The organism is Streptomyces sp. NPDC020747 (assembly GCF_044334695.1).
Lineage (GTDB): Bacteria > Actinomycetota > Actinomycetes > Streptomycetales > Streptomycetaceae > Streptomyces.
Window position 1 is genome coordinate 1 of sequence record NZ_JBIRTJ010000019.1, and the last position, 57,671, is coordinate 57,671.

At 69.9% G+C, this 57,671-nt stretch carries 37 protein-coding genes and 5 pseudogenes (1 of these 42 running past the window's edge); 22 read left to right on the forward strand and 20 right to left on the reverse strand.

What is annotated here, in order from left to right; all coding sequences use genetic code 11:
• Positions 1–90: 90 nt before the first annotated feature.
• Positions 91–606, reverse strand: a complete 516-nt coding sequence (locus tag ACH4YP_RS39045; protein WP_398495789.1) for a DUF2165 domain-containing protein — start codon at positions 604–606, stop codon at positions 91–93.
• A gap of 76 nt (positions 607–682) precedes the next feature.
• On the reverse strand, positions 683–1,534 hold the full coding sequence (locus ACH4YP_RS39050; protein WP_398495791.1) for a hypothetical protein: 852 nt from the start codon (positions 1,532–1,534) through the stop codon (positions 683–685).
• 180 nt (positions 1,535–1,714) lie between these two features.
• On the opposite strand from ACH4YP_RS39050, the gene ACH4YP_RS39055 reads away from it, so the two are divergent.
• The 3 genes from ACH4YP_RS39055 (at position 1,715) to ACH4YP_RS39065 (ending at position 5,953) form a co-directional block, all read left to right on the forward strand.
• Positions 1,715–3,364 (forward strand): recombinase family protein, encoded by a 1,650-nt coding sequence (locus ACH4YP_RS39055; protein ID WP_398495792.1) that lies wholly within the window; start codon positions 1,715–1,717, stop codon positions 3,362–3,364.
• A gap of 88 nt (positions 3,365–3,452) precedes the next feature.
• Complete coding sequence (locus ACH4YP_RS39060) at positions 3,453–4,238, forward strand: SDR family oxidoreductase (RefSeq protein WP_328845214.1); 786 nt, start codon at positions 3,453–3,455, stop codon at positions 4,236–4,238.
• Between the two features lie 143 nt (positions 4,239–4,381).
• Positions 4,382–5,953, forward strand: a complete 1,572-nt coding sequence (locus ACH4YP_RS39065) for a sodium:solute symporter family protein (protein ID WP_398495794.1) — start codon at positions 4,382–4,384, stop codon at positions 5,951–5,953.
• 76 nt (positions 5,954–6,029) lie between these two features.
• Here ACH4YP_RS39065 and ACH4YP_RS39070 read toward each other — a convergent pair whose 3' ends face one another.
• From ACH4YP_RS39070 to ACH4YP_RS39085, 4 genes are all read right to left on the reverse strand, one after another.
• Positions 6,030–7,184 carry an ADP-ribosylglycohydrolase family protein gene (locus tag ACH4YP_RS39070; RefSeq protein ID WP_398495796.1) on the reverse strand — a complete coding sequence of 385 codons (1,155 nt, stop codon included), beginning with the start codon at positions 7,182–7,184 and terminating at the stop codon, positions 6,030–6,032.
• Positions 7,185–7,523: 339 nt separating this feature from the next.
• Positions 7,524–7,724 carry a DUF397 domain-containing protein gene (locus ACH4YP_RS39075; protein WP_361071121.1) on the reverse strand — a complete coding sequence of 67 codons (201 nt, stop codon included), beginning with the start codon at positions 7,722–7,724 and terminating at the stop codon, positions 7,524–7,526.
• A 295-nt stretch (positions 7,725–8,019) separates the two neighbouring features.
• A complete protein-coding gene (locus ACH4YP_RS39080) occupies positions 8,020–8,889 on the reverse strand; it encodes a helix-turn-helix transcriptional regulator (protein ID WP_361071124.1) in 870 nt (289 codons plus the stop codon).
• A gap of 426 nt (positions 8,890–9,315) precedes the next feature.
• The gene (locus ACH4YP_RS39085; protein WP_055615874.1) at positions 9,316–10,071 is read right to left on the reverse strand and encodes a GPP34 family phosphoprotein; all 756 of its coding nucleotides are present in this window, start codon (positions 10,069–10,071) and stop codon (positions 9,316–9,318) included.
• 226 nt (positions 10,072–10,297) lie between these two features.
• Between ACH4YP_RS39085 and ACH4YP_RS39090 the strand changes: the two genes are divergently transcribed.
• Both ACH4YP_RS39090 and ACH4YP_RS39095 read left to right on the forward strand, forming a co-directional pair.
• A complete protein-coding gene (locus tag ACH4YP_RS39090; RefSeq protein WP_398495799.1) occupies positions 10,298–13,264 on the forward strand; it encodes a D-alanyl-D-alanine carboxypeptidase in 2,967 nt (988 codons plus the stop codon).
• 193 nt (positions 13,265–13,457) lie between these two features.
• Positions 13,458–15,422 carry an MFS transporter gene (locus ACH4YP_RS39095; RefSeq protein ID WP_398495801.1) on the forward strand — a complete coding sequence of 655 codons (1,965 nt, stop codon included), beginning with the start codon at positions 13,458–13,460 and terminating at the stop codon, positions 15,420–15,422.
• 36 nt (positions 15,423–15,458) lie between these two features.
• Here ACH4YP_RS39095 and ACH4YP_RS39100 read toward each other — a convergent pair whose 3' ends face one another.
• From ACH4YP_RS39100 to ACH4YP_RS39110, 3 genes are all read right to left on the reverse strand, one after another.
• The gene (locus tag ACH4YP_RS39100) at positions 15,459–16,355 is read right to left on the reverse strand and encodes a MerR family transcriptional regulator (protein ID WP_398495803.1); all 897 of its coding nucleotides are present in this window, start codon (positions 16,353–16,355) and stop codon (positions 15,459–15,461) included.
• 101 nt (positions 16,356–16,456) lie between these two features.
• The gene (locus ACH4YP_RS39105) at positions 16,457–16,951 is read right to left on the reverse strand and encodes a glutathione peroxidase (protein ID WP_398495805.1); all 495 of its coding nucleotides are present in this window, start codon (positions 16,949–16,951) and stop codon (positions 16,457–16,459) included.
• Positions 16,952–16,960: 9 nt separating this feature from the next.
• Complete coding sequence (locus ACH4YP_RS39110) at positions 16,961–17,968, reverse strand: helix-turn-helix domain-containing protein (RefSeq protein WP_361065032.1); 1,008 nt, start codon at positions 17,966–17,968, stop codon at positions 16,961–16,963.
• 127 nt (positions 17,969–18,095) lie between these two features.
• Between ACH4YP_RS39110 and ACH4YP_RS39115 the strand changes: the two are divergent.
• Positions 18,096–19,302 (forward strand): annotated as a pseudogene (locus ACH4YP_RS39115) (MFS transporter).
• Here ACH4YP_RS39115 and ACH4YP_RS39120 read toward each other — a convergent pair.
• Positions 19,280–19,645, reverse strand: a complete 366-nt coding sequence (locus ACH4YP_RS39120; RefSeq protein ID WP_361065037.1) for a PH domain-containing protein — start codon at positions 19,643–19,645, stop codon at positions 19,280–19,282. The pseudogene ACH4YP_RS39115 and the gene ACH4YP_RS39120 sit on opposite strands and share 23 nt — an antisense overlap.
• A 282-nt stretch (positions 19,646–19,927) precedes the next feature.
• On the opposite strand from ACH4YP_RS39120, the gene ACH4YP_RS39125 reads away from it, so the two are divergent.
• On the forward strand, positions 19,928–21,151 hold the full coding sequence (locus ACH4YP_RS39125; RefSeq protein WP_398495807.1) for a GNAT family N-acetyltransferase: 1,224 nt from the start codon (positions 19,928–19,930) through the stop codon (positions 21,149–21,151).
• Positions 21,152–21,153: 2 nt separating this feature from the next.
• Positions 21,154–21,326, forward strand: a pseudogene (locus ACH4YP_RS39130) (DegT/DnrJ/EryC1/StrS aminotransferase family protein); the annotation flags it as partial.
• Positions 21,327–21,404: 78 nt separating this feature from the next.
• Here the strand turns inward: ACH4YP_RS39130 and ACH4YP_RS39135 are convergent.
• Positions 21,405–23,708 carry a protein kinase gene (locus tag ACH4YP_RS39135; RefSeq protein WP_398495809.1) on the reverse strand — a complete coding sequence of 768 codons (2,304 nt, stop codon included), beginning with the start codon at positions 23,706–23,708 and terminating at the stop codon, positions 21,405–21,407.
• A 357-nt stretch (positions 23,709–24,065) separates the two neighbouring features.
• Between ACH4YP_RS39135 and ACH4YP_RS39140 the strand changes: the two genes are divergently transcribed.
• From ACH4YP_RS39140 to ACH4YP_RS39170, 7 genes are all read left to right on the forward strand, one after another.
• The gene (locus ACH4YP_RS39140) at positions 24,066–25,340 is read left to right on the forward strand and encodes a phosphatase PAP2 family protein (protein WP_398496013.1); all 1,275 of its coding nucleotides are present in this window, start codon (positions 24,066–24,068) and stop codon (positions 25,338–25,340) included.
• 422 nt (positions 25,341–25,762) lie between these two features.
• On the forward strand, positions 25,763–26,806 hold the full coding sequence (locus ACH4YP_RS39145) for a beta-ketoacyl-ACP synthase III (RefSeq protein WP_398495811.1): 1,044 nt from the start codon (positions 25,763–25,765) through the stop codon (positions 26,804–26,806).
• A 152-nt stretch (positions 26,807–26,958) separates the two neighbouring features.
• Positions 26,959–27,192, forward strand: coding sequence for an acyl carrier protein (locus ACH4YP_RS39150; RefSeq protein ID WP_055618755.1), 234 nt, complete (start codon positions 26,959–26,961; stop codon positions 27,190–27,192).
• Between the two features lie 11 nt (positions 27,193–27,203).
• On the forward strand, positions 27,204–28,460 hold the full coding sequence (locus ACH4YP_RS39155; RefSeq protein WP_361065052.1) for a beta-ketoacyl-[acyl-carrier-protein] synthase family protein: 1,257 nt from the start codon (positions 27,204–27,206) through the stop codon (positions 28,458–28,460).
• A gap of 4 nt (positions 28,461–28,464) precedes the next feature.
• On the forward strand, positions 28,465–29,460 hold the full coding sequence (locus ACH4YP_RS39160) for a 3-oxoacyl-ACP synthase III family protein (protein WP_398495814.1): 996 nt from the start codon (positions 28,465–28,467) through the stop codon (positions 29,458–29,460).
• An 89-nt stretch (positions 29,461–29,549) separates the two neighbouring features.
• Positions 29,550–30,401, forward strand: coding sequence for a (4Fe-4S)-binding protein (locus ACH4YP_RS39165; RefSeq protein WP_398495816.1), 852 nt, complete (start codon positions 29,550–29,552; stop codon positions 30,399–30,401).
• A 25-nt stretch (positions 30,402–30,426) separates the two neighbouring features.
• On the forward strand, positions 30,427–31,656 hold the full coding sequence (locus ACH4YP_RS39170; protein WP_398495818.1) for a cytochrome P450: 1,230 nt from the start codon (positions 30,427–30,429) through the stop codon (positions 31,654–31,656).
• Positions 31,657–31,696: 40 nt separating this feature from the next.
• Here ACH4YP_RS39170 and ACH4YP_RS39175 read toward each other — a convergent pair whose 3' ends face one another.
• Positions 31,697–32,362: a MerR family transcriptional regulator gene (locus ACH4YP_RS39175; protein ID WP_361065060.1), complete on the reverse strand. Its 666-nt coding sequence runs from the start codon at positions 32,360–32,362 to the stop codon at positions 31,697–31,699.
• Positions 32,363–32,594: 232 nt separating this feature from the next.
• Here ACH4YP_RS39175 and ACH4YP_RS39180 point away from each other — a divergent pair.
• The 3 genes and pseudogenes from ACH4YP_RS39180 to ACH4YP_RS39190 all read left to right on the forward strand — a co-directional run.
• A pseudogene (locus ACH4YP_RS39180) lies at positions 32,595–33,452 on the forward strand (hypothetical protein); the annotation flags it as partial.
• 227 nt (positions 33,453–33,679) lie between these two features.
• Positions 33,680–34,195 (forward strand): ABA4-like family protein, encoded by a 516-nt coding sequence (locus ACH4YP_RS39185; protein WP_398495820.1) that lies wholly within the window; start codon positions 33,680–33,682, stop codon positions 34,193–34,195.
• A gap of 498 nt (positions 34,196–34,693) precedes the next feature.
• The gene (locus tag ACH4YP_RS39190; protein ID WP_361065065.1) at positions 34,694–36,112 is read left to right on the forward strand and encodes an ATP-binding protein; all 1,419 of its coding nucleotides are present in this window, start codon (positions 34,694–34,696) and stop codon (positions 36,110–36,112) included.
• Positions 36,113–36,554: 442 nt separating this feature from the next.
• Here ACH4YP_RS39190 and ACH4YP_RS39195 read toward each other — a convergent pair.
• Positions 36,555–37,449 (reverse strand): annotated as a pseudogene (locus ACH4YP_RS39195) (IS3 family transposase).
• A 391-nt stretch (positions 37,450–37,840) separates the two neighbouring features.
• A complete protein-coding gene (locus ACH4YP_RS39200; RefSeq protein ID WP_361065068.1) occupies positions 37,841–38,440 on the reverse strand; it encodes a tetratricopeptide repeat protein in 600 nt (199 codons plus the stop codon).
• 1,908 nt (positions 38,441–40,348) lie between these two features.
• On the opposite strand from ACH4YP_RS39200, the pseudogene ACH4YP_RS39205 reads away from it, so the two are divergent.
• Positions 40,349–40,546: pseudogene (locus ACH4YP_RS39205) on the forward strand (hypothetical protein); the annotation flags it as partial.
• 395 nt (positions 40,547–40,941) lie between these two features.
• On the opposite strand, the gene ACH4YP_RS39210 reads toward ACH4YP_RS39205, so the two are convergent.
• The 3 genes from ACH4YP_RS39210 to ACH4YP_RS39220 form a co-directional block, all read right to left on the reverse strand.
• Positions 40,942–41,871 carry a bifunctional 5,10-methylenetetrahydrofolate dehydrogenase/5,10-methenyltetrahydrofolate cyclohydrolase gene (locus ACH4YP_RS39210; RefSeq protein ID WP_361065071.1) on the reverse strand — a complete coding sequence of 310 codons (930 nt, stop codon included), beginning with the start codon at positions 41,869–41,871 and terminating at the stop codon, positions 40,942–40,944.
• A gap of 71 nt (positions 41,872–41,942) precedes the next feature.
• Positions 41,943–44,789, reverse strand: a complete 2,847-nt coding sequence (locus ACH4YP_RS39215; protein WP_398495823.1) for a beta-ketoacyl synthase N-terminal-like domain-containing protein — start codon at positions 44,787–44,789, stop codon at positions 41,943–41,945.
• On the reverse strand, positions 44,782–48,084 hold the full coding sequence (locus ACH4YP_RS39220) for an amino acid adenylation domain-containing protein (RefSeq protein WP_398495825.1): 3,303 nt from the start codon (positions 48,082–48,084) through the stop codon (positions 44,782–44,784). The genes ACH4YP_RS39215 and ACH4YP_RS39220 overlap by 8 nt, the downstream gene beginning before the upstream one ends.
• A 184-nt stretch (positions 48,085–48,268) precedes the next feature.
• Between ACH4YP_RS39220 and ACH4YP_RS39225 the strand changes: the two genes are divergently transcribed.
• The 3 genes from ACH4YP_RS39225 (at position 48,269) to ACH4YP_RS39235 (ending at position 54,584) form a co-directional block, all read left to right on the forward strand.
• Positions 48,269–51,160, forward strand: coding sequence for an AAA family ATPase (locus ACH4YP_RS39225; protein WP_398495826.1), 2,892 nt, complete (start codon positions 48,269–48,271; stop codon positions 51,158–51,160).
• A 63-nt stretch (positions 51,161–51,223) separates the two neighbouring features.
• A complete protein-coding gene (locus ACH4YP_RS39230) occupies positions 51,224–54,019 on the forward strand; it encodes a PEP/pyruvate-binding domain-containing protein (protein WP_398495827.1) in 2,796 nt (931 codons plus the stop codon).
• Positions 54,012–54,584, forward strand: a complete 573-nt coding sequence (locus tag ACH4YP_RS39235; protein ID WP_398495828.1) for an HXXEE domain-containing protein — start codon at positions 54,012–54,014, stop codon at positions 54,582–54,584. The genes ACH4YP_RS39230 and ACH4YP_RS39235 overlap by 8 nt, the downstream gene beginning before the upstream one ends.
• Before the next feature lie 44 nt (positions 54,585–54,628).
• Here ACH4YP_RS39235 and ACH4YP_RS39240 read toward each other — a convergent pair whose 3' ends face one another.
• From ACH4YP_RS39240 to ACH4YP_RS39250, 3 genes are all read right to left on the reverse strand, one after another.
• On the reverse strand, positions 54,629–55,804 hold the full coding sequence (locus ACH4YP_RS39240) for a Glu/Leu/Phe/Val dehydrogenase dimerization domain-containing protein (RefSeq protein WP_398495830.1): 1,176 nt from the start codon (positions 55,802–55,804) through the stop codon (positions 54,629–54,631).
• Positions 55,805–55,858: 54 nt separating this feature from the next.
• Positions 55,859–57,418 (reverse strand): 5-guanidino-2-oxopentanoate decarboxylase, encoded by a 1,560-nt coding sequence (locus ACH4YP_RS39245; RefSeq protein WP_398495831.1) that lies wholly within the window; start codon positions 57,416–57,418, stop codon positions 55,859–55,861.
• A gap of 71 nt (positions 57,419–57,489) precedes the next feature.
• Positions 57,490–57,671: the 3' portion of an SET domain-containing protein-lysine N-methyltransferase gene (locus ACH4YP_RS39250; RefSeq protein ID WP_361071575.1), read on the reverse strand. It continues 292 nt past the right edge of the window; the window shows 182 of its 474 coding nt (coding positions 293–474); its start codon lies beyond the right edge, outside the window; it ends in the stop codon at positions 57,490–57,492.

Here is a 57,671-nt window from a genome sequence, read left to right on the forward strand (position 1 = left end):
CGGTTGCTGGCAGGAAACGGACGTCACGTTGGGGCGCACCCCCGCTGAACGCAGGCCGCCTACGCGCGCCGACCCCTTGGAATCGATCATCTAGGCGTTCGTGCGTGTGCCGGTGGCCGGCTCCACTCGTTCCATCGGCAGGTGGTTGACCAGCAGCACGACCCCGCTCAGCAGAAAGACCCGCATGGCCGCGTCGAGCCCGTTCCAGTCCTGCGACTGCCACATCGAGAACCACTCGCCGCCGATGGCGATGAACCCCGCGCCGAAGAGCAGCATCAGCATCAGCAGCCCGATGGTGGAGGTCCGCCGCGCCCGCGGGTGGTCGTCGCGGAACCACTGGAACGTGCCCAGGATCAGGACGAGCGCGGCGATCGTCTCCCACACGATGATCGCTGTGTACGCGGCGTCCTGGAGCCCCTTGGACTCGACGGCCCGCCACATCAGGTCGTCGTCCTTGAAGGTGGTGTCCATGGACAGGACGTGCTGGACGAACTGCTGGTTGGTGCCGAAGTCGGTGATGTTCCCGAACGCCACGAGCGTGATGTAGAGCGCGACCGTGCCGGTGAGCAGGGTCGCGGTGAGCGGAAGCGCGCGTGCTGCGGCCATTCCTCAAGTCCCCTTTCGCGTAGGTGTGTTGGTCAACCGCGAGAGACCTGGGTGTATGCCGCGCACGGCCGGTGGATCACCGCAGCCGGTCGACGTACCGGTCCGTCCCCGGCACCGTCGGGATGAAAGGTGCCATCAACTCGACTCTGCCCAGGCCGGTTTCGGCCACGGGGGCGTCCAGTCCCGTGAAGTACGGGTCCCAGCACTCCCGCGGATCCGCCTCCAGGAACCACAGCAGCGTCAGCCGGGTGTCGACGCCCTCGACCTGCTTCACGTACGTTATGCGGTCGCCGGGGAGCGGGGTCGGGCGGAAGACCGTGACCATGGCGGCGGGGGAGCCCGCGAGGCGTTTGGGGAGGTGGCGGGAGCGCAGCCATTCCAGCAACTCGGCCCGCTGGGCGGGTGATTCGGCGTCGATGACCTCCACCACCAGGCCCGCGTACGGATGGTCGAGGGCGTGGAAGTCGCGCGGTCCGGCGGCCCCGTCCCGGTACACCGTCGCCTCGTGGTCCTGGAACGCGGTGAAGACGTGCGTGCGGTCCTGGTAGACCCGGCCGTCCCGGTTCAGCCGTTTGTTGATGCCGACGGTCCACTTCATGTGGTCGTCGTAGCGGCCGTCGGTGACCCAGTACGTCGAGATGTAGCAGCCGGCGGTGACCGGCTGGGCGACCGCCGACTTCTCGGGATAGCGCAGGAGTTGGAGATCACGGGTCGCGACCCAGCGCCGGCCCGCGTACATCCACGGCATCGCCATCGCGCCTGCGTAGTAGTGGTCGTCCTCATACCATCTGTGGTAGGCGCGTTCGCACCCCGGGTGAGGTTCGACCATCGTGATCAGTGCATGCCCAACCGCCACGCCGTAGGGCCCGACTGACGCCAGTTTGCCGTACAGATCCGGATAGGTCTCTTCGCGTTCGGCGTCTCGCATGCGCGCTCCCAACCTCTCCTGAAGATCCCTCAAAGCCGTTCCTGACGATACGTCAGATGTCGAGTGGCGGGAATGGGTGTGCGATAAGTAGCCCAAGTGGGTGATCTGTGATCAATGCACCGAAACGCACCTTGGAAGTAACTGCGTTCAGGGGTGCATCGCACCACTTCGGGAGGGCACATGACCATGTTCAGCGCTGCAGCGACGGAAGGCGCCGCTGTCGCGTCGTGGGATGGAGTGACGATCCCGGAGCGTGTACGCAACCGGACTTCGGTCGCGCTCGCGGTCGGCGACGACGTGCGCGCCCACATTCCACAGCGGCCAGGCTGCTATCTGCGTACCTCTCGTGACCGCCAAGGTGACGAGAAGGGTCTCGACCTTCAATTCGACGACGCAGAGGCGAAGCGCATCGCCCTGGGCTGGGCGCCCTTTGTCGAAAGCTACCGGGAGAACGACACCAGCGCCTTCAGGAAGAAGCGGACGGTGCGGGCGGACGGTTCGGCCGACTGGGTCGTTGTTCGCCCCGAGTTCAGACGAATGCTCGGGGACTTCCTGGCGGGGCGGATCGACGGGATCATCTTCTACGACACCGATCGGCTGGCCCGCCGGCCAAGGGATCTTGAGGATCTGATCGACGTCATCGAGTACGCGAAGCGCCCCGCCGTGGGTGTCATGGGCGACCTCAATCTCATCTCCGATGCGGACAGGCACATGGCGCGGATGCTCTGCATCATGGCGCTCAAATCGTCGCAGGACACATCGCGACGCGTCGCGCGAAACCATCTGGCGGACGCGGCGGCGGGGGAACTCACCGGCAGGACACCGTACGCGTGGAATCCGGACGGCACTCTCCGGCCCGACCGCGCACGTGTGGCCCGGCGCATCTACGAGCGGTTCGCCGAGGGCGCTTCCATTACGGGTATCGCCCGTGAACTCAACGGCGACAATATTCCCTCACCGCGAGGCGGGAAGTGGGCTCAGCCGACTGTGAAGGCGATCCTGACCAACCCCCGGTACTGCGGGTTCGTTTCGTACGAGGGTAAGCATCGCACCGAGTATCAGCGTCAGCGGGATGGCTGGGGGCGCGTGCTCGTCGGCCAGGACGGCCTGCCTGTAGTCGGCAAATGGGATCCGGTCGTTCCCAGGAGGCTCTGGGCGGACACACAGCTCGAACTGGACCACCGCAGGGTGCTCAGCGCGGAGAAGGGGATCCTCCGTAACCATGAGGGTGTCAACCATCGCAAATACCTGTTCACGGGGTACCTCCGGTGCGGGGTCTGCAAGGCTCCGATGAGCGCCAAATGGGTCGCACGGCGTGGGCACGTCATCTACTACTGCCCAGGCCGAGCCCGTAACGCGTGCGGCAAGGTCAGTCGCCGCGCGGAACCGGTGGATCAGCACCTGGAGAATCTGGTCGCAGAGTGGGCGCGTGGGCGGGCGACGTCCAACCTCGTCGCCAGTGCCGCAGCCCCGGAAGAGTTGCGTGACACCCAAACCCGGATCTCGGCCATCGGCGCCCGCAAGCGCGCTCTCGTCACGGCATGGGCCACGGGGCACGAATCCGTCTCCGAGCTGCGCCCGGACGACTATTACCAGTCGCTCTCCGCCATGAACACCGAACTCGACCTTCTGGAGCGCAAAGCCGCCGAGCATGTGGCGGCCGCACGGACACCCAGGGCACGCGACTGCGCAGCCGAGTGGAGAAACGGCCGCTTTGATCAGCGCCGCGCACTCATCGGCGAGATCTTCACGGCCGTCTACGTCATGCCGTCAGGCAAGGGGCGGGCGCCGTTCAACCCGACTCACATCTGCCCCGTCTACACGCACTGAGGCACTCGGGTGCGCCGCTGGCCTTCTCCTCCGGACGGACCTACTCTGACGGACCGTCAGATCAACCGCCAGAGCCGGGAGGCCTGCAATGTCACTGCTCCAGGGCAAGACCGTCGTCGTCTCGGGGGTCGGGGCCGGGCTCGGTCACCAGGTCGCGGCCGCCGTCGTGCGGGACGGCGGGAACGCCGTGCTCGGCGCCCGCACCGAGGCCAATCTCGCCAAGGCCGCCGCCGAACTCGACCCGGACGGCGCGCACACGGCGTACCGGGCCACCGACATCACCGACGAGGGTCAGTGCGAGGCGCTCGCCGCGCTGGCGAAGGAGCGGTTCGGGCAGATCGACGCCGTCGTCCATGTGGCGGCCTGGGACAGCTACTTCGGCGGTCTGGAGGACGCCGACTTCGCCACCTGGCAGTCCGTCCTCGACGTGAACCTGCTCGGCACCCTGCGGATGACCCGCGCCTGTCTGCCCGCGCTGAAGGAGCGCGGCGGGTCCGTGGTCGTCATCGGCACGCAGTCGTCCGTCGCCGCACCCTCCCAGGTGCGGCAGGCGGCGTACGCGGCCTCGAAGGGCGCGCTGACCAGCGCGATGTACTCCATGGCCCGGGAGCTGGGCCCGCACCGGATCCGGGTGAACACCGTGCTGCCGGGCTGGATGTGGGGGCCGCCGGTGGAGGCGTACGTGAAGTTCACCGCGCACACCGAGAGCGTGCCGGAGGCCGAAGTACTGGAGCGGCTCACCTCGCGGATGGCGCTGCCGGAGCTGGCCACGGACTCGGACGTCGCGGACGCGGCGGCGTTCCTGGCGTCGGACCGGGCGCGCGCGATCACCGGACAGTCGTTGCTGGTCAACGCGGGGGAATTGATGCGGTAGCCCAATTCCGGCCTCGTTCATGGACATGAATCGAGGTCAGTGAGCAGAACTATTTTACCTCCTCTTGGCGGTACGGCCTGTTGTCGCAGTCATGTCATCGAACCCACGATGAGCGGGCGTCACACGACCCTGGGAGGGGGCATATGAACGGGCTCGACTGGGCCGTGCTCATCGGCTACTTCGGTGTGATGGTCGCGATCGGTGTCTGGTCCCACAAACGGGTCGACAACGTCAGCGACTTCTTCACGGCCGGCGGCAAGATGCCGTGGTGGCTGTCCGGCATCTCCCACCACATGTCCGGCTACAGCGCGGTGATGTTCACCGGTTACGCCGCCATCGCCTACACCTACGGCGTCACTTCCTACGTCACCTGGTCCTTCCCCATCGCCATCGGCATCGCGATCGGCGCGAAGCTGTTCGCGCCCCGGCTCAACCGGGTGCGCTCACGGCTGCACGTGGCCTCGCCGCTGGAGTACCTGAAGAACCGCTACGACCTGCCCACCCAGCAGGCGCTCGCCTGGTCCGGCGTGCTGCTGAAGATCGTGGACGTGGGCGCCAAGTGGGCCGCCATCGCGACCCTGTTGTCCGTCTTCACCGGTGTCTCGCTCAACATGGGCATCCTGATCACCGGCGCCGTCACGGCCGTCTACTGCACGGTCGGCGGGCTCTGGGCGGACGCGCTCACCGAACTGGGCCAGTTCGTCATCCAGTTCATCGCCGGCATCGCGATGCTCGTCGCGGTCATGGCCGAGCTCAACGGCTTCAGCACGCTGTGGAGCGTCTGGGACGAGCCCGCGCTCGACGGCCACACCAAGCCGCTGGCCGGCCCGTACATGATGGTCTTCCTGATCGCCTACCTCTTCATCAAGACCTTCGAGTACAACGGCGGCATGTGGAACCAGGCCCAGCGCTACATGGCCACGGACTCCGCGAAGTCCGCCACGCGGTCGGCCGCCCTGTCCGCCGCGCTGTGGCTGGTCTGGCCGCTCGTGCTGTTCTTCCCGATGTGGGTCGCGCCGCTGATCATCAAGACGGACGTGCCGGCCGACTCGTACGCGCTGATGGCCGAACAGCTGCTGCCGCACGGGCTGTTGGGGCTGGTCATCGTCGGGTTCTTCTCCCACACGATGGCGATGTGCTCGTCCGACGCCAACGCGATCGCGGCCGTCGTCACGCGCGACATCATGCCCGCCGTCTCGCGCAAGGTGCGCGAGTGGGACACCCGGATGGGGCTGCTGGCCGCGCGCTGGGCCACGCTGCTCTTCCTCGGCCTTTCGATGGCCATCGCGACGCAGGTCAACTCCGGCTTCTTCGACGACATCATCACCGTCGTCATCAAGTGGGTCGCCGGGCTCATGGGCCCGATCGCGATCCCGCTGATGCTGGGCCTGCTGCCCTGGTTCCGCAAGAGCGGTCCCACGGCCGCGCTGATCAGCTGGGGGCTCGGCCTGTTCACCTTCTGGCTGGTCAACTACCCGATCAGCTGGAACGTCGACGGCGGCGTACCCCTGCAGTACCAGGTGTCGATCCCGCTCGCGGTCTCCCTCGTCCTCTACGTCCTCATCGGGTACGTGAAGCCGGAGGACACCCCGGAACGCGACGCCCTCATCGCGAAGATCAACAACGACGACGACGGCCGGGGCTCGGCCGCCGCGGCGGTCCCGGCTCCCGCGGGGGCGGCGGACGGAGCGGTCGGCACACCGGTCAAGGACTGACCGGCTCGTCCGTACGACTGCGAGGGTGGCCGCTTCCTGGCGAGCGGCCACCCTACGCGTCCGCCGGGGCCTGTGGTCAGCCCGCCGGGACCGGGGCGGCGCCCGCCAGGGCCGCGTAGCCGCGCGGGTAGCGGGCCAGCCAGCCCGGTGAGGAGCCCGCCGGACCGTGCAGGGCCGGGCCCTGGGTCATCTCCATCGCGAAGTCGTCCGCGAGGACGAGCATGGTGGGGCGGCCCTCCAGCTCGGCCAGCCAGGACGGCGGCAGGGCCGTCTCGCCGTGGAGCGCGCCGAGCAGGGCGCCCGTGAGCGCGCCGGCGGCCGCCGAGTCGCCGCCGTGGTTCACCGAGAGGCAGAGCCCGTGCCGGGTGTCCTCGCCCACCAGGGCGCAGTAGACGGCCACCGAGAGCAGCCCCTCCGCCGTACCGCCCCCGGCCAGGTCCTCGACCCGGGCCGGAGTGGGCATGCCCTGCCGTACGGCCCCCAGCGCCTGCTGCAGCGCGTCCGAGACGGGCTGGTGCCCGGGGCGCGCGGCCAGCAGCTGCAGCGCCCGCTGGACGGCCGCGTCGAGGCTCTCCCCACGCGCCAGACCGTGCACCACCACGGCGTACGCCCCCGCCGACAGGTAGGCCGTCGGATGCCCGTGGGTCTGTGCCGCGCACTCCACCGCGAGCTGCATCACCAGCTGCGGCTCCCAGCCGACGAGCAGCCCGAAGGGCGCGGAGCGGACCGCCGCCTCGGGGCCCTGTTCCTCGGGGTTCTTGGGGGCGTCCAGCGTTCCCATCATCTCGTCGCCGAGCCCCACCAGACAGGCGCGCGCGGGCTCACGCCGGGCGTACAGCCACTCCTCGCGGGCCAGCCAGCCGTCCTCCTTGCGCCGCTCGTCGGGACCCCAGTCGCGCTGTGTGGAGGCCCACCGCAGATATGCCCGGTGCAGGTCCGTCGGCGGATGCCAGGCTCCCGTGTCCCGGCGCACCTGGGCCCGTATCAACCCGTCCATGGAGAACAGCGTCAGCTGGGTGAGGTGGGAGACGGCCCCGCGTCTGCCGTGCCCGAAGGCGAGATCGGCGAGCCCCTGAGCCCCGTGCGCCTCGCGGATCCCCTCCATCGGGAGATGGGCGACGGGCGAGCCCAGCGCGTCCCCGACGGCCGCGCCGAGGAGCGTGCCACGCACCCGGCTGCGGAAGTCCTGCTGTTCGGCACGGCCCCAGACGGCACCGGCTGTCGCACCCACCGAGGCCTCCTACAGATCCCGATCCGATCCCGTGCCGATTCTGTCGGTACGGCCGACAGCTCAGCACTGTAATCGAACAGGAACCGTCGGTTGAAGGTCGGAGCGGATTGCGAACAGTCAGGAGGGTTGATCACATCCGGAGGTCCTGAAAAAGGTTCTGAAAGACGGGAGATCCGGAAATGGCCGAGCCCCCTCGGCCAGGACGGCGGGCCGGTCGAGAGGGCTCTTTCGTGGTGCTTGTGCAGTTGTCGATGCAGTTGTTCGGAGCAGTTGTTGATCTCGTTGTCGATGCTCTTGCCGCGTTGGTGCTCGTGCTGCGCGAGGCATCCTGTGGTGCGGTCAGACGGTGCCCCGGCTCACCTCGGACACGAAGGCGTTCCACGAGCCGGCCGCGAAGGCCAGCGTCGGGCCCTCGTGGACCTTGGAGTCGCGGACGGCCAGCGCCGTCAGGACGGGGGACTTGACCTCGACGCACGCGCCGTTGCCCTGGGAGTACGAGGACTTCGTCCACGTATCCGTGGCGCCTTGCTTGATTGCCATTTTCGCTCCGGTAGCCAGTTGCTGAGTTGCTGTCACCGCGCTGCGGGTTCGTTCCGGAACCCACGGTTCGGATTGCGCCAAGGTTGTTGCTCCTTGGCGTGATCGACGCTACTCGCCAACATCGGCGTACGAAGCGACTATTCACCCGTCTGGGTGGCATATACCAGCGGAGTCTTCCGTTGAGATACCGCGAGGGTGTATTCTCCGGCGCCCTCTCGCCGGGGACGGTGGAAACCGGCCCAACACCGCCCTGCGCGCCGCCCGGTGACGCCCCGTCCCACCGGCACCGCCCGCCTCAGGACATCGCCACGGTGGCGTAGTCCTTGGCGACGTCCGCGATGAACTCCCGGGACTGGTCCGCGTTGAGGGCCTGCGCCCGCAGATGCTCGTACATGACGCTGTACTTCTGGACGTCGTTCGCCTTCTCCAGGTACAGGTCGCTGGTGACGCCCTCGATGTAGACCACGCTGGAGTCGGCCGCGTCCGGGAACTCCAGGATCGCGTACTGCCCGCTGACCCCGGGATGGGCGCCCATGGTGAACGGAATGACCTGGACCGTCACATGCGGCACGTGGGACATCTCGACGAGATGCTCCAACTGCTCGATCATCACCTGCTTGTTGCCGACGGTCCGGCGCAGCGCGGCCTCGTCGAGCACGGCCCACAGCCGCAGCGGGTTCTCCGGGTCGGAGATACGTTCCTGTCGCCGCAGCCGTACCTGCACACGCTTCTCGATGTCGCCCGGGGCCGCCTCCGGCAGCGCGCCCTGGATCAGCGACTCGGCGTACGGACGGGTCTGCAGCAGGCCCGGGACGACCAGCGGGTCGTACACGCGCAGGCTCGCCGCGTCCGTCTCCAGGCCGATGTAGACGCTGTACGGGATGTCGCCGAAGGAGTGCCACCAGCCCTGCTGGCGCGAGTCCTTGGCCATCTGCATCAGCGAATCGACGATCCGGACGTCCTCGACCTCGTACACCCCGCACAGATCGCGGACGTCGCGCTGGCTGATGCTGCGCCGCCCGTTCTCCAGGCGGCTGATCTTCGACTGCGAGACAAGCAGCCGCTCGGCCACTTCTTCTGCCGTCATGCCCTTGAGCTCGCGGAGCCGGCGCAGCTCCTGGCCCAACCGGCGTCGCCTGACGGTGGGATTGACATTGGACGCCACGGGACGTGCACCTCCGGCTGCGTACTGTCTGTACTTTGCGTATCTGCTGTTGAGCAGATTGCCACCAAGGTGCTTGCTACCGCTGGGAAACAGCGGATATGCCGTGCGTACGCGCCACTTGTCGCCACCTCGCGCCACCTTGCGTGGAAGAGTGGTGAGAAGTGTGATGAGACGCGCGGTCGTACGCGGAGATACGTGACGTTGCGATACATGCGACTTGGCGGCACATGCGATGACATACCGACGCGCGGGGCGGCGGGCCGTGTCGTCGTCCGGACGTACGGCCCATCGCCCCGCGCGGCCCAGCGGCTCCCGAACCGGGTCTTGGGGACGTCGGTGCGGCGCTGACGTGGTCCTACGGGTACTACGTGTCCTACGCGTACTGCTGTGCCGCGGTCGTGCCGGCGGGTGCCGTGGGACTGCGGCTCAGTGAGCCACGGCACGCGCCATCGAACCGCGGCGCGGTTGCATCGGAACGCCCCTGGCGGGCTCCGGTGCGGGCCTGGCTCCGGGGGCGGCCTGACGGCCGGCCGGTGCCGGGCTGCGGCGTGGCTGAGCGGCCACACCGTTCTGGACGTCCATCACGGCGTGCGCCACGAGGCCGCCCATGGGGTCGTGCCTGATCAGGTCCCGGAGGCGGGAGCGAGACGAACGCCCTTCGTTCCCCGGGTAGAGGTGCTTGCCCAGGCCGACGGCGTGCGCCAGCGCGGCCAGCGCGGCGGTCCGCGGGTCCGGCGGGACGCCGGTGCGGATCGCGCTGTCCAGCCGGGCCCTGATCTCCCGGCTGATCTCCGTGTCCGTCGCCTGATAGCGAGTCGTCGGAAGTACCCCGCACATCTGTCCCGCCACGGCATGCACCATGCCGCACCGCTCCAGATGCGAGAGATATGTCTGGCGCAGCCCCAGGCGGGGCCCGCCGATCCAGTTCACAGCGCGTACTGGAGCACCCCGCCTGCGGAGTAGTTCCAGCGCACAGTCCAAGGTCGGATCTCCGGTCGGCCGTGGTGCCACCACGGCGATACGATCCCCGTCTGGGGCTATCCGTCCGGCCAGCGCCAGCTCCACTAGCTGCGCTCCGGCCAGACCTAGGTCGAGCGACTGCGGCTGTGCGGTGGTACCCGTGGTCGGGTCCAGCGCCAGCAACAGAAGCTCCTCCGGAAGTGTTCTGCGGCTCCTGCCCATCCATGCCTCCCCGCGTGGATGAATGACAGGGTGACCCCTCTCACATTGGTCTGTCGAGAGTGCGTGACCGGAATGTAGTGGAACCGATAGGTATGTCGTTCTCGTCTACCACTGGGGTTAAGCCCGCACACAGGACACTGGGACATGCTTCGGACACGGGATGTCCGGGCGTATGTGCATGGCTTGGCGGGTTCATGGTTCGGTTGGCGGCACTGAGTTGTGGCGCATGGAGGAGGCACCGGTGGCGGGCGAGTCCCCCGACAGGTCGAAGCAGCACGAGTCGTCGGCAGAACCGACGTCGGGGAGCAGGGCTCCGGTTCCGGATCCACGGCTGGCGGTCGCCAGGGAGGCCGTGACGGCGGCTGCCCGGGTGGACACGGCCACGGCTGTGTTCTCGACGAAGCGCTCCGCGGGTCCGGCGGGGTCGGAGGTGTCGGAGGGGTCCGTCGCCGGGAGTTCTCAGGGGAGTGACGGTTCTGCGGACCCGGAGTCCGCCGGGAAGGGCCCCGCCAAGGGCACCCAGGGCGGTGACGCGCGACTGCGGGACGTGGTGGCCGCGTGGGTCGCGACGGCGGACGACGAGGCGCCTGAGGGCGCCTCTGACGCCGACGCCTCCGACGACGCGGGTTCCGGTGCCGCCGAGAGCGCCGACGGTCCGGAACCGGACACGTCGGGTTCGGCCGGTTCGGCCGGGGGCGACGCGGAGGATCCGGACGCCGCCGAGGGGGCCGCCGGTGGCGGTGCCGGCACCGGTGACTCGGATGGCGAGGGTGAGTCCGGGGCGAAGGGCGGGTCGGCGGAGACCGAGTCCGCCGCCGGGACCGACGAAGACGCCGAGCCGGAGGGTGCCGCTGACGCGGAGACCCCGGCCGGGGACGCCGCCTCCGCCGCCGAGACCGACGACGCGGAGCCCGCTGGTGGCGCCGACGCGGACGCCGGGCGGGAGCCCGAGGACGAGTCGCGGAGCGAGATGACGGACGGGGCGACCGACGAGGCGACCGACGGGGCGAAGGACCGGCCGGAGGCCGAGCCGGTGGCCGGCGCCGACGCGAAGGCGGACGCGGCGCCCGAGGAGGTCGGGTCCGACGAGCCCGACGCGTCCGCGGATGAAGGTTCCGCCGACGGTGAGAGCCTCACCGAGGCTGAGGCCCCCGGCGACGGCGACGCCGAGGCGAAGGCCGATGCCGTGCCCGAGGCCGGTGCTGCCTCCGGTGTGGGCGAGCCCGCCGACGAGGTCCCCGGTGACGCGAAGGCCGGCGGCGCGAAGGCCGACGCCGTGTCCGAGGCCGATGCTGTTGCCGACGCGGATGAACCCGCGGATGAAGCCCCGGGTGCGGGCGACGCCGGCGTTGACGTGAAGGCCGGTGCCGAGTCCGACGCGGTGGTCGCCGGTGACGGCGGGGTGGGCGCGGATGTGGACGCGGACTCCGATGGCGATCCCGATCCCAAGCCTCCCGTCGACCAGCCCACCGCCATCTTCAAGATGCCGGCGCGTGCCGTGGATCAGCCCACCACCATGCTCAAGTGGGGCGGCGCCAAGCCGGGTGCCGAGACCGATGAGAAGCCCAAGCCCGGGGCGGACGCCGAGCCGGACGCCGGCGCGGACAAGGGCACGGCAACCGACCCCGGCAAGGGTGCCGAGCCGGACAAGGCTGACGAGTCCGGCAAGGGTGCCGATCGGGCTGCCGAGGGGAAGCCCGCTCCGGCCTGGGCCGCCAAGTCCTCCGGGGTCTCCGCCGAGTCGGCGTCCGAGCGCACCAGCAAATTCGTAGCCCTCAAGCCGCTCGACGAGCCGGCACCGCTGAAGGGGCGGCCGGTCGCGTCGCCGTCGGTTCCGCCGGCTGCCGAGACGGCCGCGATCCCGCAGGTCGGTCCCGAGCGGACGGCCCAGCAACCCCTGCCGCCGAAGCCCCCGTTGGACCTGCTGGCGGAGCTGACGAACACGCCGCCGCCCCGGCAGACCCCGGTGCGGACCGTCGTGCGGCGGGTCAAGATCTGGACGCCGCTGCTGCTGCTGCTGGTCGTGGTGTTTGCAGTCGTACAGGCCGTACGCCCGCTGCCCACCCCCACGCTCGCGCTGACGGCCGACGAGTCGTACGCCTTCGAGGGGAACAAGGTCTCCCTCCCGTGGCCCGACGAGGGCCAGGGCTGGATGGACGTGAACGGCATCGGCACGGTCGACAGGTTCGGTGAGCAGAAGCCGGTCGCCATCGGCTCGGTCGCCAAGGCCATGACGGCGTACGTGATCCTCAAGGACCACCCGCTGAAGCCCGGCGAGGACGGCGTGAAGATCCCCGTCGACGCGAAGGCGGAGACGGAGGGCGGCTACGACGTGAACAACGAGTCGACGCTCAACACCGTCAAGGAGGGTGACGTCCTCACGGAGAAGGACGCCCTCGCGGCCATCATGATCCCCTCCGCGAACAACATCGCGCGGCTGCTGGCCCGTTGGGACACGGGCGGTTCCGAGGAGGAGTTCGTCGGCAAGATGAACGCCGCCGCCAAGGACCTCGGGATGACCGACACGACGTACACCGATCCCTCGGGCCTGAAGGAGACCACCGTCTCCACCGCCGAGGACCAGGTGAAGCTCGGCAACCAACTGGTGCGTATCCAGGCGCTGGTGGACATCACCAAGCTGCCGACCTGGGTGGACCCGTCCGGCAAGAAGTGGGACAACTACAACCGCCTCGTGCCGTACAACAACGCCATCGGCATCAAGACCGGCTCCACCACCAAGGCCGGCGGCAACCTGCTGTTCGCCGCCACCCAGGAGGTCGGCGGCGAGAACGTCATCGTCGTCGGCGCGGTCCTCGGCCAGCACAAGCCGCCGATCATCGACACGGTCAACGCGGTCAGCAAGGACGCGATGATCGCCGCCCAGGAGGCGCTGACCTCGCGGAAGATCCTGAAGAAGGGTGACGTCGTGGGGTACGTGGACGACGGGCTCGGCGGTCACACGCCGGTCGTCGCCACGAAGGACGTCTCCGCGGTGGGCTGGGCCGGACAGACCGTCAAGCTGAAGCTGGGCGAGGACGGCACGGTCATCCCGCACGAGGCGAAGGCGGGAACCAAGGTCGGCTCCCTGAGCGTCGGTGACGGCACGAGCGGCAACGCGGTCGAGGTGCCGGTCGCCCTCCAGTCGGACCTCGTCGAACCGGGCTACGGCCCCAAGCTCACCCGGGTGAGCTGACGGGGACGTACGCGACCGCGGCGGCTTGGGGGCGCGACGCTCCCAAGCCGCACCGAAACGGTCGTAGGCCGCCGACGGAGTACCGCCCCGGCGCTCCGGGCCGGGGTGCGTGCTAGCGTCGCGAGAAGGGCAAGGTCGCCCGCCGCGGGGCCCGGCCGAGCAACGAGACAACGGGACACGGGAGTGCCTTCACGTGGCGACAGCGGAGCCGACGCACGCCGACGACGCCGAGCCGGGCCAAGGAGCCGGGCAGCGAATAAGGCTGCGTACGCGGGACGTTGAACGCCCCGGGCCGGCCGACGCCTCCGAGCCGCCCGAGAACCCCGAGGGTCCTGAGGGTCCGGAGAGCCCCGAGAACGACACGGACTCCGGGGGCGGCGAGCATCGCGCGGACCCCGACGGCGTTCACGAGACCACTCGTCTCCACCGCTTCCTCCGGCACCCCGCGATCCTCGCCACCGCACTCTCCGGCATCCTCCACGTCATCTGGTTCTTCACGTTCGCGAACAGCGGGGGCGACCTCGCGGCGCAGGACGCGTGGGCCGAGTTCGTCGGGCGGAACCCGGGTTCGGCGTACAACCTGGCCTGGTACGGCGGGATGCACCCGGTGTCGTACAGCGTGGTGTCGCCGTATCTGATGGCCGTGCTCGGCGTGCGGACGACGCTGATGATCGCGGGGACGATCTCCGCAGGGCTGCTCACACTGATCCTGATGCGCACCAGGACCGTACGGAACCCGGTGTGGCCGTCCCTCGCCGGAGTGTTCGCGCTGCTGTGCAACGCGATCTCGGGACGGGTGACCTTCGGCCTCGGCATGGTCTTCGCGCTCGGCGCGACCGCCGTCGTCTTCTGTTGGCCGTACCGCTGGCGCTACAAACGCTGGGCCAAGGCCCTGTGCGCCGCCCCTCTCGCCGCGCTCGCGACCGCCGCGTCACCCGTGGCCGGGCTCTTCGTGGGCTTCGTCGCGGTGGCGCTGTTCCTGCAGAAGCGCCGCCCGGGCGCGTACGCGCTGGGCCTCGCGCCCGCCGCCGTCGTGGGCGTCTCCGCCTGGCTGTTCCCCTTCTCCGGTACGCAGCCGATGCTGTTCGCCTCGGTCCTGCTGCCGTTCACGTACTCGGTGTTCGTCTTCCTCCTCGTCCCCAAGGAGTGGAAGACGGTCCGGATCACGGCGGCGGTGTACGGCCTCTCCGTCCTCCTCGTCTGGCTGATCAGCTCGCAGATCGGCTCCAACATCAGCCGCCTGCCCATGCTTCTGGCGGGGGTCGTGCTGATCGCCGCGCTGCCCTTCACGGTGCCGCGCTCGCGCAAGTGGTACACGATCGTCGTCGCCTTCGTGGGCATGAACGTCTGGGTCGGCTACAAGGCCGTGGACGACATCGTGCACACGACTCCCGCGGCCTCCTGGGCCCGCGAACTGGCCCCGCTGGTCAACCAGCTCCAGGTCGCCGGCGCCGAGAAGGGCCGCGTCGAGGTCGTACCGGCCCGTTCCCACCGGGAGGCGTCCGCCCTCGCCCCGTACGTCAACCTCGCCCGCGGCTGGAACCGTCAGGCGGACATGGAGCGCAATCCCCTCTTCTACGACGACACCCTCAACTCCGCGAACTACCACGAGTGGCTGCGGCGCTGGGCCGTCCACTTCGTCGTCGTCCCCAAGGGTGAGCCCGACGGTGACGGCGGTGAGCGGGAGCGGGAGCTCGTGCAGCGCGGGATGCCGTATCTGAAGCAGGTCTGGGGCGACGCCAACTGGCAGCTCTTCCAGGTCACCGACCCCACCCCGATGGCCGACCCGCCCGCCGTCGTCGACCGCGCCGAGCAGGGCGAGCTGACGATCGAGGTGAAGCGGGCGGGGCGGGTGCTCATCCGGATCCCCTACTCGCCGTGGCTCGGGCTCGTCGACGCGGAGGGCAAGAGCGTCAAGCCGCCGCGGGAGACCGAGGAGTCGAAGCGGCTGCGGGAGGACGACGAGGAGACGCCGAAGACGTACGAGAACGTCAACGGGTGCCTGATGGAGACGGAGGAGGACGTCAACGGGGACAGGTGGACCGAGCTGCTCGCTCCGCGGGCCGGTACGTATCGCTTGGCCGCGCCTTATCAACTGCCTCGGGGGACGGGGTGTCCTGAGGAGATGAGGGACGCCGTCCGAGGGAGTGGTGGGTAGCCCTTCCGCGCAGTGCCCCGCGCCCCTGAAAAGCCCCTACGGGGCTATCGGGAACGCCACGTCGCACACCTCGTCCTCCGGGCCCGCGTCGTCCCAGTCCGTGAAGTAGATCTCTCGGCAGGGGCCCGCGTAGGGGAGGTTCTGGTTGGTCAGCCAGGCTTCCACGGCCTCGTAGGCGGCGTGGATCTGGGGGTTGGCGACCTGGGCCTTGGTGATGCGGGTGTAGGCGATGCGGTGGGCGGGTTCGAGGCGGGCCGTCGTGTTCCAGGCGCGGGCGTGCCGGGCGGCCCAGCTGCGGGCGGCCTCCGGGTCGGCGACGGGGACGCAGGACTCGACCGGACCGTCGCTCTCCTGAGAGACCTCGGCGTGGTAGACGACGAACGGCACGCCCGTCGTGCCGCCGCACTCCTCCGCCGCCGCCTCCAGCCGGCCCAGTGACGCCGGGATCCAGACGGGCAGCTCCTCCACGAGGGTGTGCCGCTTCTCGGTGATGACCCACTGCTCCGGTACGTCCACGGTGTGGACCTCGAATGTCGCGTACAACTCGGAACTCCTTCCGGAAAGCCGTCCACGGAGGTAGTGCGCGAGTGTCCGCTGCCCGGCGAGGCGTTCCTCGACGTCCGCCCAGTAGGCGCTCACGAGGTCCGCGGCCGCCTGCCCGTCGGTCTCCTGGCGCTCCACGACCTCGGCGATCCGGGCGAGCGGCATGTCGAGTCCGCGCAGCAGGAAGACCAGACGGGCCCGTTCGACCTGGGCGACGCGGTAGTAGCGGTAGCCGGTCGTGTCGTCGACGTGCGCGGGGCGCAGCAGGCCCAGCCGGTCGTACAGCCGCAGGGCCTTCGGCGAGAGCCGCGCACGGGCGGCGAACGCGCCGATCGTGAGCAGGCCCTCGGCCGGGGGCAACGCGTCGGTCGTGTCGGTCACGGGTTCCACGGGCCCATCCTCCGTCACCGGGCGACTGCCGCCCGGCGGGGAGGACGGTGCCCCTTGCCCCAGGGGCAAGGTCAACCGGTGAACCGGTGGGAGCCGCCGCGTCAGGCGACGAGTGCCTCCACGGCCGCCACGACCTCGGCCGACTCCGGCTCGGTCTGCGGCGAGAAGCGGGCGACCACCGTGCCGTCGCGGCCGATCAGGAACTTCTCGAAGTTCCAGCGGATGTCACCGCTGTGCCCCTCGCCGTCCGCGAAACCGGTGAGCCGCTCGTACAGCGTGTGCCGCCCGTCCCCGTTCACGTCGACCTTCTCGGTCATCGGGAAGGTCACGCCGTATGTCGCCGAGCAGAACTCCGCGATCTCCTCGGACGTGCCGGGCTCCTGGCCCATGAACTGGTTGCAGGGCACCCCGAGCACGGTGAAGCCCTGTGCGGCGAACCGCTCCTGCAGCCGCTCCAGGCCGCCGTACTGAGGGGTGAGCCCGCACTTGGAGGCCACGTTGACGATGAGCACGGCCTTGCCCTTGTACTGGCCGAGGTCCGCGGAACCGCCCTTCAGGGCATCGATGTCGACGTCGAGAACTGAGTCAGTAGTCATAAACGGATGCTAACTCCGCTCCGAGGGGGCCCGGGCGGCGCCCCGGTCGCCCTGGGCCCCGACGAGCACCTCGCCCGCGGGAGCGCGGTAGTAGAGGACGGACCGCCCGGAGCGCCGCCGCTCGACGAGCCGGGCGTCGAGCAGGACCTTGAGATGGCGGCCGACCGAACCGAGCCCCTGCCCGGTGACGGCCACCACCTGGCTCGTACTCATCGGGGAGTCGAGCAGGACGAGAACGCCCGCCCGTGCCGCCCCGAGCAGCCGGCTGAGACTCTCGGGGGCGCCCGTGGCCGTCGGCCCGGTGTCCGCGAGCGCCCCTGAGCACGGGTACACGACCGCGTACCGGTCGGGCTCCTCCCACGACACCCAGCCGTGCCGCTGCGGCGTTACGGGTACGAAGATGAGCTCGGCGCCCGAGATCTCGCGGGGCGGGTACTCGTGGAGGTTGATCTGCAGCCGGTTCTCGCCGAGCCAGCGCATGCCCGGCCGCATCGCGTCGAGGGCCGCCGCCCAGCCGCCCTGGCTCAACTGGGCGGTGCGGGCGACGACATCGGCTTCGAGCACGCGACGGCGACGGGGCCAGTAGGGGCGTACGGCCTCGGTCCAGACGTGGGTGAGCAGGTCGGCGGCGCGGGCGGGGAGGTCGTCGCGGTTCTGGAGGATGCGGGGGAGCGGGCCGCGCAGGGCGACGGCGAGGTGGCCGCGGGCCGCCTCGGGGGAGGTCTCGCGCACGCGGGCGACCTCGGTTTCGAAGTCCTCCTCGCCGCGCGGGGTGGGCGTGAGGAAGTCGGCGATCCACTCGGGCCCGAGCCCGGCCCGGACCAGGGCGGCGGTGACGGGATCGGCGGCCAGCTGTCGGTCGTGGTCCGGCAGGTGGGCTTCCAGCCAGGCCCGCTCGCCCGGGTGCGCGGCCGTCCCCGCCCGCAGCGCCTTCAGACAGGCGAAGGTCTCGGCGAGCGGCGAGAGCACGAACCGGCTGCCCGCCAGGGTGTCGGCGTTGACCTGCCACCAGCCCACTTCGACGGCCTCCCCGGTGTTCGTTCGCTGTCGGTTCCGTCGGCTTCCGACCGCCGGCCCGGCCGTTTGTTTCGCTCAGGCGCGAAACTCTACCGGCCGCTCCGGCCCCGGTCCGAGACTCCGGGACATGCCCACGACATACCGGTCCCTCTTCCGCACCCCGGAGTTCACCCCTCTCTTCCTGGCCTCCTCGGCGCAGGTGGCCGCCCAGACGATGAGCGGTCTGGCGCTCGGCACGCTGGTCTACCGGGCCACGGACTCGCCCCTGCTGTCGGCCCTGAGCATGTTCGGCCCGTCACTGGCCCAGGTGCTGGGCGCGACCACGCTCCTGTCGGCGGCCGACCGGCTGCCGCCCCGCGCCACGCTGACGGGCACCGCGCTGGCGTTCGCGGCGGGCACGGCGGCACTCGCGGCCCCGCTGCCCCTGTGGGGGACCTTCGCCCTGATCCTCGTACTGGGCCTGGTGGCGTCCCTGGGCGGCGGGGTCCGCTGGGGCCTGCTGAACGAGATCCTGCGCGAGGACGGCTACATCAAGGACGGCTACATCGTCGGCCGCTCGGTCTTCAACATGGCGAACGGGATCACCCAGGTCGTGGGGTTCGCGGCCGGAGGCGTCCTCCTCGCGTTGCTGTCCCCGCGCGGCACGCTGCTCACGGCGGCGGCCCTGTACGCGACGGCCGCCGCGGTGTCCCGCCTCGCCCTGACCGCCCGCCCGCCCGCCGAGAGCCACGGGCCGCCCGTCGGTGCGCGAGACCCGGCGCACGAACGCGACTCTGCTCGCCTCCAGCCCGCGCCGCCATCTGTTCCTGGCCCTCTGGATCCCCAACGGCCTGATCGTCGGCTGCGAGTCCCTCTATGTCTCGTACGCCCCCGACCACGCGGGCCTGCTCTTCGCCTGCGCGGCCCTGGGCATGCTCGCCGGAGACGTGGCGGTGGCCCGCTTCGTGCCGTCCCGTCTGCGCCCGGGACTGGGCGTGCCGCTGCTCCTGCTGCTGGCGGCCCCGTACGTGCTCTTCGTCCTGCGTCCGGGGCCCTTCCTGGCGGCGGCCCTCGCCACCCTGGCCTCGGCCGGCTTCGCGGCGAGCCTTCTGCAGCAGGAGCGCCTCATGGCCGTGACTCCGCCCGAACTGTCCGGCCACGCACTGGGGTTGCACTCGTCCGGCATGCTGACGATGCAGGGGGTGGGGGCGGCCCTGGCGGGCGCGACGGCCCAACTGACCTCACCGGCCACGGCGATGACGGTGATGGCGCTGGTGTCGATCGCCGTGACGGTGAGCCTGGTACCGGGGCTGCGCCCCGCACCTCGCCCGGCTAGCGCGCCACGAACTGCGTGAGGATCGCCTGCACTTCGTAGATGTCCACGCCCTTGGTGAAGGTCTTCTGGATCGGGGCCGGGGTGCCGGAGATCCAGATCTTCAGTTCGGCGTCGAGGTCGAAGTGGCCCGCGGTCTCGACGGAGAAGTGGGTGATGCTGCGGTAGGGGACGGAGTGGTACTCCGTCTTCTTGCCGGTGATGCCCTGCTTGTCGACCAGGATGAGACGGCGGTCGGTGAAGAGGATGGTGTCACGTATCAGCAGGTACGCCGCGTACACCTGCTCGTCCTGCCCGAGCAGTCGCGCGTAGTCGTGCTGGGCCTTCGCCGGATCGACGGTGTGCGCGTTTCCGAACAGCGCCATGATGTGCCCCCGTTGTTGACATCACAAGATCCTCACACTGTAGGGCAATCAGGGCACCGATTCAGCTGAGGCGGGCGGTGGTCGGCGGCGGCTCGTCCCGGGGAGGACCGGGTGCGGACCGGGTGCGGACCGGGTCGTCCGATCCGTGACGCTTCCATTACTCACACCACCCTTGACAGTGTGCGTACTGTTTCGCGACGTTTGAGCCCCGCCGAACAGTTCGAGGCGGGGGAGGACGCGGAGAGCGCGTCATGGGGGAATGGGGGGGCGCCCGTGCGGTCCATGAGCACCATCACGATCCACAGACCCGAGGAACTGAGCATCCCACTGCGCCGGGCCTGGCACCGCGCGATGGACGAGTCACCGGACTACGCGAACCCTTTCCTGGCACCGGAGTTCGCGGCGGGGATCGGCCGGCACCGCGGCGGGGCGCGGGTGGCGGTCCTGCACGAGGGCGGAGAGGCCGTCGGCTTCCTCCCGTACGAGCGCAACGCCTTAGGGGTGGGCCGGGCCATCGGGCTCGGTCTCTCCGACGCCCAGGCCCTCGTGCACCGGCCCGGCGTCACCTGGGACACCCGGGAACTGCTGCGGGCCTGCGGGCTGTCCGTGTTCGAGTTCGACCACCTCGTGGAGGAGCAGAAGCCCTTCGGGGCCTACGTCACGGGGACGTTCGCCTCACCGGCCATCGACCTGAAGGACGGCGACGACACGGGCTACCCGGAGTGGCTGCGCGGCGCGTACCCGGGGCTGGCCAAGACGACGCTGAAGAAGGAACGCCGGCTGGGGCGCGACCTGGGCGAGATGCGGTTCGTCTTCGACGAGCGCGATCCGGGGGCGCTGCGCACGCTCATGCGGTGGAAGTCCGCCCAGTACCGCAGGACGGGACGGATGGACCGGTTCGCGCGGCCTTGGATAGTGGAGCTCGTGGACCAGCTGTTCCAGGTCCGCGAGGAGCACTTCACCGGTGTGCTGTCCGTGGTGTACGCGGGCGACCGGCCGGTGGCCGCGCACTTCGGGCCGAGATCGCGCACGGTGTTCGCGCCGTGGTTCACCGCGTACGACCCCGACCTCCACTACTACTCGCCCGGCCTGATCATGCACCTCCGGATGGCCGAGGCCGCCGGCCGGGACGGTGTGCGGCTCATGGACCTGGGGCGCGGCGACAAGGAGTGGAAGGACTGGCTCAAGACCCGCGAACTGCGCGTCGGTGAAGGCTTCGCGGTCCGCCCGCACCCGGTGGCCACGGCACACCGGCTGTGGCGCAGGCCGGTGCGCGGGCTGCGGAACACGGTCCTGGCCCATCCGCGGCTGCGGGAACCGGCCGACCGGCTGCTGAAGACGGTCGGCACGCTGCGTACGACGGGCCGTACGGGTTCCGGCACGGGCACGGGAACGGGCACGGGAACGGGGGCGGGGGCGGGCTCAGGCACTGCCCCGCGACGGAACGTGAACCGGCAGGGCAGCGCGGCCGCGCAGGGCCCCGCGGCCCCGCGGCGGAAGAGGTGACGATGCCGTACGGATCGCGGCTCGCCGCGACGATGGCGCGCCGGCTCGGACGGGAGTGCGTCTACACACCCTCGGCACGCCTGGCCCTGTACCTGGCACTGCGGCGCTGGTGCCGGCCGGGCGGGTGCTGATGTCACCGGTGAACGACGACGTGATCCTCTTCGTCGCCCTCGCCGGGGTGGCCGCGTGGCTGGCCACGGCCCGGTGAGGCGCAGGGCTGCCGGTCGAGTGGCGTCCGGTCAGTGGCTTCCGGTCACGTGGTGGCCGGCGATGTGGCGGCCGGTGACGTGGTGGCCCGCCCCCGCTGAGGCCGTTTGCCGACGTCCATGCTGAAGACGTCGGCGGTGTCCCACCCGTACACCACGTACAGGGCGTCGCCGATGAGTGCCAGGTCGGCCTGGACGCCTCCGGGATCGGTGCGCGGCTTCTCCTGCCACAGCACGCGGCCGTCGGTGTGGTCCAGGGCGATCACCCGGCCGCTGGGGGCGGCGAGGTACACCGCGCCGCGCCGGGTCGAGAGGGTGGGCGCACTCAGCCGCTCCACCCCGGTCGCCCGTGTCCACAGCCGCTTGCCGCCGGTGGTGACGGCCGTGACCTCACCGTTCTGCCGTACGAAGTACACCGTGTCGCCCACCAGCGAGGGCTCCACCGCCTCGCTGGGGATCGGCCGGCGCAGTGCCACCCGGCGCTTCGCCCCGCTGTCCGGATCGACGAACACGAGGGCGGTGTAGGCGGAGCCGTCCTCTCCGCCGTCCTTCCCGCCTTCCTCCGGATAGAGGAACTCACCGCCCCGCGTACCCAGGAAATGTGCCGGGGACGGCAGCGCGGCGATCCGTTTCGGCTTTCCCGAGCCGGGGTCGAGGGCGTACAGCTCGTTCCCCTCCAAGCCGTCGGAGCCGACGGGACGGCATTGGGCGTAGGGGTGGCCGTTCTGCACGCGGGGGCGGCATGACAGCCGCGTGCTGATCCGCTGCGACCATGTGATGTCGCCGGTACGGGCGTCCACCGCCTGGAAGGTCTCCTCGTCCCAGTCCTGGACGAGCACGGCATGGCCGCGGCCTTTCACGAAGACGGTTCCCTGGGACGTACCGCCGATGTCGGTCGACCACTCCCGCTTGCCGTCGCCGACGCGGTACGCCTCCAGCCGTGTCGCCGCGCCGTCGTCGACGTCCACCGTGGCCTGCACGAGGCCTTCGGACACCCCGATGATCTCGGTCGTGGTGTCTTTCGTGCCGTCCTTCGACCGTGGGGGCCACACGGGGCGCCCGGTGGCGGGATCCAGCCGGGTGAGGGCGATGCCCTGCCCGCCGCAGTAGAGGCCGGAGCCGGAACGGACGCAGCGGTGGGTCTGCTCGACGGAGACCGGTCCCGGGCCGCCCGGCGTCACGCCGTAGGACCAGGACGACTCCGACTCGGGGAGCGTGCGCTGCCACGCGCTCCAGCCGGCCGGCAGCGAGGAGGCCACCGTCGTCGGCCGTTCCTCCGAGACCGCTTCCCGCCGCTCGCCGGTGGGCCCGAAGGCGGCGAGAGCCCCGACGACCGCGCCGGCGAGAGCGGCGACGACCCCGGCCGCCACCAGCGCCCGGCGTGCGCGGGGCGCTCGGCGAGCCGGGTGCCCCTGACGGGCGGGCCGGCCGGCGGAGGAAGAGTCCAGGCCGTCGCCGCCTTCCTCGCTGCCGCTGCCGCTGTCTCCGTCTCCGTCTCCACCTTCGTCTTCGTCTTCGTCTTCGTCTTCGTCTTCGTCTTCGTCTTCGTCGGGCAGGGTTCGCAGCCGCTTCAGGAGCAGGTCGAGCCCCGGCCGTGTCGCCGGTTCCTTGCCGAGGCAGTCCCCGGCGATAGCGCGCAACGGCTCGGGCACCCCCTCCAACTCAGGGGGCTCGTGCACGACTTGATACGCCGTCATGTACGGGCTGTCCGCGTCGAAGGGGCTACGACCCGTGGACGCGTACACCAGTACCGCCGCGAGCGAGAAGACATCCGACTCCGGGCCCACCTCGCGCGGGGTGCTCAACTGCTCCGGGGACATGAAGGGCGGCGTGCCCATGACGCGCCCCGTCATCGTCAGGGTCTTGTTGTCCGCCGCCCGCGATATCCCGAAGTCGATGACACGTGGTCCTTCTTCGGACAGCACGATGTTGGCGGGCTTGAGGTCGCGGTGCACCACGCCCACGCGGTGGATGTCGCGCAACGCCTCGGCCAGCCCGATCGCCAGCCGCCGCAGCTCCGCGCGGTTCAGCGGACCGTCCGCCGCGACCCGCTCGGCGAGCGTGGGTCCGGGCACGTACGAGGTCGCCATCCAGGGGAGCGGGGCGTCCGGGTCCGCGTCCACGACCGGGGCGGTGAACGCCCCGCTCACCCGCCGGGCAGCCGCGACCTCCTGCTGGAACCGCACCCGGAATTCCTCGTCGTCGGCGAACTGCTGGTGCACGACCTTCAGCGCGGTCCTGCGCCCCGATTCCGAGCGGGCCAGATACACCGTGCCCATTCCGCCGGAGCCGAGCCGGTCCTCCAGCGTGTATCCGCCGATGGCGTCCGGGTCCCCTGCGCGCAACACCATCCGCATTCCCCTGCCCGACACCAGATGCGAGATCACTTTAGTGTCACGGCCTGGTCGGACTCCTTCATGGGTGGCCGGAACCCGGACCGTAGTCTTTCCGTCTTCCCTCGTCGGGCGGCTGTTCTCCACGAGGGAGGGAGCGGACACGACGGGAAGGCGGCGAACGAACCCACTCGACCATTGACCAAAACCTATTAAATCGGCTGAAAATTGAGATACATAACATCGCGGGACTTCTCGCGAATAAGACGCGGAATTACGTTCTCCGTGACTTCCCTCTCCGCGTGGAGTCGGTCACGGGCGGCACTCTGGGCCGTGGTGGCTCTCGTGGGCCTCGGATTCCTTGTCGCGCTGGAGATGGCCGCACGTCACTACGGCGAGCCGGGGCCGATCACCAACCAGGCGCGAGAGGTGCTGTTCGCCCCCAAATCCGGCTTCCTGCTGTACGCCGGCATGGCGCTGATGATGGTGGTACTCACCTGGCGGCAACGGTTCATCGCCATTGGCGCCGCCATCGGTATCGACGTCGTCTTCCTGGCGGTCCGCTGGGCGGCGGACGCCAAGGTGACCGACGGCCACCCGTTCGGCAACGGCGCGCTGTGGGTGATCCTGGGCTGCGCGGTCATCGCCGTCACCCGCCGCACCGGCCGGGAACGCGTCCTGCTGCTGAAGGGCGTCGCGCTGGGCCTGCTGCTGGTGACCGGCCGCAAGACCGGTGACACCTGGCTGCTCATCACCTCCAAGACCCGCCCGGAAGTACTCGACCAGTACGTGGCGACCGCCGACCACGCGCTGGGCAACCCGTCGTGGCTGGTGGGCCGGATCGTCGCGGCCAGCGGCCCGATCGGCTCCAACCTTCTCAACCTCGTCTACGGCCAGCTCGCGGTGGCCGCGGTCGTCGTCGCGCTGTACCAACTGCGCAAAGTGGCGGTCGAGCGCCGCTTCCCGCGCCACCATCTGGTGCGTACGTTCCTGGTGATCGGCCTCCTCGGGCCCTCCATCTACATGATCTTCCCGGTGGTCGGACCGGTCTTCGCCTACGGCACCGGCGTCGAGCACTGGTCGTCGGTCGGCCTGTGGCCGGAAGCGCCTCCCAGCGGCCAATGGGCGGTGGCCGACCTGTGGCCGCGGACGACGCCGCCGATCAGTACCCCGCACCCCATGGCGTTCGACGAGATCACCCCGCGGAACTGCATGCCCAGCCTGCACACGGCGTGGGCCACCGCGATCTTCGTCCACTCCCGCAGGAGTCCGCGGTTTCTGCGATTCGCGGGAACGTTCTGGCTGGTGGCGACGCTCTGCGCGACGCTGGGATTCGGCTACCACTACGGCGTGGACCTCATCGCGGGTGTGGTGTTCACGCTCACGATCGAGGCAGCTCTCCGCGCACACGACCGCGGCTGGGACCGATCAGGGCTCCGGCTGGTCGCCTACGGCACCACCGTCTTCGCCGCGCTCCTGGTGTCCTACCGCTACCTGCCGCTGGAGATGGCCAGGCATCCGTGGCTGTACGGACCACTCCTCGTCCTGGCGATGACCTCGGTGATCTACGCCTACGCGAGGACCGTCGCCCTGTGGGAGCCGAGCGCGGCACCAGCGCAACAACCAGAACGGCAACCCGAACTCGTATGAGCCGCGTCGCATCGGGGTGGGGGCTGAGCGCGGAAGCGCGTGCGTAGGGCGCGGCCCGTGGATGAGGCCGTCCCGCAGTGACTGAGAACCGGTCGACCCGCCCCCTCTCGGCCCAGGAGGGGGCGCGATCAGGCGGCTCTCGAATGGTCGTCCGTGGTCGACGTCTTTCGAGTGACAAACAAAAGGCGCAACGGCCGTGACGTTTCTGCATTCCGGCCACTGAGCTGGCACTTTTCGGCCAATCGGGGCGAATGGCTCATCAGTTCGGATCATGTCGCGTCCCGGGGTGATCTTGATCCGATCTAAAGTCGTGCCGCTCGTTCAAGATCACTCTCCATCGAGGCCTGTGTGACCTTCCAACTCCCTTGCGCCGAACCCTTCTTGATGACGCTGCCGTCGGCCGGACGCAGTGGAGCCACCCGGTGACAGTGGCTGTTCTCGAAGGCATCGCAGGTTTCGTCCCCCCGCACGCGGTCGCCAACGACGAGCTGCCCGTCGCGTGGGGTGTCGACGACGCCTGGGTACGCAGACGCAGCGGCATCGGCGAGCGACGCTGGGCCGACCCCGGCGTGGCCACCGGCGATCTCGCGCTGGAGGCCGCTCGCAAGGCGCTGACCGTCGCCGGCCGTCCGCTGGTGGACGCCGTCGTGGTCGCCACCTCCACGCCCGACCGGCCGATGCCGGCCATGGCACCCCGGCTCGCCACCCGCCTCGGGCTCGGCGGGGCCGCCGCATGGGACGTGTCCGCCGCGTGCAGCGGATTCGTCTACGGGCTCGCCACCGCCTCCGGCGCCCTGGCCTCGGGGTGCGCCGACCGCGTGCTGCTGGTCGCCGCCGAGGTGTACTCGACACTCATCGCCCCGCAGGACCGTTCCGCCGGAATCGTGTTCGCGGACGGTGCCGCGGCGGCCGTACTGCGGCGCGGAGCCGAGGGCGAGCCGGGCAGCGTCGTGGCCTTCGACCTCGGCAGCGACGGCTCCGGCGACACCCTGATCCAGGTGCCCGGCGGCGGCGCGCTGGAGCGCGCCCGTCCCGACGGCTACGGGCCCGACGACCGCTACTTCCGTATGCGAGGGCGGGAGGTGTTCCAGCACGCGGTCACGCGCATGTCCCAGTCCGCCCGGACCGTGCTCAAGCACGCGGACTGGTCGGCCGAGGACGTGGACCACTTCTGCGCCCACCAGGCCAACGCGCGGATCCTGTCCGCCGTCGGGGCCCGCATCCCCGTACCCGCCGACCGGCACGTCACCAACATCGAGCGGGTCGGGAACACCGGCGCCGCCTCCATCCCCCTGGCCCTGGCCGACGCCGCGGCCCGGGGCGAACTGCGCGGCGGACAGCGCGTACTGCTGACGGCCTTCGGGGCCGGGCTCACCTGGGGTTCGGCCGCCCTGCTCTGGCCGGAGCTGCCGCCCGTGCCGCACGTGGACGGGGTCGCCTCGCCCGCGTGGGCCCCGATCGCCTGACACCCCATCGCCCCCGAGTTCCCTGCCCCCTCCCAGGTCCCGTCCATCGGCTCAGTCTCTCCATGCCCTCATGCCCTCATGCCCTCATGCCCTCATGCCCTCACGCCCCATGGATCCAGTCGATCCCGTTGATCCCGTTGAGAGGAACGTCCATGTCTCCCGCCCAGACCGCCGTAACCGCCGTACTGACGCAGAAGTTCGAGGTCAGCCCCGAGAGCATCCGTCCGGAGGCCACCCTGGAGAGTCTCGACCTCGACTCCCTCGCCCTCGCCGAACTCGCCCTGGCGCTGCAGGAGGAGCTGGGTGTCCCCGTGGAGGAGGACGAGGCGGCCAAGCACAGCACGGTCGGCGAGCTCGTCGCCGCGCTGAACGCCAAGCGGGCCTGATGGAGGGCCTGATGGCGGGTCCGACGGCGGGGCCGAGGACGGCCCTGAGTACGCCCGTCTCCGTCACCGGCCTGGGGCTGATCACCCCGGCCGGTGTCGGCCGGGAGTCGACCTGGGTGGGGATCCTGCGCGGTCGTTCCGTCGCGACGGCGGACCCCGAACTCAAGGAATGCGCGGTCGACTTCTCCTGCCGCGTGCCGGCGATGACGCCGGAGCAGGCCCGCATCGGCGGCGGCAAGGCCTGGCGCATGGGGCACTTCACCCGGCTCGCCGTACTCGCCGCGCGCGAGGCGGTCTCCGACGCGGGCCTCGACCCCACCGGCTGGGACGGCGCGCGGGTCGCCGTGGTGATCGGGTCCGGGCTGGCCGGCGCCGCGCACCTGGAGGACCAGACCCTCCGCCACCACCACGGCGGACCCGAGCTGGTCTCTCCCGCGCTCGTGCCCATGCTGATCCCCAACATGGCGGCGGGCGAGGTGCTGCTGGACCTGGGCGCCCGCGGCCCGTCGCTGGCCACGGAGACCGCCTGCGCCTCCGGTGCCAGCGCCCTGGCCACGGCACGCCAGCTGCTCCTGGCCGGCCTGTGCGACATCGCGATCGCGGGCGGCGCCGAGGCCGCCGTCACCCCGGTGATCACGTCCGGCTTCCAGCGGATGGGGGCGCTCTCGTCCCGCACCGGCGACCCCGGGGCGGCCTCACGGCCCTTCGCGGCGGACCGGGACGGCTTCGTGATCTCCGAGGGCGCCGCCATCCTCGTACTGGAGCGGCCGGAAGACGCGCGGGCGCGCGGCCGACGCGCCTACGCCCAGCTCGCGGGGGCCGGGCTCACCTCGGACGCGTACCACCCAACTGCCCCTTCCCCAGGCGGAGTTCACGCCGAGACCGCGTTGCGGGCGGCGCTCGCGGAGGCGGACCTGTGTCCCGCGGACGTCGACCACGTCAACGCCCACGGCACCTCGACGCCCCTCAACGACCTGACCGAGGCCGAGATGATCGGCCGCGTGCTCCCGCACCGCCCCAGCGTCACCGCCGCCAAGGGGGTCCTCGGGCACAGTCTCGGTGCCGCGGGCGCGATCGAGGCGGCGCTGACGGCACTGACCATCAGGCACTCCACCGTGCCGCCGATCGCCAACCTCACGCCCGGCAACCTCGCCTTCGACCTGGACTGTGTGACGGGCCAGGCCCGTACCCAGCGCGTCCGGGCCGCCGTGAGCCAGTCCTTCGGGTTCGGCGGGCACAACGTCGTGCTGCTCTTCACCGAGGAATGACCAATTGACCGTTCACAGCAGCATCGTTCACGCGGCCGTCCACATCCCCGAGGGGCGGCAGAGCGTGACCGCGGTGGAAGACCGATTCCGTGCGGGCAACCCCACCCACCCGCTGTCCCGCGGGGTGCTCCAGCGCATGTACGGGCTGGCCGAGCGCACCGTGGCCGACGACCACGACCAGCCCTCCGACCTGGCCGTCCACGCGGCACGCGACCTGCTGGCGGACACCGGTACCGATCCGGCCGGCGTCGACCTGCTCCTGTACGCGGGCATCCTCGCCGACATGGAGGAGCCGGCCACCGCCCACGTCGTCGCGGACAAGCTCGGCCTGCGGTGCCCCGTGTTCGACCTGAAGAACGCCTGCAACGGAGTCCTCAACGCGCTGGAGGTCGCCGACGCGTTCATCCGGGCCGGCCAGTACCGCAGGGTGCTGGTGGCCACCGCCGAGGTCAGCACCCGTGAGAGCCGCTGGACGGTGGACGACCCGGCGGACGTGTCGACCGCACTGCCCAGCCTCAGCACCGGCGACATGGGCTCCGCCCTGCTGGTGGAGGCGAGTGACCGGCCGGGCATCCTCGGCTCCCGCTTCTTCGCCAACTCCTGGGGCTGGCAGGCGGCGACCCTGCCCAACCCGTACGCGCAACACCGTCGGCTCGGTCATCTGCGCATCGACTCCGCGCAGTTGGCCGCCTCGTTCGACGGGCTGCCGGGCAAAGTACGGGGAGCACTACGGGAGTTGGACGTCGACAGCGACGACCTGGACCTCGTCTGCGTGCACCAGCCGTCGGTGCCGTTCACCCGCGTCGTCTGCGACTGGGTGGGCGTGGACCCGGACCGGATCCTGACCACCTTCCCCACCCACGGCAACGTGGCGACCAACACCATCCCCCTCCAACTGGCCACCGCCCTCGACACCGGCCGCCTCCAACGAGGCGACCTGGTCGGCATGTTCGGCTTCGCGAGCGGGGCGAGCGCGGGGGTCGTCGTCTGCCGCTGGTGAGCGCCATGCCTGACGTGGTCCGGCCCGGCACACCCTCAGCGCCCGACACGTCCCGCCCCTGCCCCCGTACGAACGCGAAGGCCCCCCTCATGACCACATCGCCCGCCCGGACCCCACTCGACATCCCACCCCACACCCCACCCCACACTCCACCCCGGATTCCTCCGCTCCCGCCGTCCGAGTGGCCCCCGGCCCTGCGGTCGCTCCTCGCGGACTCCCACGCGGACGGTCCCGGCCGGGAGAACCTGTTCGGCACCCTCGCCCACCACCCCGCCCTGGCTCACGCCTGGCTCTCCCTCGCGCGCGTACTCACCCACGAGGGAACCCTCGGCCACCGCCGACGCGAACTGGTCGTCCTGCGCACCGCGCACCGGCTCGACGCGGCGTACGTCCGGGAGCGGCACCGGGCGCCGGCCGCGCAGGCCGGGCTGACGGCGGAGGAGATCGAGGCCACGTCGGCCGACCCGCACACCCACCCCTGGCCGCAGGAGGAACTCGTGCTCCTTCAGGCATGCGACCTGCTGGCCGCGAACGCCCCCGTCCCCGACGGACTGTGGGACCGGCTCGCCCGCGCACTGCGCCCGGAGCAACTGGTCGAACTGCTGGTCCTGGCCGGCCAGACCGCCACGATGTGCACCGCCCTGAACGTCCTGCGCACGCCCTCCGACGCCCAGCCCTCTGGCTCCGTTCCGTCTGACTCCGCGCCCTCCGACGGCTCCGCGGGCCGGGAGCGGCGACACCTGACCGTGCGCCTGGACAGGGAACTCTGCTGCAGCGCAGGCCAGTGTGTCGGTGCGGCGCCGGAGGTGTTCGAGCAGAGTGAGACGGACGGACGCGTCACCTTGCTCGTCCCGGAGCCGGACCAGCAGCACGCGGCCGATGTGCGCCTGGCCGCGGACCTGTGCCCCAGCGGCGCCATCACTCTCGTCGACACCCCCTGAACGCCACCAGGAGACAGCGCAGCCCATGACCGCCACCACGTCCCACATGCCCACGCCCACGACGGCCGTCAACCTCCCTTCCCCCTACGGGAGTTGCCCGTTCGACCCGCCTCCGGCCTACTCGGCCGCCGCGCGCGAGGGGGCGGTCACCCGTGCCGTACTGCCGGACGGGACCGCGGCCTGGCTCGTGACGGGCTACGACGAGGTACGAGCCGTCCTGGCCGACCCCAGGTTCAGCGCCGACGCACGGACGCCCGGGTTCCCCTTCCTCTCGCCCGGACAGCGCGAACTGGCCACCGCCAAGCCGAGTTTCATCCGCATGGACGACCCGGAACACGCCCGGCTGCGCCGCATGGTGACCAAGGACTTCCTGGTCAAGCGGATCGAGGAACTGCGCCCCGGTATCCAGGACATCGTCGACAGGGCGGTGGACCGCATGACCGAGGGCCGCACGTCGGCGGACCTGGTGGCGGACTTCGCGCTCCCCGTCCCCTCCCTGGTCATCTGCCTGATGCTCGGAGTGCCGTACGAGGACCACGACCTGTTCCAGTCGCTCAGCCGCACGCTGCTGGACAACAACTCGACACGGCAGCAGGCCGAGGAGGCGCACGCCCGGCTGATGGGCTACCTGGCCGAACTGGCCGAACGCAAGCGCCGCCACCCCGAGGACGACATCCTCAGCCGCCTCGCGGCACGCGACGACCTGACGCCCCAGGAAACGGCATCACTCGGCTTCCTCCTGCTGGTCACAGGCCACGAGAGCACCGCGAACATGACGGCCATCAGCGTGCTGGCCCTGCTGCGCCACCCCGACCAGGCGGCCCGCCTCCGTGCCGACCCCGGACTGATCCGCGGGGCCGTGGAGGAACTCCTCCGCCACCTCACGATCATCCACCTCGGCCTGGGCCGCGCGGCGACGGAGCCCGTGACGGTGGGCGGCGTGACGATCCCCGCAGGCGACGGCGTGATCTGCATGCTCTCCACCGCCAACCGCGAGGAGGGCCTGTTCACGGCCGACAGCGGCACCGCTCCGACGGACCTCGACATCACCCGCGACGCCCGCCGCCACGTGGCCTTCGGCTACGGCACCCACCAGTGCCTGGGCCAGACCCTGGCCCGAGTGGAACTCCAAACCACCCTCACCACCCTCCTCCACCGCCTCCCCGCCCTACGCCTCGCGGTGCCCCCGGCCCAACTCACGTACAACCAGGACAACATCGTCTACGGCTTGAGGGCTCTTCCGGTGACTTGGTAGGGCTTGGCCGAACCTTCGACGCCCCGCTCAGGCTCGGTGGCTAGTCAGCGGCCTTCCGTCCGGCGGCATCGGTGGCCCTGTCCTGCCCGAACAGCCTCGCCGACGCGTCCACGTGTGCCATGCGGCGCATCGCGTCGAACACCGCCGCGCCGAGGACCGTGCCGATCACCACGCTTTCCACCAGGTCGTCGACCGCCACCCGTCGATCGACATAGTCCAGGTCGGCGCGGGCGACCAACTCGGCTGCGTCCGCGTAGTCGTCGAGCAGTTCACTGAACGCCCCGTGACCGACCCGCCCCATGGCTGCAAGCGCCCGGGCCAGGTCCCCGGCGGCCGGGTCCGACCCGTGCGCGCGCCAGCCGCGTCGCGCGATCAACTCCGCGACGACGGCGCTCGCGGCCGCCGACTCCGCGTCGTCGTCATCGCTCTGCTCCGGCCCGAGCCGGCTCGCCGCCGCGCCGAGCACCTTGTGCACCGGGCGTGCCGGGTCGTCGACCGCGCCGAGGACTTCCGCGATCGCGGCCACCTTCAGGCCGCCCACATCGAGCAGTGCGCGGATCAGACGCAGCCGGCGTTCGTGCGTCTCGTCGTAGTTCGCCTGGTTGCGGCTGGTCAGCTCGCCGGGCGGGAGGAGCCCTTCCCGGACGTAGTACTTGATCGTCGGCACCGGCACTCCGGTACTGCGACTCAACTCGCTGATGCGCAAGGCCTGTTCACTCCTCTTCACTCCTCGTTCCGCTATCCCGTTCCGCTGTCCAGCGCTTGCCAACCTCCCTCCCATGATAGATAGTGGCGCTATCAGATAGTGGATAGTTCCACTATCCATTGTGTCGAGGGAACCGCAAGGGAATCGCAGGGGAACCGCGAGGAAATCGGAGGAGACAGATATGCCTTCATGGCGTTCATGGCACCGGCCGTTGGTGGTGTTCTCGCTGTCGATGGTGGTTCTCGCCGTCGTGTCCGGGGTGGGGCTCGTCGTCGACGAGCGACAGCTCGTGGGCTCGCCGATCTGGTTCAAGCCCTTCAAGTTCTCGGTTTCGTTCGTGGCGTACGGACTGTCGCTGGCGTGGATGCTGTCGCTGCTGCCCACCCGCCGTGCACGGCGGGTGGGCTGGTGGGCGGGCACCGTCGTCGCGGCGGCGAGTGTCGTCGAGATGGTGATCATCACCGTTCAGGTGGTGCGCGGGAAGCGCAGTCACTTCAACCTCGAAACACCCTTTGACGAAACGCTGTTCAACGTGATGGCCATCACCGTCGTCATCCTGTGGCTCGGCACCCTGGCCATCGCCGTACTCCTGCTGCGCGCCCGGCTCGCCGACCGTGCGTCCGCCCGGGCGATACGGTCCGGTGTCGTGCTCGCCCTCGCCGGGGCCGCTGTCGGCTTCCTGATGACACAGCCGGCGCCGGGTCAGGAGCGCGGGGTGTCCAAGGTGGTGGGCGCCCACAGCGTGGGCGTACCGGACGGCGGCCCCTCGATGCCGCTGACCGGCTGGTCGACCACCGGCGGCGATCTACGGATCCCGCACTTCTTCGGCATGCACGCGCTGCAGCTGCTTCCGCTGTTGCTCATGGGGCTGATCGCGTTGGCGCCGCGTCTGCCGCGATTGCGGGCCGAGCGGGTGCAGGAGCGCCTGATCCTGGTCGCCGCGGGTGCGTACGCCGCCGTCTTCGCCCTGCTCACCTGGCAGGCGCTACGCGGGCAGCCGCTGATCCACCCGGATGGGGCGACCTCGACGGCGGCGGGCCTGATCCTTGCCGGCACGCTGGCGGGCGTTCACCGGGCACTCCGGGCCGGGGGTTCCGGGCGTGGGGCGACAACGGGCGGTCAGCGGGAGGCAGTTGACGCTATCGGGCCGTCCGGGCCTTCGAGGGCAGTCGACGCTGCCGGGCCGTCCGGGCCTTCGAGGACAGCCGATGCTACCGGGCCGTCCAATCCTTCCAGGGCAGCCGACGGTACCGAGCCGCCCGATCCTTCCAGGGTTTCCGGGCCGTCCGACGCTTCCGATCCCAAGGAGTCTGTGGCATGACCGGTTTCCTCTTCGATCTCAGCTTCTGGCTGGCCGCCCCGGTATGGCTGCTCATGATCTTCGCGCCGGGGTGGGGGCCAACCGCCCGTATCGCCGCGTCGCCGCTGACCGCGGTGCCGATACTGGCCGTCTACCTGGTCATGGCGCTGCCGGTGTTCCCAGAACTCTGGGCGGTGGTCACCAACCCGGACATCGACAAGTTCCGCGATCTGATGGTGCTCGCCAATGGCGCGGGCGCGATCTGGGCCCAGGCCATCGCCTGGGACCTGCTGATCGGGCAGTGGATGTACCGCGAGGCACGGCGGACCGGGATCCATCCGCTGGTCATGGGCCCGCTTCTGGCGTTCACGATCCTGCTCTCGCCCTTCGGCCTGCTGCTCTTCCTCCTGCTGCGTGCAGTGAGGGGACGGGCGAGGGAGCGGGCGGGGGCCAAGGAGCGCGTAGCTGAGCCCGGTCCGGGGGCTCAGCCTTCGGGGAGTGCCAGGCTTTCCCCGGTCGTACAGGAGCGGTAGGACGCGGTGTGGGCCGCGCCGGCAGCAACCGCGTCGACGTCGAGGGTGGGGGCGGGACATGGCCTGCCCCGGTCCGCCGCCCGAGCCCCGGGCGCACTCTCATCGAGAGCTGCCGCGAAGAGGACGCCACGCCACCGAGCGCTGCGCTGCGCCGGAAGTCCGGCGCGCAGGCTCCCCCGAGCGGGCCCTGGGCGGGCGCCGCCGGGTTCGCCGACGAGGTGAGGTGTGGAGGGAGGATTGGTGTGGCTTTCAGGGTGGGTTTCGCAGCAGGCGATCGATCGATCCGTGCGTTCCTGCTCGGCGATGTCCGCTGGCGCGTCTGGCGATCATGGGGCGCCCGACAGCGGACCATGCTGGGGCGCGGAAGGCTGATCTCCCCGGGTGGGTGTACCGGGGGAGTGGCGTCTCCTCGACTTCTGGTAGCCATGGCGACCAACGGTAATGTTACTAACATTGATGTTAGTCTCTCTGGTGTTCGTTGGACTGGGAGGCGGCAGCATGGCAGATTTCGTGGGCAGGCGGCACGAGCTCGAGACGCTGGATCGCGAGCTGGGCAAGGTGACGGCCGGGGTCGGTGGGGAGCGGCCCGGGCGGTGCGTGATGCTTCGAGGGCGCCGCCGGGTGGGCAAGTCGCGGTTGGTGGAGCGATTCGCCGAGAGGTCCGGTGCGCCGTTCCTCTTCTACGCCGCCACAGGGGCGTCGTCGGGGGCGGATCTGCAGCGGCTCAGCCAGGATGCGCAGTCATCCAGCCTTCCGCTGGCGAATCTGCTGTCTGCGGCCCGTCCGGCAAGTTGGGACGCCGCCTTCGACGTACTGGCGGCGGCACTGCCGCACGACCGGGCGAGCGTGGTGGTCATGGACGAGGTGCCCTATTTGATGGATGCGGAGGGCGCCTTCGAGGGAATGCTCCAGCGGGCCTGGGACCGAGTGCTGGAGACGAAACCGGTTCTGCTGGTTCTCATCGGCTCCGACCTGTCGATGATGGAGGCGCTGAACGACTATGGACGCCCGTTCCACCAGCGCGGACGGGAGATGGTGCTGGGCCCGCTCAACCCGGCGGAGGTGGGCGAGATGCTGGGCCTCGATCCCGCCTCGGCCTTCGATGCGGCCCTGATCACCGGTGGACTGCCGCTGATCTGCGCGGAGTGGACGCACGGCGCCGGGATGTGGGAGTTCCTGGAGGCGGCGCTCAGCGATCCGGTCTCGGCCTTGCTGGTGTCGGCGGAGCGCTCGCTCGCCGCGGAGTTCCCCCAGCAGGTCCAGGCCCGCACGGTCCTCTCGGCGATCGGCAGCGGTGAGCGGACGTTCTCCAACATCGCCCGCGCAGCCGGCGGAATCGGGGCGACCCCGCTGCAGCGGTCGCTGGCGATCCTCACGGACAAGCGGGTGATCGCGGCGGAGCTTCCCGTGTCCACCCGTCCTTCGAAGGATCGCCGCTACAGGGTCGCGGATCCCTACCTCCGCTTCTGGCTGAAGCTGCTGGGACCGGCGATGGAGGAGATCGAGCGGGGCCGGGGCGACCTGACGCTGCGGCGCATCCGCGAAAACTGGACCAGCTGGCGTGGCAGGGCCGTTGAACCTCTGGTGCGCGAGGCGCTGGCACGGCTGCTGCCCGACGCGAACCTCCCCGCCGCCCCCGCCATCGGCGGCTACTGGACCCGTACCAACGATGTGGAGATCGACGTCGTGGGAGCGGACCGCGCGCCGATCGCCAAGGAGCTGTTGTTCGTCGGCTCGGTGAAGTGGCTGGAGAACTCCCCGTTCGACCGGCACGATCTCGCGGCGCTGCACCGACACCGCGCCGCGCTCACGCCTGCTCCCGTGCCGGTGATCGCGCTCTCGCGCAGCGGGACCGACTGCGCGGGACTCGACGCCGCGTACGGCCCGGCGGAACTCCTCGCGGCGTGGTCCTCCTGAGCACGCAGGAACACGTGTGGATGTCAGGTGTCCATGGCCTGTCGCCCCAACCCGGGCCGGTCGAGCCTCCGGCCCACCGCGACGGCGACGTCCTCCCGCTCACGCGAACGGCCCCGGATGATGAGCTGCCCGAGGCCGAAAAGTGCTTCCCTGGGCGAGAAACCCCAGGTCAGCTGCGTAATGCGTTGTGCCCCCGGCAGGATTCGAGCCTGCGACACCCGCTTCAGGAGTTCGATCCGAGCACGGTTCGTCGGCTGTCGTCGACTGGTGTGATGGCCGGACATAGAGATCAGTCGCTGACGGACAGACCAGCGCCTCCACGGCCGTTGCACAGGGCGCTGATGGTGGGGGTTGGTTGCTGTGGTTGATGTACTTCGCCGCGGTGCAGCAACTGCCTGGGCCTTGCTCATGGGTCTGCCGCAAGTTTGGGTGACAGGTTCGATCACGCGGCCTGGAGGGCCGGTGTGGTCATGACGGTTTCGTATTCGATGGGGGTCAGCCGGCCGAGTGCGGCTTGTCTGCGGCGTCGGTGGTAGGTCCTCTCGATCCAGGTCACGATCGCGATCCGTAGTTCCTCGCGGGTGCTCCAGCTCCGGCGGTCGAGGACGTTTTTCTGCAGCAGGCTGAAGAAGGACTCCATGGCCGCGTTGTCGCCAGCTGCCCCGACTCGCCCTATCGATCCGACCATCCGGTGGCGATCGAGGGCCCGGACGAATTTCCGTGACCGGAACTGCGATCCGCGATCGCTGTGCAGGATGCACCCGTCGACGTGTTCACGCCGGGCCACGGCGTTGTCCAGGGCGGTCACGGCCAGGCGGGACTTCATCCGCGCGTCGATTGAGTAGCCCACGATCCTGTTGCTGAAGACGTCCTTGACCGCACACAGATACAACTTGCCTTCGCCCGTGGCGTGTTCGGTGATGTCGGCAAGCCACAGCCGGTTCGGGCTGGCCGCGGTGAAGTTGCGGCTCACGAGATCGTCGTGCACCGGCGGACCGGCCTTCCTGCCCCGGCCACGCTTCTTGCCGAACACACTCCACCAGTGGTTGTCCCGGCAGATGCGCCTGCGACAGATAAGCCGCGGCCCTGCGCAGGACCTCGTTCTCCTGCTCCAGCAGCTTGATCCGCCGACGTGCTTCCCGCAGTTCCGCGCCCTCCTGACTGCTCACCCCGGGCCTGGTCCCGTCGTCGATATCCGCCCGGCGCATCCACTTCCACAACGTCATCGGGTGGACCCCGAAATCGGTGGCCACCTGCTCGACCGTGACACCCGGGCCGCGGTTCCTCGCGACTCGCACGACGTCCTCGCGGAACTCCTCCGGATAAGGCTTCGGCACAGCGACATCCTTCTCACCCGCCCCACAGGGCAAGCCAGTTCAGATGTCACCCGATCGTGCGGCAGACCCACCCGCCATCCGTCCGTCTCACTGTCGGCAAGCACCAAGAACTGCGCCATAGTGGCTGTCTACCACTTGGGCGCCGACCACACCTCATCCTTTGCTGTCCGCAGCGCGAGTGCACTCTTTCCAACTGTGTTGGTGTCCTGCGGGGCCGAACGCAGGGGCGTTCACCTGCGTTCATGGGCGGCTGGCCGACGGTGCTGGTACGGATTCCGGTCCGGCTTGAACGGTCGCGAACTGGGCTGAATGAGACGGAAACTGAGACGGTCCGTTCCAGGAGAGACGGGTCAGGTTCCTGCAACGGCCAGCAGGGCAGAGATCGCTGATCTCAGGCGTCGGCCTCAAGATCGTGCAGGAAGCGAGTGAGGTCTTTGCCCATGAGGCGGTAAGTCAGCTCAGACTGGTCAAGAGCCCAGTCACCGTCAGGGTGAGCATTCACAGCTTCTCGGAAGGCCGTCAGTGCCAGCTCGTCCTGGTGGGCGTCGAGATAGGTGGCGCAGCGGCTCATGAGGGCCCAGTCATTGCGCGGGTTGAGATCCAGCGCGCGGTTCAAGTCCTCCAAGGCGCGCTCCAGTTCCCCCATAGATCGGTACGTTTCGCCACGGCCGGCGATACACCACTCATAGTCCGCTGCTAGCTGGATCGCTCGGTCTAAATCTGCGAGCGCTTCAACGTAGTTCTTCTGGAGGCGGTGAAGCGCTCCGCGCGTGGCGTATGCCCAGGCGAGGTCTGGTTGCACGGCTATAGCACGACTCGCGTCCTGCATTGCAGGGCCGTCGTCTCCGAGCATCCGGTAGGCAGCGGCTCTGCTTGCCAGCGCCAGTGCATGGTCCGGTGCTGCGTCGAGTACTGATGAGAGGGTAGTGATGGCCTCTTGGTAGCGACGGCTAGCCAGAAGCTCGATGCCGTGCTTGAAGTTGGGGTGCACCACTGAGTCTCTCGTGCAGGGGGACGGCGTACGGTCGTGTTCCGCCAGCGTGGTGTCTTCGCTCGGCAGTCTGTACGAGTCATGTTGGCGTTGCCTGTAGTTCATCCCACCTGCCACAGAGGCGTCTTCGCCTTGGGAGTGAACGGAGTGTGCGGGTTGGAATGCGAGCGCTGCGCGGATCCAACCCCACCGAGTCTTCTGCGAAGGCAGGGCTGTCGGCGGCGCACCTTGCAAGTGCCTTCGGGCCGCGCGAAGTACAGCACGCCAATCAATGGACATCAGCGCCTCCCTTGGTCCCTCCCTGGCCGAGTTGGGCCGGTGGTTTGTTGGAATGACGCGCGCCCCCTTGGCTGTGCTCGCTCCCAACTGCAGTTTGCGACGTGCCCGTCGGCGCGGCATCTCCACGCACAGCCATTTGCTGGATCAGTAGTGGTGCAGCGATACCCATCGTCACTGCTGCCAACGGGCCGGTGATCTGCTGTGACGCGCAATAGACGGCGTCCAGGCCGGCCGCCATGCTGAATCGGCAGGCCACAGCGATGACATAGCCCCACACCTGCGATCGGCCTCTGCCGTCCCTCCACGGCCACTTCGGGACGCGGGCTGGCTGGAGGACGGACCATAGTCCGCGGATCTCAACAAGTCCCGCGCCTAACAGACCCCATAGACACGCCTGCCATATCGCCATCTGCGGCTCCCCCTGCACGGCACGCCCAACATCCTCCCCATCATGGGCGTCCGTCTGCGCCCCGGTACTCCCTCGTCTGGAATCCCGACCGGCGTGCGGTAGCGCAGAAGTGGTGACTCTTCATTCGTTATGCCATATTTCGCGCCGGTCCACTCAAGAGCGGATCTTGCTGTACAGAAGCTTGGAGTGCTAGCGCACTCTGCCGAGTCCCAGTTTGGGCAGCTGCGACACTCTGTAGCCTATTTCAGCACCGACCTGGGCGAATGGCTGAGCTGCGGCCTCGTTGAGCTGCAGTGCCTTCACTGTGGTTCCCCGCTGTTCCCCGCCCGTTCTGATGCGCTTATGGTGCAGTCGCCGTTACGTGAGTGGGCACCTGGGCGGGCCGACAGGCAGAACGATCTGAGTAGGCTGATCGCGAACGGTAGTCCTTGACTCCTGATGGGAGGCTGGAGCGACAGTGGCTAACCCCTTTGCACCGCCGCCGGCAAACTCTGGTCAACCGTCGTGGTCGCCGGTCGATGAGTACCTCTGGCACTCATGCGACATCCTCGCCGATGTCCTCGAAGAACAAGCGGCCCGCCGGCCCATCGTGGCCACGACCGCGCGACTGCAGCACGGTGATCGTGCACTCGCAGTAGGGCCGGGCCAACGCCTGACCTGGAGGGCCCTCGGTAGCGGGAGGTACACGCACACCAACGTGGTTGCCTTCGGCAGCCCTGGTTTTGTGGTCGGCTCCTTGGTGGGCTCTGCCATCGGAAACTCTGCCCGACGTCGTCAGGCAGCGCGTGATGCTCAGCCACGGTGGGTGGTGGACGGTACCGGCGAAGTCACTCTCACGCTGCAAAGGCTCCACTTTGCGCATGCTGCCGAACTGGACCTTGACTGGCGGGCGTTGAGCTCCATCGAGCTCGCGGCTCCTGACGTGTTCCAGACGAGCTTCGTCGACACTCGCGGTTCCCAGACGACGGTTCGAGTGCGGACGCCGTGGGCTTCGCTCGCCTTCGCTCTCGCTGCGATCACTGCGTTCCCTGCCCACCCGCGTTTACTCAACCGCGGTTGGCTTCCTCCGGATTTCGAGCAACGGTGCGCCCGAGTAGGTCGTCCGTGCCGTCCGGCTGCGCATCTCGCGCTGCGGTCAAGCGGCACCTAGCAGGGGCAGCGTCGGGGCTCGTTTCCTGGACGCGTTGTGGCGGAGACAGGAGCGCAGGCCCGGCCGGGGGCACAACCCGGGGTTCCCGGCGAACGTGCGACTGCGGCGCCCGGAGGCCAGCGAGGCACACGGGCGCGGCCTGTTCCTGGTCGACGCCATCGCAGACTCGTGGCACTCCGGGCCCAGTCGATTCGGCGGGACCGTGGTCTCCGCCGTGGTGGCCGGCGCCTGGCCGTCGAACGAAGGGTTCGGCCCCCTTCTCCTGTGAGTGTGCAAGTGTCGCTGGTCTCGTTGACCCGTTGGCTTGATCCATTTCGCGTGATCCGGCTGCATGAAGCTCGTGACGGCACGGTCACCCTGCTCACAGCGGCCGGAGTCACGCCCGCGTTGATATGGAGATCTTGGGCACTCCCAGATCGGCATCGCCGTGGATGTCAAATGGCCCCCCACCTGCGAAGATTCGGAGGTGGGGGGCATCTGACGGCTGTGCCCCCGGCAGGATTCGAACCTGCGGCACCCGCTTTAGGAGTGGGATTGGATCCTTGATCAGGGGTGCTAGTTCTTGCCGGGCGGTGCTGTTCTTGCAGGTCAGCACCGCCCGGCATGACACTTGATCCCGCTCATGACGGGTGCTGCTCCGCTCTTCAGGATCTCGATCGTCTTCTACCGCTCCGCGCGCTCGGACTGGCGGGCGATTGCCGCCGTGACGATCTGCTGGGCCAGAGCACCGAGCATGACTGGTCCCACGCCGCCCGGAGCGGGGACAACGACCCCCGCCACGGTGCTGGCGGAGTCCACATCCACCCCGCCGACCAGCTGGGGCACCTGCCGGCCGGGGTCCTTTCGGCTCGGCCTGAAGCCCGTGAAAACGGGGTTGAAATCGATCACAACGGCCCCGGACTTGATCCAGTCGGCAGTCACCACCGCGGGCCGCTGGAGCGAGACCACCAGCAGGTCGGCCGACTGGGCCAGTTCGCGGGCCCTGGGGTGGGTGACCGGGACGACGCAGCCTGAGGCGTTGGGCGGGAGTGCGGCGAACGCCGCGATGCGCGCCACCATCTTCGCCACCGGATTGGTCTCGGTCAGCTCCGGGTCGGTCAGGACGACGACCTCCTGCCCGTCAGGGTCGTAGTCGATCTCGGTGAGCAGGTGCACCACCGCGGTCGGGACGACAGGAATCCGGGTGGGCGGGAGGGCGCTCAGCGGGTTGAGCCGCATGACGTGGTCCAGATGCAGCCCTTCGGCCTCCTTGGCAGGGTCGATGGCAGCCAGTACCAACCGGATGTCGAGGTGCTCGGGCAGCGGGATCAGAACGAGGATCACGTCCACCTCGTCGTCCTTGTTCAGCTCCTCTATCAGAGCCCGCAGTGTCTCCCAGTTGGTGTTCGCGGCGAGTTCGTACGGGCGCACCTGGAATCCGGTGTCGGCGAACAGCTGTTGATGCAGGCGGAAGTTGACCGGGAGCATCGGGTCGTCGTGGTCGACCTGCAGCAGTGCCACGGTCGGGGTGATCCCGGCTTCCTTCGCGGTGTGCGCGGCCTGGTCGAGCAGACCGCGCTTGAGCGCGTGGCCGGTGGCGATACGAGCTGGCAACGGGATTCCTCTCATGTTTCCCCGGTCTGCGGGCCGGGGACAGCGATGTGCGTCGGACGGGGCACGCCGGGCTAGGCGGGGCGGAGGGCACGGTCGAAGGCCGCGCCCAGGTGCCGTAGGTTCTCCGGGTTCCGGATCATCGAGTAGTGGTCTCCGGGCACCTGAAGAACCTCTACCCGGCCTGAGCTGTGGCGGGCCCAGAGGGCGCGTTCGGTCTTCCGGATGTCGAGGGCGCGCATGATGGCCTGGTTCTCCTCCTGCTCGGCGGCCAGAACGACGATGTCCCCGGTGAGCAGCCAGTCGGGGAACCAGCGCTTGAGCGCCTCATGATTGTCCCGCCAGGTGTGGAAGAACCCTGCCAGTTCGGCCTTCATCGCCTCCGACCATGTGTCGTCGCCGATCCGCTCAAGGATCTCCTCGACGGATCGCGGCGCGGCGGTGTCGACGTCGGCGGTCTCAGGTGCTGAGCCGGGAAGAATCTGGCCGATGAGGGTCGGGAATGCGGCCAGGAAAGCAGCGTCGTCCGCCGCGCCGCCGATGTATGCCTCGGGCGGGTGCGAGTCCAGCATCACGACCCGCTCCACATCCTCCCCGTCCCGCTCCAGTTCCGCCGCCATTTCGAGGGCCACGCTGCCGCCGAAGGAGTACCCCGCGAGGAGATAGGGACCATGAGGCTGCACCTCACGGACAAGGCCCGTGTACAGCCGGGCGAGGTCCCGGATGGAGCGGTGCTGTCCGGGCTGCCCGGATGGGTGCGTCAGTGCCCACAGGGTCCGCTCGTCGCTCATGCGGCGGCTGAGGTCGATGTAGGCGGCGATGGTGCCGCCGGCGGGGGGCACCATGAACACATGCCCCGGCGCGGAACCTTCCCGGATCTTGGACAGCAGGTGGCGGTGGGCGGCCGTCCCGGCCGCCGGTGCCGCCCGGACGGGGGAGCTGGCGCCGTCGGCGGGGCCGGAAAGGCCGGACATGTGCTCGACCACGGCGGAGAGAGTGCGCAGTCCGTCGAACTCCTCGAAGCTCAGCGGCAGTCCGGTGGTGTCCCGCAGCAGCGTGACGATTTCCACCGCGCGCATCGAGTCGAGTCCCCGGTCGTAGAAGTCGTCGTCCGGCCCCAGCTCCGGGGCGTCAAGCATCCGGGTGATCACCTCCCGGACCTGCTCCGCAAGCTGCGGCGCGGAGGCGGGGGGCTGCGTTGAGGGTCCGGACCGGTGCGTGTGCTGTACGTCGATCCAGTGCTGCCGTCGGCGCATCGGGTGGCCCGGCAGCGCCACCCGACGGGCGTGTGAGCAGTCACCGACCGACTGTGGGTCCAGCGGCCCTCCGGCCAGCCAGCCGGCCGCGGCTGGATCGTCCGGCGGAGTTCCACCGGACGCCAGCTCCCCGAGTTGGCCGATGAGTTCGGGTACGGATCGGGACCGCAGCGCGGCGCGGGCGGCGAAGTCGGTCCGACCGTTGGCCAGGGTGAAGGCGATGTCGTCCAGGCGGGTGTAGGTCTGGGCCGTCAGATGGTCGCGCAACTCCTCCGCCAGGGTGGCCAGCGCCTCGGTGTCCCGCGCGGACAAGAGCACCAGATGGGTGCCGGCCGGAGCGTGTCGTTCGTCGACGGCCGGCGGCGCGGCCAGAACGACATGGGCGTTGGTGCCGCCCAGTCCGAAGGAGCTGACGGCGGCTGCCTGGAGCGGGGAGGCGGGCCGTACAGGCTCCGCTGAGATGCGGTAGTTGTCCAGGTGCGCCTCGATGGCGGGTCCCGGGGTGGTGAAGTCGGGCTGACCGGGTATGGCCTGCTCCCGAAGTACCAGGACCGTCTTGATCAGGCCGGTGACTCCGGCCGCCGCGTCAAGGTGTCCGAGGTTGGCCTTGATGCTTCCCAGATGGCATTCCTTCGGGGGTTCCCCGTCGGCGGCGTGTGCGGTGGCCAGGGCACGTACCTCGATCGGGTCACCCAACGAGGTGCCGGTTCCATGAGCCTCTACGTAACCGATGGCGCTGGCCGGCAGGCCGGACACCGCGACGGCCTCGCGGATCACCTCGACTTGGCCCGCGGCGCTGGGTGCGGTGAATCCGACCTTGTCGGCCCCGTCGTTGTTCACCGCACTGCCACGGATCACCGCGCTCACCCGGTCGCGGTCGGCGATCGCGTCGTCAAGACGGCGGAGAACCACGACGCCGCATCCGCTGCCGCGCACGGTGCCGTTCGCGCTGGCGTCGAACACCCTGCACCGGCCGTCAGGCGACAGGATGCCGCCCTCGCGGTACAGATAGCCGGCCTGCTGCGGCACGGTGATGCTCACTCCGCCCGCCAGCGCGATGTCGCACTCGCCGGCGAGCAGCGACTGCGTGGCGAGGTGCACGGCGACGAGCGAGGAGGAACAGGCCGTCTGGACCGTCACCGCCGGGCCGGTGAGCCCGAGCCGGTGGGCCGTCTTGGTGCACAGGAAGTCCTTGTCGTTGCCGAGCAGCAGCGGATAGCTGATGCCATCGGGCGGCAGCTCTTCTCCGCCCGCGATCAGCCCCAGCAGATACGTACTGATGCTGCTGGAGCCGAACACCCCGATCCGTCCGTCGAACCGGCCCGGCGGGTGACCCGCGTCCTCCAGGGCAGCCCAGCAGGTCTCCAGGAACAGACGGTGCTGGGGGTCCGACAACTGGGCTTCCCGCGAGGGGACGTTGAAGAATTCCGCGTCGAAGAGGTCGATGTCCTCCAGCGCCGCGGCCATCGGTACGTAGGACGGGTGCTGCGCCAGGTCGTCCGGGACGCCCGCCTCGCGAAGCTCCTCGGCGGTGAACCGCCGGACGGCGCGCTTGCCGTTCAGCAGGTTCTGCCACAGCTCGGACACCGACCCGGCTCCCGGGAACCGGCCGGCCATGCCGACCACGACTGCCGCCATGTCCTGGCCGCTGGTCTCCTCATTCACCGGTCTCCTCCTTTTCCGTGCCGCCTGCTCCAGTGCTGTCGGGGCTGCTGTCGCCTGACCCGGTGCTGCCGGATGTGGTGGCGTTACGGGACGCGGCGCGCGCGGCACGCCTGCGGTCGCTGCCGGACGGTGCCCTGCGGGTGACGGTTCGTCTGCCGGGGCGTGCCCCGGTGAGGGCGTTCGCCGCGTCCGGTCGACTCAGGCGAGCGGCGAGCAGCCGAGGCGTCGGGTACTCGAACAGCTCGACCACGTCGAGCCCTTCGGTCTGCAACTCCTGGGTCAGGCGACGGTGGACCTGTATCACGTGCATCGAGTTCCCGCCCGCTTCGAAGAAGCTGACGTCGGGGCCGACCGTGTCGCGCCCGATGACCTCGGCCCAGATTCTGGCGACGGCGTCCGTCGTCCCGTCCTCAGAGCCCGGCGTCGGGTCGGCCCGGGTGGTGGCCGGAGCCGGCAGTGCGCCCGCGTCGACCTTGCCGTTGACCGTCAGCGGCAGTTCCGCGATCCGGACGTACAGAGCGGGAAGCATGTACGCCGGGAGCTGGTTCAGCAGCAGGCTACGGATGGCGGCCTCGGCCGGTATCTCCTCGTCCGCGACGATCCAGGCGGCCAGCAGCGGCTCGCTGCCGTCGGGAGTGTGCACCGCGACGTGGACGTCCTTCAGGCCACGTACCCCGCGCAGCGCGGTCTCCACCTCGCCCAGCTCCACGCGGTAGCCGCGCAGCTGCACCTGACGGTCGATCCGGTCCAGGTAGACGAGGTTGCCGTCCGGCCTGACATAGGCCCGGTCCCCGGTTCGGTAGACCCGGTCCCCGTAGCGGCTCCCGGTCAGGAAGCGTTCGGCGGTGAGGTCGGGGCGGCCCAGATAGCCACGCGCCACACCGTCACCGGCGACCAGTATCTCTCCGGGCACTCCTGTCGGGCAGCGGTTCAAGTGGCGGTCGACGACGGAGATCCGCAGGTCCGCCAGCGGTTTCCCGATCACGCCGCTGTCCCCGGCGTCCACGGTGGCCGGGTCGATCTCGTGGAACGTGGTGTGCACGGTGGTCTCGGTGATGCCGTACATGTTCACCAGCCGGGCTCGGGCACCCATCAGCTCGGCCCAGGGCTGCACGGTCCCTGGACGAAGTGCCTCGCCGCCGAAGATCACCCAGCGCACCCGCAGCTCGGCGGCCAGGTCCGCGTCGAGCACGTCGGTGAGCCTGCGGAAAGCCGACGGAGTCTGGTTGAGGACGGTGACGCCCCGGTGCGCCAACATCCTGGCGAAGCTGACGGGCGAACGGATGGTCTCCTCGTCAGGCACGACGAGGCGTCCGCCGTGCAGCAGGGCGCCCAGCATCTCCCAGACCGCGAAGTCGAACGCGTACGAGTGGAACAGGCACCAGACGTCGTTCTCGTCGAAGTCGTAGTGCTCCGAGGCAGCGGCGAACAGCCGTGTCACATTGTGGTGGGTGACCTCCACGCCCTTGGGAACGCCGGTCGACCCGGAGGTGAAGATGATGTAGGCCACGTCATCGGCGGACGGGCCCCGGCCACGGGCGCGCTCCTTGTGCGGATCATGCGGGTCCGGCTGATCGCGCGGACCGGGAATCTCCGCCAACAACTCCCCTGGGGAGAGGCGACGGCGGGCGGCAGGGTGCGGCAGGGTGTCGTCGGCGACCAGCGTGATGCCGTCGAACTGGCCCAGGATGTGCCGCAGCCGCCCGGCGGGTGCGTTGGGGTCGAGCGGTACGTACGTCCGCCCGGAGCGCAACACCCCCAGCAGTACGGCGACAAGTTCCCGACCGCGTGGCATGGCCACGGCCACATGCTCTCCGTGATCGCCCCGGTCGAGCGCGTCCGCGACCCGGGAGACCGCGCTGTCCAGCTCGGCGTAAGTCCACGTGCCGGTGGCGTCGGTGACCGCCGTTCGCTCCGGGTGCTTACGGGCGGTGGCGGAGAACCACGTGTCGACAGTAGCGGGCTTCTGCTGCGCCCGGTAGCGGTTGACCAGTTCGTCCAACCCGCGGTCGGCCTCCGGGCCGAGCACCTGTATCCCGGACAGCTGCGTCAGCGGATTGGCCACTACGGTGCGCAGTACGTGGATCAGCATGGCTGCAGGGTCCGCCGGGGCCAGCCGGGTGGCGTACTCGATACCGAGAGTGAAGCCCCGGTCGCCCTCGCGAACGTTGACCGCCAGGGGATAGCGCACCAGGCTCCGGGGCACGAACAGGGTGTCGGTGGTGCAGCCGGGCAGGTTGAGTGGATATGCCTTGCGGTAATGAGTGATCGCGTTGTCCATCTGGAGGACCGGTGTCCGCCGTCCCTCGAACACCTGGGGGGCCTGCTCCGTGAGGTCGAGCAGTTTGTGCCTGAGCATGGTGCGGATCCGCACCGCGACGACATCACACAGGTCAGCGAATGTGGGAATCCTGTCCAGATTCAGGGCCAGCGGGAGGGTGTTGATGAAGTACCCCAACGCGAACATCTGCTGCCAGTTCCGCCGAGTGGCCAGCGGCACGCCCACCACCACGTCCGGCTGGCCCGTCAGAGAGGATATGACCACCGCGTGGGCCGCGAGGAAGACGGTGTAGGCACCTGACTGGATGGCCAGATCGCTGGAGCGAAGGGCCGCGTCGAGGTCCGGCGGCAGCGCAACCTGACGGACCACCCCGGGCAGTGCGCCGTCGGCCCGCCGTTTCTCGCTGAGCCCCTCATGGGAGAGCCGGGACACCCCACTCAGCAGCTTCCGGTACGCGCTCACGGCAGCCGCCGTCCGATGCGGGCTCATGGTGTTCACCGGCTGGTATCTGAGCCCGGCCAGATAGTCCGGGCTCAGCCGCTGGTCCTGGTACAGCTGCGATGCTATTTCCGCGATGTTGAACATCGTGATGGCGTCACTGACCAGGTGTGTACATACCACGCCCAGATAGTCGGCATGGCGGCCCCGGTAGAGGGTCACCTCATACAGCGGCCACTCGTGCGGCGTTCTCGGCCGGTCTGCCGCGCGCCCGATCTCAGTCGCGACCGCAGCGGCCTCAGACTCGGCGTCGAGGCTCCGTGGGGCGTCCAGGATCCTTACCACCGGCCGTCCAGGGTGTCGGTGGGCGACATCCCCCTCCGCCCCTTGCCGGAAGACCAGGTTCAGTCCGACGCTCTCGGACAGGATGAATTCGAGTGCGTCGCGCAGCCGCTCCACGTCGAACTCACCCCGGATGCGTTCCGCGTGCGCCAGAGTGAACGCGGTGTCTCCCGGATAGAGCCGGTGATGCAGCACCAGCTTCCGTTGCTCGGCGCTGAGGCTGATCTCCTCCACTATGGGTCCCCTCCCGGTGGGCGTAAGGCATCGGCCGGTACCGACCACCTACAGGTATCTACCGGCGGCCCCGGTCCCTGCTACGCGTACCGGCACTCGAACTGACCGTCATAACCACCCCAGGCAGAGCGCGGGAACCGTATAACGTGCCGTCATGCCAGAAGAGCACGCTGAAGGTACGCAGGTGCGACGGACCGTTGCGGGCCCAGGCAGGACCGGGGAGCTACTGGACGGGTTGGAGCTGGGACGGTCGCGGCTGGTGACGGTGGAGGGCGGGCCAGGCTGCGGGCGCAGCACCGTACTGGACCGCATGGTGGCGTCGGCACGGGAGCGGGAGCGGCTGGGCACGGCTCTGGTGCGGTGCGGGCGGGAAGAGGCGGTATTCGGATGGGGCGTGGTCCGGCAGTTGCTCGATGCCCTCCCCGACCCCGCTGACCCGTCACGAGCGCCACACCAGCTTGCGCTGCGCGACAAGAACTGGTTCGAGGCGGTGCGTGAGGGGGACCCCTGGGAGACCCTCCAGCGGCTGTACTGGCTGATCGCGGAGCGGGCGGCGGAGCGGCCGCTGGTGTTGGCCTTCGACGATGTGCACTGGTGCGACGCGCAGTCGCTGCGGTTCCTGGGCCATCTGGTGCGCCGGCTGCATCAACTGCCGGTGCTGCTGGCCGTCGCCGTCGACCCTGCGGAATGGTCCGGCACTGATCAGCTGCTCGCCGACGTGGTGAACGCCACCCAACGGCTGCGATGGTTACCCGCCGCGCTGGACCGGGCCGAAGTCGGCGCGCTCGGCCGACAGTTCCTGGACGACGACGGGGACGCGGTGGTGGATGCCTGCCTGGACGTGACGGTCGGCGTGCCCGGCTTGGTCGTCGAGGTCCTGCGGACGGTGTCCCGTGCGACGGCCGGGGAGACACACGCGGAGGCGGTACGACGGTGCGCGCCGTCCGCCGTCGCCACCGCTGCCCTGTCACGCGCCGCCCGGCACGGCGCGGACGCGGCGCAAGGGCTGAGGGCCCTGTCGGTGTTCCGCACCCCGGTGCCGGCCCGGCAGGCAGCGCGGTTTCTGAACCTGGGCGCCGCCGAGGCCGTCGACACGCTGGCCCTGCTGGAGCGTCTGAACTACCTGTCGGTCGGCCCCGACGGGGTGCTGATCGCACCCGAGGTGTTGCGACGGGCTGTCAGACAGCGGCTGAGCCCGTCGGAGCGGCACCGCGCAGAGAGCCTGGCCGCCGGGGTGCTCGCCGGTCGGCCCGAGGCGCTGAACGAGGCGGCCGGGCATCTGCTGGCCGTTCTGCCAGAAGGCGATAGCGGGCACGCGGAGATCCTGCAAGCCTCCGGTCGCCGGATGCTGGCGGCCGGCCGCTACCCGGACGCCGCCCGGCTGCTGAACCGCGCGCTGGAAGAGCCGCCGGCCGACGGCCACAGAGCGGAGGTGCTGGCCGACCTAGGACTGGCGGAGCTGTACCGGAACCCCCTGTCCGCCGTGGGGCGCCTGCGGCTCGCGGTGGCCGGCGCGATCTCCCCGGAGGAGCGGTTGCTGTGGATACTGCGGCTCGCTCACGGTCTGGCGATCACCGGACAGGCCGCCGAAGCACACCGCGTCTTGTGGGCGGAGTTGGAGCAGACCCCGCTGCGCAGCAGCCACGAGCTGATCCGGCGGGCATCGGCGGAACTGTTCTTCCTCGCCCTGAGCGACGACGACATCGCCCGTACATGGAATCAGGCGGTCGGCGAGAGCGACTGGGAAGGCGTACAGCGGCAGAAGGAGCCGAGGCAGAAGGCACCTCGGCTCCCCGCACGAGCGGTGCGGCTCTCCCGAGCCTCCCGGGCGCTCGCAGGGGCGTTCGCCTGCCATACGTCCGGCGAACTGGTGGACGGAATCCACGACGCCCTGTCCAGCGGGCCTGAACCGACCGACGAGAGCAGCATGGGCTGGTTGGCCATCGGCTCGATCCTGCTGTGGGCGGACGACCTGGCCGCCGCGGAGCGGGTGTTCGGCCGGGCCGCGGAGGAGGCGGAGCGGTGGAACGCACCCCTGCCCCAGTACACGGCGCTGTGGCTGAGCGCCCTTGCCAGCGTGAACGCGGGCCGGCTCGACGAGGCCCGGACGCTCACCGCCACCGCGGTCGGCCTGGCCCGCGAACGTCCCTGGGACGTGTGGCGGGCTGGTCCGTCCATCGTCGCCATGCGCTTGGCCGAAGAGCTGGGGAGCGAGTCGGCGCCCGCTTTCGGGCCGTTCGCGGACGAGCCGGGCGGGGACTTTCCCCGGCTGTGGGTCGCGGATCTCGCCCTCGCAGGGCGGGGACGGCTACGCGTGGTCGAAGGCGATGTGAGCGGAGGTCTGGCGGATCTGCTGGAGGCCGGTCGGCGGCTGACCGCCATCGGCTGCCTCAATCCGGCGATGTCGGCCTGGCGGTCGGCCGCCGCGCTGGCTCTGGCCCGCCTCGGCCGGGCCGACGAGGCGCGTCCGCTCGCCGAGGAGGAGGTGCGGTTGGCGCGAGCCTGGGGGGCTCCGCGCGCCCTGGCTGTGGCACTGCGTCGGCGGGGCGTGCTGCGCGGTGGTGACCAGGGGTTGTCGGACGTCGCGGAATCACTGTCGCTGCTGGCGGACGGGCGGTTCCCGCTGGAGTCGGCCCGCACCTTGCTGGCCCAGGGCAGGCTGTACCGCTCCCGGCGCTCCCACGACCCGGCCCGGGACGCGTTGACCGAGGCGTACCGGCTGGCCGGGCAGTGTGGGGCGGACCGGCTGCTGGGGCAGGTACGGGAGGAACTTCTCGCGGTGGGCGGGCGCCCCCGGGTCTCCCGGCAGGGCGGCTCACCGCCGCTCGCCCCGAGCGAGTGGCGGGTGGCCCGGCTGGCGGCGAACGGTGCCACGAATCAGGAGATCGCCGGACACCTGTATCTCGCGCGCCGGACGGTGGAGGCGCATTTGACGAGCGTGTACCGCAAGCTCGGCATCCGGGGCAGGAGCCAATTGCCCGAGACCCTGCGGCAGTTCGAGGACGACACCACGGACACCGGCAACGACGACCCTACGCAGGGCGGTACGGAAATCCTTGCGGGGCCACCACGATGACCGTCCCGAACTCGGCCGTTGTACTGGAATGACGCCCTGGCGCGACGGAAGGCACAGAGGATCATGAGTGAGGTACACGAGGCCGACATCGCATCCCCGGCCGACGGCCGGGCGCCCCTGGTCATCGCGCTGGACCGGACCGGCGCCGGCATGCTGCCGCTCGTCGGCGGAAAGGCCGTCAATCTGGGAGTGATGACCGCCGCAGGCATGCAGGTACCGGATGGTGTGTGCGTCACCACCGAGGCGTACCGTCAGGTGACCGAGGAGGCCAGGTTCGCCGTGCTGGCCGAGAAGCTGTCCGCCGTCCCGGCGGGCGACACCGTGGCGCTGGCCGAACTGGCAGAACAGATTCGCGACGCCGTACTCAGCGCTCCGGTTCCGGAAGCGGTCACCGAGGCACTGACGGCTGCGTACCACGGTCTGGGGAGCGACGTGCCCGTGGCGGTGCGGTCCTCGGCGACCGCCGAGGACCTGCCGTCGGCAAGCTTCGCCGGCCAGCAGGACACCTACCTCAACGTGGTGGGTGAGGACGCGGTACTCGACGCCGTCCGCCACTGCTGGGCGTCTCTGTGGACGGACCGGGCGGTCGCCTACCGCGCCACCAACGGAATCGACAACCGGAGCGTACGGCTGGCCGTCGTCGTGCAGCGGATGGCCGGCGCGCGGGCCGCCGGGGTGATGTTCACCGCCGACCCGGTGTCGGGACGGCGCCACTGGGTCACGGTGGACGCCGCGCCCGGGCTCGGCGAGGCCGTGGTCTCCGGGGCGGTCAACCCCGACCACTTCGTCATGGACACCGCCGAGGACCGGATGGTCGAGCGTCGGCTCGGCGACAAGCGGCTGGCTGTGCGTCCGCTGCCGGGCGGCGGCACGGAGCACGTCGAACCCGCCGATCCTCATCTAGCGGCCGCCGCCTGTCTGGAGGCCGACGAACTGCGTCGGCTGGTCGCTCTCGGCCGGGAGGTCGAGCGGCTCTTCGGCAGCCCGCAGGACGTGGAGTGGACGCTGGACGCGGATGGCCTGATCTGGCTCACTCAGTCCCGGCCTGTCACCACGCTCTACCCGCTGCCCGTCACTAACGCGCGCGGGGAGGAGGAGATCCGTGCGTACTTCTGCTACAGCATGGTCTGGCAGGGCATCCAGGGACCGGTGACCCCGTTGGGGCTGTCCGCGCTGCGGCTGGTCAGCTCCGGCATGGCACGGCTCGCCGGACTCCCTGTCGCCGACCCATATGCCGGTCCAACCGCCTACGCGGAGTCTGGCAGCCGAATGTTCCTGGACATCACCACCGCAGTGCGTGGGGCGGCAGGCCGGACGGCGCTGCCCGGCCTGCTCAAGATGGTGGACGATCAGACGGCGAAGCTCGTCGGCGAACTCTTCGACGACCCTCGCTTCGCGCTGACCAGCACTTCCAAGGCGGGTCTCGCCAGACGGCTCGTACGGATCGCGTTACGCGCCGGGGTGCCGTTGAGGGTACTGGAGGCGGTGATCCGGCCTGCCGCGGCCCGCGACCGGGTCGCACGGGTGGGCGCCAGGCAGTCACAGCGTTTCGCACTCCCGGACACCGTCGGGCCCCAGCAGCGCCTGAACGCGGTGCGGCGCATCCTGCTGGAGGGGATCCCCGCGTTGTTCCCACGAATGGTGCCGATCCCAGCTGTCGGCGGGGCCGCCCTGGGGATCGCCCTGAAACAGCTGGGTGACGAGGTGTCGGAGGAGGAGGGCCTGGGGTTGCTGCGCGGCCTGCCCCACAACGTCACCACCGAGATGGATCTCGCTCTGTGGCAGCTTGCCAGTCGGATCCGGGAGGACCCCGAGGTCGCCCGGCTGATGCAGGACTCCTCCCCCGATGAACTCTTGCGATCGTACCGGGAACACGTGCTCCCTACCGTGGCCCAGCAAGGGCTGACCGCTTTCCTCGACCGGTTTGGCCACAGGGCGGTGGCCGAGGTCGACGTGGGCGCGCCGCGGTGGATAGATGCCCCGACACACCTGTTCAGCGTCCTCGCCGGCTATCTGTCATTGCCTGAGGACGCCTCGTCGCCCGAGAGCCAGTTCGCCGACGGTGCCGAATCGGCCGAGCGGACCGCGAGGGAACTCGTCGGCAGAGCCCGGAAGCGCGGCCGGCTGCCCGCGGCCGTGGTCCGAATCGGCATCCGGCGTGCCCGGCAACTGCTGGGACTGCGCGAGGTCACCAAGTTCTACTGTGTCCTGCTGGTAGCACAGGCACGTCGCGAGCTGCTCCTGGTCGGTGAGCAACTCGCTGCCGCCGGGCAGCTCGACACCGCCGAGGATGTCTGCTTCCTTGAGTTGCGGGAGATCGAGGAGGCATTGGCCGGGACCGGTGTTCGCGACCGGATCGCGCGGCGACGCGAGGAGTACGTCCGCGAGGGGCGTCGTCGACATGTGCCACGGATGTTGCTCTCCGACGGCACGGAGCCGACTTTGGTCGGCGCCAGTGACGGGACTCTGCGGGGCGCACCCGCGTCGACCGGCTCCGTCACCGGGCCTGCCCGGGTGGTGTTCGACCCCATCGGTGTCAGTCTGCAGCCGGGAGAGATCCTGGTCGCGCCGTCGACCGACCCGGGGTGGACCCCGCTCTTCCTTATGGCCGGCGGGGTGGTGCTGGAGACCGGCGGGGTGAACTCGCACGGCGCGGTGGTGGCACGCGAGTACGGAATTCCGGCGGTTGTCGGCGTGCCGGGCGTGCTCTCCGCGCTGTCGGACGGGCAGACACTCACCGTGAACGGGACCTTGGGCACGGTATCGGTCGAATCAGTTGAACTGGCTGAATCTGCTGTATCGATTGAATCTGCCGTATCGGCCGGAGAGACGGCGGACGAGCGGGAGCGGGATGCCTGAGCGCGGTGCGGAACCCGGAGGCGTCTCCCCGGCGGCCACGTGGGGGCTGATGGCCGCCTTCGTGGTGCACGATCTGGAGGAGCTGGTCACCATGCCCAGCTGGGCCTCGGCCCAGGTGGACCGACTGCAGGAGACCTACCCGCAGGTACCCGAACGGGTCTGGTCCGCGATGAGGGTGACACCCGGGCACGCGGCCACCGCCATCGGCCTGATGGGGTTGGTGGTCGGTGCGGCCTCGGCAGACGGAGCCAGGACCGGTGGAAAGTCCCCCTTCTTCCAGACCGTACTGGCCGGGTTCGGGCTGCACGCGGTGTCACACGTGGCTCAGAGCGTCGGCCTGCGCGGGTACACGCCCGGAGTGGTCACCGCTCCGCTGGTGGTCGCCCCGTTCTCGCTCTGGGCCTGGCGTGAGTTGCGGCGCAGAGGTGTGCTCAGGGAAGTTGACACGAGGGGCGTGGTGACGAGCGCCGCGCTGTTCCCGGTGGGCATCCTCGGCGTGCACGCGGCTGCCTTCGGGATCAGGCGGCTGGCCTGTATGTCTGCCCGAGCCCGCCCGACACACTGAGGGAACAGAGCGCGGGCGGGCCGCCGAGGGGTCCGGGGTGGCGCTCAGTCCGGGAGACCCCGGCAGTGGGCGTGGTTGCGTTCGGCGATCCGGGTCGCTACCTGCCGGGGGCTCATGCCGGTGGCCCGAACCTCGTCGAAGACTTCTTCCACGAGCCGCCACATGGTCTTGTCGATCTTTGCCAGGGCTTCACCCGCATCCGCGCCGACATCCCCGAAAAGCGTCCACCACCACCAGCTGTTCGCCGCGAAGTTGGCGAGGAAGTCCGGAACCACGACCACTCCGCGCCCCAGCAACGCCTTCTCGGCGCTCGGCAGCACGGAGACGTTGGCTGCCTCGACGAGGTACCGGCACCGCACGTCCGCCTCGTTCCCGTCGTCCACGGCGTAGGACACGGCGGCGGTGACCAGTACGTCCGACGCGACCGAGAGCCACTGCGCGCGCGGCAGCAGGCGGACGTCGGAGGTGAGTCGATCACGGTCGATCAGGCCGTCGGTGCTACGGCCGGCCAGGAGCGCTTCCACGTTCAGGCCGTCCGGGTTCGCCACCGCCCCGGCCCGGTCGACGACGGCGACGACGCGCATGCCGGCCCGAGCCAGGTAGCGCGCCGCGGCGCCGCCCATCGAGCCGAAGCCCTGCACCACGGCGGTGCGCCCCACCGGGTCCTCGTCGCATTCCGCCAGCGTCGCCAGCACGGCCTGGGCCACGCCGTAGCCGCCGACCGTATCGCCCAGGCCGAGTCCGTCGACCTGGACCGCGAAGGCGTCGTCGAGTCGGCGCAGTCCCGCGTCCGGCCCGTCGGGCACATGCCGGAGCGCCGGCTGGACACAGGAGCGCAGCCCGGCGGCGGCGACTGCCTCGTCGATGGCTTCCTGACGGGTTCCCAGGTCCTCGCCCGCGGCCCAGTACGCCTCGATCAGCGGGCTGACCGCGGCCAGGAAGCGGACCAGGACGCCTGGTGCGGCGGGGTCCGCGGGGTCGAAGTCGATGCCTCCCTTGGCGCCGCCGAAGGGCAGATAGCGGTCGTCGGGCTGGTGGACCAGCGCCTCTTTGAGTGTCATGGTCCGTGCCAATTCGGTGACTTCGCCCAGCGTGCAGCCGGGGCGCATCCTGAGCCCGCCGCTGGCGACACCGCGCAGCAGCCGGTCGATCACCAGATAGCCCTGTGCGTCGGTCTGTTCGTCGGACCAGGTCAGCTGAAGATAGGGGGTTCGCTTCACGGTTCCTCCGGAGCCGTCGGGTGGATTGCTGGACTCGTCGACGGGGTGAGGGCGTCAGCCGGTCGGCTCGGGGACTTCGATGACGGTGGGTCCCGGTGTGATGAGAGCTTGCGCGACGGCGGATCGCAGTTCGGCGGGGCTGGTGGCGTGTACCCCGGCGCCGCCGTAGGCCCGGCTCAGCGCCGGGAAGTCCGGGCCGTGCAGATCGACACCGACCGGAGGACAGCCTCGCTCCGTCATCTCCTGACGAATCATGCCGTAGCCCCCGTTGTTCACCACCACCACGGGCAGCGGCAGGCCGAGTTCCACCGCCGTAGCCAGTTCGTTCACCGTGAACTGGAGCCCGCCGTCGCCGGTGAGTACGGCTACCGGGCGTTCGGGTGCGGCGATGCCGGCGCCGATGGCGGCGGGCAGCGCGTACCCCAGGGTGCCGAAGCCCGTCGGATAGAGGAACTGGCTGGGCTGTTCCACGGCGAAGCCGGTCAGAGCACCGAAGTAGCAGACCTGCGCACTGTCGTTGACGAGTACGGCGTCCTCGGGGAGTGCCGCCCGTAGCGCCTCGATGAGCGGACGCCAGCGACGACCGTACGCGGTGACGGCGGACCGTGGCGTCCCCTCACGTCGCGGTCGGACTGCCCCTCGGGGGCCGATGGCCCGCCGCAGCCTGGCCAGGGTGGTTGCCGCGTCACCGGCCAGAGGATGCGCGGCGGTGGGGCGGTGGAGTTGAGACGGGTCGAGGTCCACCCGCACCAGCCGGCCGCCGAGCCGCAGCGGGCCGTCCCAGGTATCGGTCTCGGCAAGCTCCGTGCCGACGGCGAGCACGACGTCGGCACGGTGGAGGAACTCCCGCACCTCAGGGATGTGCAGCCCGGCGCCGAGCGAGAGGGGATGGCTTTCCGGGAACGCACCCTTGCCGTTGGCGGTGGTCACCGTCGGCGCTCCCAGGAGTTCGGCGAGTGCGCGCAGCTCGGCAACCGCGTTCCGGGCGCCACCGCCCACGACCAGCGTCGGCCGCTCGGCCGTCGACAGGGTCGCCGCGGCAGCTCGGACATCTGCCTCTGACGGAGCCGGAGGCAGGGCCCGCACCGCGGGTGGCACGGTGATGTCAGCGCTGCGGGCGAGCAGGTCGTAGGGCACTTCCAGATGGACCGGGCGGGGTCGGCTGATGTCGAAGCTCGTAAACACGGAGGCCAGGACGCGAAGCATCTCGGGGAGGGTCTGGACCCGCTGGCTCTGCGCGCAGACCGCGGCCAGTGCCGCCGACTGGTCCTTGACCTCGTGCAGCAGGCCGGACCCCTGCTCGTGGCCCAGAGGCATACCGGGCGAGACGATCAGCATGGGTACGGAGTCCGAGTACGCCTGGCCGGCCGCTGCGGCGACGTTGAGCAGGCCAGGACCGCTGGTGGTCACCACCACGCCGGGGCGCCCGGTGACACGGGCGTAGCCGTCTGCCGCGTATCCGGCGCCCTGCTCGTGGCGCGGGGTGACAACGCGTAGCCGGCCCGGCCCGAGATGCCGGTAGATTTCCAGGTTGTGGGTGCCGGGGATTCCAAAGACCACATCGACGCCGTGGGCACGTAGCGCGGCGACCAACAGCTCTCCGCCTGTGGGCAATTCATCCCCCGTGGTCGGTCACCCCTGTATCCCGGCACGGGTGCCGGGATACAGGGGTGGCGGTGGTCCGGTCAGTCCGTGACGGATGCCTTGACGCCGTCACGCTCCGCGATCAACTCCCGTACGTGGTCATTGAGGGCGTAGCGCTCCAGGACCGCTGCCGGCAGGTCCGATGCCCCGGTGATGGTCCCGAGGCAGGCGGCGGTGCCGCACTGGCAGGCGAAGGGGTTGCCCATGTTCCACTCGGTCGAGG

What these genes read in the sequence shown, in the direction of transcription:
- ACH4YP_RS39045 (WP_398495789.1), bottom strand. Translation starts at nt 606, where the DNA reads ATGGCCGCAGCACGCGCGCTTCCGCTCACCGCGACCCTGCTCACCGGC.
- ACH4YP_RS39050 (WP_398495791.1), bottom strand. Translation starts at nt 1,534, where the DNA reads ATGCGAGACGCCGAACGCGAAGAGACCTATCCGGATCTGTACGGCAAA.
- ACH4YP_RS39055 (WP_398495792.1), top strand. Translation starts at nt 1,715, where the DNA reads ATGACCATGTTCAGCGCTGCAGCGACGGAAGGCGCCGCTGTCGCGTCG.
- ACH4YP_RS39060 (WP_328845214.1), top strand. Translation starts at nt 3,453, where the DNA reads ATGTCACTGCTCCAGGGCAAGACCGTCGTCGTCTCGGGGGTCGGGGCC.
- ACH4YP_RS39065 (WP_398495794.1), top strand. Translation starts at nt 4,382, where the DNA reads ATGAACGGGCTCGACTGGGCCGTGCTCATCGGCTACTTCGGTGTGATG.
- ACH4YP_RS39075 (WP_361071121.1), bottom strand. Translation starts at nt 7,724, where the DNA reads ATGGCAATCAAGCAAGGCGCCACGGATACGTGGACGAAGTCCTCGTAC.
- ACH4YP_RS39085 (WP_055615874.1), bottom strand. Translation starts at nt 10,071, where the DNA reads ATGGGCAGGAGCCGCAGAACACTTCCGGAGGAGCTTCTGTTGCTGGCG.
- ACH4YP_RS39090 (WP_398495799.1), top strand. Translation starts at nt 10,298, where the DNA reads ATGGAGGAGGCACCGGTGGCGGGCGAGTCCCCCGACAGGTCGAAGCAG.
- ACH4YP_RS39105 (WP_398495805.1), bottom strand. Translation starts at nt 16,951, where the DNA reads ATGACTACTGACTCAGTTCTCGACGTCGACATCGATGCCCTGAAGGGC.
- ACH4YP_RS39120 (WP_361065037.1), bottom strand. Translation starts at nt 19,645, where the DNA reads ATGGCGCTGTTCGGAAACGCGCACACCGTCGATCCGGCGAAGGCCCAG.
- ACH4YP_RS39125 (WP_398495807.1), top strand. Translation starts at nt 19,928, where the DNA reads ATGAGCACCATCACGATCCACAGACCCGAGGAACTGAGCATCCCACTG.
- ACH4YP_RS39135 (WP_398495809.1), bottom strand. Translation starts at nt 23,708, where the DNA reads ATGGTGTTGCGCGCAGGGGACCCGGACGCCATCGGCGGATACACGCTG.
- ACH4YP_RS39140 (WP_398496013.1), top strand. Translation starts at nt 24,066, where the DNA reads ATGGCCGCACGTCACTACGGCGAGCCGGGGCCGATCACCAACCAGGCG.
- ACH4YP_RS39150 (WP_055618755.1), top strand. Translation starts at nt 26,959, where the DNA reads ATGTCTCCCGCCCAGACCGCCGTAACCGCCGTACTGACGCAGAAGTTC.
- ACH4YP_RS39155 (WP_361065052.1), top strand. Translation starts at nt 27,204, where the DNA reads ATGGCGGGTCCGACGGCGGGGCCGAGGACGGCCCTGAGTACGCCCGTC.
- ACH4YP_RS39165 (WP_398495816.1), top strand. Translation starts at nt 29,550, where the DNA reads ATGACCACATCGCCCGCCCGGACCCCACTCGACATCCCACCCCACACC.
- ACH4YP_RS39170 (WP_398495818.1), top strand. Translation starts at nt 30,427, where the DNA reads ATGACCGCCACCACGTCCCACATGCCCACGCCCACGACGGCCGTCAAC.
- ACH4YP_RS39185 (WP_398495820.1), top strand. Translation starts at nt 33,680, where the DNA reads ATGACCGGTTTCCTCTTCGATCTCAGCTTCTGGCTGGCCGCCCCGGTA.
- ACH4YP_RS39190 (WP_361065065.1), top strand. Translation starts at nt 34,694, where the DNA reads ATGGCAGATTTCGTGGGCAGGCGGCACGAGCTCGAGACGCTGGATCGC.
- ACH4YP_RS39230 (WP_398495827.1), top strand. Translation starts at nt 51,224, where the DNA reads ATGAGTGAGGTACACGAGGCCGACATCGCATCCCCGGCCGACGGCCGG.
- ACH4YP_RS39235 (WP_398495828.1), top strand. Translation starts at nt 54,012, where the DNA reads ATGCCTGAGCGCGGTGCGGAACCCGGAGGCGTCTCCCCGGCGGCCACG.